Below are 49,017 nucleotides of genomic sequence, written 5' to 3' on the forward strand. Positions count from 1 at the left end.
CATGCGCGTGCTGGCGCTGCGTCTCGAACGGACCACCAAGGAAGCGGCCCGCGCCCGCCAGACGGCCTGACCCGGATCGTGAGCCGCCTCGACAGCTTCATCCGCCGGATGCAGGCGCAGCGCGCCTGCCTCGAGTGGGCCGCGCGCGCCATCGCCGGCCTGCCCGGCGACGTCATGGAACTCGGCCTCGGCAACGGCCGCACCTACGATCACCTGCGCGAGGCGCTGCCGGACCGTGCGATCTGGGTGTTTGACCGCCACATCGCCGCCCATCCCGGCTGCATCCCGCCGCGCGACCGCATGGTGCTGGGCGAGGTGCTGGAGACGATGCCGGGCTTCGTCGCGGCGCATCCGCAGGGCATGGCGCTGATCCATGCCGATCTCGGCACCGGCGACGACATCGCCAACCGGGCCCTGGCGGCGGCGCTGACTCCGCTGCTCGGCCCGGTGCTGGCGCCGGGCGGTGTGGTCGTGGCCAATATCGGCTTCGCCGGCACCGGCTGGGAGGAGCTGCCCGAGCCGGACGGCGTCTCGCCCGGGCGGTACTACCTGTATCGGCGGCCGGCGCAGTAGGCGGGCCTGCCCTCACACCTCGACGTCGATCACCACCGGCACGTGGTCGCTCGGCTTCGGCTCCCAGCCGCGGGCCTCGCGCAGGGTGCGGTGGGCCTTCAGCCCGCCGGCTAAGGGCGGGGTGACCCAGATGTGGTCTAGGCGCCGGCCGCGGTCGGACAGCTGCCAGTCGGCAGCGCGGTAGCTCCACCACGTGTACAGCTTCTGGTCCGGCGGCACGAAGGTGCGGGCGCTGTCGACCCAGCCCAGCGTCGACTGCATCGCCGCCAGCTTCTCGACCTCGATCGGGGTGTGGCTGACCACGTCCAGCAGTTGCTTGTGCGACCAGACGTCGTGCTCCAGCGGCGCGATGTTCAGGTCGCCGACCAGGATCATCTTCTGGTCCCGAGTCCGGTTCTGCGGCCACCAGGCCGTCATCTCGTCCAGGAACTGCAGCTTGTGGGCGAACTTCTCGTTCACCGCCGGGTCCGGGATGTCGCCGCCGGCCGGGATGTACAGGTTGTGCACCTCGACCCCGTCCGGCAGGCGGATGGCGATGTGGCGGCAATCCTCCTTGCCGCACCAGTGCCGGATCTCGTGGCTCTCGAAGGGCAGGCGCGAGATCACGGCGACGCCGTTGTAGCCCTTCATGCCGGCGATCGCGATGTGGCGATAGCCGAGGTCGACGAAAGGCTGGTGCGGGAAGTGGTGGTCCGGGGTCTTGGTCTCCTGCAGGCAGACGATGTCGGCCGCGGTCTCGTCGATCAGGCGCAGCACCAGCTCCTGGCGCAGGCGGACGGAGTTGATGTTCCAGGTGGCGATGCGCATAGGCCCTCTCTGCGATGCGGCCCACGACCCTAGCGAAGCCTGCCGGGGTTGCCTAGCGCGCCGGCACGTCCTCGCAATCGTCATAGCCGGGCTCGCACTCGGCCTCGTCCTCCGGGCGGATGCGGGGGTCCAGCTCGGCCGGGGCGGGGCTCGATCCGGCGGCGAGGCCGACGAACTGCTCGGCTTCCTCGGCGGCGACCCGGCCGCGCCGGGCCATGCGCCACAGCACGAAGCCGGCGAAGGCCCCGACCAGCGCGGCGACATAGACGAACAGGGCGTCCGGCCCGAACCGCTCCATCGCCACGGTCGCCGCCAGCGGCCCGGCGGAGGAGCCGATCGACCAGAGGATCAAGAGCGTCCCGGCCAGCGGCACGTAGTCCTGCGGCTTGGCGTGGTCGTTGGCATGGGCGACCGACAGTGGGTAGATCGCCTCGGCCATGCCGCCCCACAGCGCGAACAGCGCGATCAGCAGGCCGAAGCTCGCAGGCCCCGCGGCGATGCTGCCGAGCGCGGCGACGATGGTGCAGAGGGCCGCGCCCAGGATCACCCAGCGCCGGTCGATCCGGTCCGACAGCCAGCCCAGCGGCCATTGGCACAACAGGCCGCCGATCTGGGTCGCCGCCATCAGCGTCGCGATCTCGGCGGTGGAGAAGCCGCGCTGCACGCCCCAGACCGGGGCCACGCCCTGCAGCGTCGCCGCCACCAGCCCGACCACGACGCAGCCGACCGCGCCGACCGGCGAATTGCGGTAGGCCTTGCCCAGGATCGGCCGGATGCGGTGCGGCACGCCGGGGTGGCGCGACCGGGTCAGCGTCACCGGGATCAGCGCCAGGGTGAAGGCGGCCGAGGCCAGGACGAAGGGCAGCACGTCGCTTGTGTCGACCACGGTCAAGAGCGCCTGGCCGGCGCCGAGCGCCAGCATGACCACGACGACATAGCTGGTCAGGATGCGGCCGCGCAGATGCCGCGGCGTCAGCTCGTTCAGCCAGCTCTCGGTGATCATGAACAGCCCGGCGGAGCAGAAGCCCATGGCCAGGCGCAGCAGGACCCAGCCGGGCAGGCCGACGGTCCAGGGGAGTGCCAACCCGGCCAGGCAGGAGGCGGCGGCAAAGGCCGAGAAGGCGCGGATATGGCCGACCAGCCGGATCACCCGGGCGACCACCAGGCAGCCGGCCAGGAAGCCGACGGCGCTGGCGGCGACCACCAGCCCGACGCGGTCGGCGGACAGCCCGGCCTCGGTCAGCCGGATCGGCACCAGCGTGGCGAAAACGCCCTGGCCGAGCGAGACGATGGTGATGCCGGCGAGGATCGCCGCGACGGCCAGGAGCGGGCTGAGCATGCTCGACTCTAGCCTGCCGGAGCGGGCCGCTGCCAGCACCGGCGGTGCGGTTCCGAATGCCGGGCGGGACGCCGGGCGGGAATGCCGCGGAGCCGGCCGGTTTTGTCGCCTTGACGGGACCCCAGGGCGTCACTAAGGTGCGCGCCGCTTGAGGTGGGGGTGGCCGCCGCCCGAAAGGGTGTCCGACAACGTGACTCAGAACGACCAAAACCCGCCGCCGCATTCGGATTTCGATCGTCGCTTGAGAGAGGCGAAGGCGAAGCTTCCGGGGGCGGGGCGCGAGGCGAAGGGCGGAGATGATGGGCGCGATGTCGGCCGTGCTGGCATGGCCGCCGGCTTTCGCATCGCGGTCGAGCTGCTCGCCGCGATCGTGGTCGGCGCCGGAATCGGCTGGGGTCTCGACCAATGGCTCGGCACACGGCCCTGGTTGTTGATTCTGTTCTTCATCCTGGGCGCGGTGGCCGGCTTGATGAATGTCTACCGGACCGGCATGGAGCTGGACCGGGCGGCGAAGGCGAAGCGGGCTGCCGAGCAGGCGGAGCGAAACCGGGGCGGGAGATAAGGCGTGGCGTCGCCAACCGAGCAATTCCAGATCGAAAAGATCCTGCACGTCGACATCGGCGGCCTGGATCTCTCCTTCACCAACTCGTCGCTGTTCATGGTGATCGCCGCCGGCGTCGCTTCGGCGGTGCTGTTCCTCGGCGGCAGCCGCGGGGCCCTGGTGCCGGGCCGGCTGCAATCCTTCGCGGAGATGTTGTACGAGCTTGTCGCCAACATGATACGCGACAATGCCGGCAAGGAAGGGTTGAAGTACTTCCCCTTCATCTTCACGCTGTTCATCTTCATCCTGTTCGGCAACGTGATCGGGATCATTCCCGGCACCTTCACCTTCACCAGCCATATCATCGTCACCTTCGCCCTGGCCTTCGTGGTCTTCCTGGGCGTGACGGTGATCGGCTTCTCGCGGCACGGCGCCGGCTACCTGCGGATGTTCTTCCCGCATGGCGCGCCCCTGTGGACCGCGGTGATCCTGGTGCCGGTCGAGCTGATCTCCTACCTGTCGCGGCCGATCAGCCTCTCCGTCCGTCTGTTCGCCAACATGACGGTCGGCCATGTGCTGCTGAAGGTCATCGGCGGCTTCGTCATCGCGCTGGGGGTCGGCGGCATCGTGCCGTTCGCCTTCCTGATCCCGCTGACGATGCTCGAGCTCTTCATCGCCGTGCTGCAGGCCTACATCTTCGCCATTCTCAGCTGCGTCTACCTGCACGACGCGCTGCACCTCCACTGACGGATCGCTGCCCGCGAACCGTTCCGGTCCAACCATCCAGACCCTATCCACGAAGGAAGAGAAAATGGAACTCGAAGCTGCCAAGTTCATCGGCGCGGGCCTCGCCGCGATCGGCATGATCGGCGCCGGCATCGGCGTGGGCAACGTGTGGGCCAGCTACATCGGCGCGCTCGCCCGCAACCCGGCGGCCAAGGAAGAGATCGGCGCCAGCATCTGGATCGGCTTCGCCGTGACGGAAGCCATCGCGCTGTTCGCGCTGATCGTCGCGCTGATCGCGCTGTTCGCCTGACGATCTCGCTGCCTAACGTCATGGGCCGGCCGCAGCCCTAGCGGCCTGGCCCGGCAGGGGGAGTCGGATGCCACAGTTCAATCCCGAGTGGTTTGCGTCGCAGCTGTTCTGGCTCGCGATCGTCTTCATCGCTCTGTACTGGCTCTTGTCACGGCGGCTGCTGCCGCGGCTGGCGGAGACGATCGACCAGCGCGCGGCGAAGATCGCCGGCGACCTGGAGCGGGCCGAGGCTGCGCGCGGCGAGACCGAGGCGGTGGCCCAGGCCTATGAGGCCGCGTTGGCCAAGGCCCGCGGCGAGGCCCAGGCTGCCGTGGCCGCGGCGAATCAGCAGATCGCGGAGCTGACGGCGCGCCGCCAGGCCGCCTTCGCCGCCGAGCTCGCGACGCGGACCGCCGAGGCCGAGGCCCGGATCGGCAAGATCCGCGCCGACCTCAAGGCCGACGCCCGCGACATCGCTGCCGAGGTGGCCGGCGTGCTGGCCGCCAAGCTGACCGGCACGACACCAGACCAGGCCGCGGTGACCGCCGCGGTCGACGGTGCGCTGGGAGGGGCCCGATGAGCGTTCTCGACACCATCGCGAACGAGGTTTTCATCGGTACCGCCCACGCCGCCCAGGACACGGTCCAGGCCGACGCGGCGCACACTGAAGCCAACCTCGAGCATGTCGAGCATGCCGAGGCGGATACCCACGGCTCGGTCGAGCTGGTGCTGGCTGCGGCGCTGCTCGTCCTTCTGGTGCTGCTGGCGGTCAAGGCCCGCGGCGCCATCCTCGGCGTGCTGGACAAGCGCACCGACCGGATCCGCGAGGACCTGGCCGAGGCGGAGCGTCTGCGCAGCGAGGCCGAAGGCCATCTCGCCCAGGCCCAGGCGCGCGAGCGTGAGGCCGTGGCCGAGGCCGCGGCGATCATCGAACGGGCCAAGCACGATGCCCAGCGCCATCGCGAGAAGGCGGCGGTGGACATCGAGGAAGCGATGAAGCGGCGCGAGGCCATGGCGCTGGAGCGCATCGCCCAGGCCGAGGCCCAGGCGCTGGCCGAGGTGCGGTCGACCGCCGTCAACGTCGCCGTCTCGGCGGCCCGCGAGCTGGTCGGCCGGCAGATCTCCGCCGACCCGGCCAAGGGCTCGGCGCTGATCGACGAGGCGATCGCGGATCTCGGCGGCAAGCTGCACTGATCCCTGCCTTATCACCGATACGGACGGGCCCGGTTTCGACCGGGCCCTTTCGCTTTGGGCCCGCTGCCCTTATGGTCCGGGCCGATCACGTCTCCAGGCGCATCCGATGAGCTCTCCCCAGGACCATATCCGCAACTTCTCGATCATCGCCCATATCGACCACGGCAAGTCGACCCTGGCGGACCGGCTGATCGAGCGCTGCGGCGGCATCGAGCAGCGCGAGATGAAGGCGCAGCTACTGGATTCGATGGACATCGAGCGCGAGCGCGGCATCACCATCAAGGCGCAGACCGTGCGCCTGGGCTACACCGCCAAGAACGGCGAGGCCTATCAGCTGAACCTGATGGACACGCCCGGCCATGTCGACTTCGCCTATGAGGTCAGCCGGTCGCTCGCCGCCTGCGAGGGCTCGCTGCTGATCGTCGACGCCTCGCAGGGCGTCGAGGCGCAGACCCTGGCCAATGTCTACCAGGCGATCGACGCCAACCACGAGGTCGTCCCGGTCCTCAACAAGATCGACCTGCCGGCGGCGGAGCCGGAGCGCATCCGCCAGCAGATCGAGGATGTGATCGGCATCGACGCGTCCGACGCCGTGCTGATCTCGGCCAAGACCGGCCTCGGCATCGACGACGTGCTGGAGGCGATCGTCCACCGTCTGCCGCCGCCGAAGCAGGCCGATCCGGAAGCGCCGCTGAAGGCGCTGCTGATCGACAGCTGGTACGACCCCTATCTCGGCGTCGTCATCCTGGTGCGGGTGGTCGAGGGCACGCTGAAGGTCGGCCAGAAGGTCCGCTTCATGGCGACCGGCGCAGCGCGCGAGCTGGACCGCGTCGGCTACTTCACGCCGAAGGCGGTGCAGGTGCGCGAGCTAGGCCCCGGCGAGGTCGGCTTCATCACCGCCGGGATCAAGGAGATTGCCGAAACGAAGGTCGGCGACACCATCACCGAGGACCGCCGCCCCGCCGCGGCGGCGCTGCCGGGCTTCAAACCCTCCGTCCCGGTGGTCTGGTGCGGCCTGTTCCCGACCGACGCCAACGACTTCGAGCGGCTGCGCGACAGCCTGGGCAAGCTCGCCCTCAACGACGCCAGCTTCCATTTCGAGGCCGAGACCTCGGCGGCGCTGGGCTTCGGCTTCCGCTGCGGCTTCCTGGGCCTGCTGCACCTGGAGATCATCCAGGAGCGGCTGGAGCGGGAATTCGACCTCGACCTGATCACCACGGCGCCGTCGGTGGTCTACAAGCTGCACATGACCGACGGGTCGGTCATGGACCTGCACAACCCGTCCGACATGCCGGACGTGATGAAGATCGACCGGATCGAAGAGCCCTGGATCAAGGCCACGATCATGCTGCCGGACGAGTATCTCGGCGGCGTCCTGCAGCTGTGCACCGAGCGGCGCGGCGAGCAGGTCGAGCTGACCTATGTCGGCGGCCGGGCGATGCTGGTCTACCGCCTGCCGCTGAACGAGGTGGTGTTCGACTTCTACGACCGGCTGAAATCGATCAGCCGCGGCTATGCCAGCTTCGACTACCAGATCGATTCGTACCGCGAGGGCGACCTGGTGAAGCTGTCGATCCTGGTCAACCAGGAGCCGGTCGACGCCCTGGCCATGATCGTGCACCGCAGCCAGGCCGACCGCCGCGGCCGCCATCTGTGCGAGCGGCTGAAGGACCTGATCCCGAAGCAGCTGTTCAAGATCGCCATCCAGGCGGCGATCGGCGGCAAGGTGATCGCCCGCGAATCGCTGGCCGCCTTGCGCAAGGACGTGCTGGCCAAATGCTATGGCGGCGATATCAGCCGCAAGCGCAAGCTGCTGGACAAGCAGAAGGAAGGCAAGAAGCGGATGCGCCAGTTCGGCGAGGTCGAGATCCCGCAGAGCGCCTTCATCGCCGCGCTGAAGATGGGGGATCAGTAGCCGGGCCTTCCTCCTCCTGTCATCCTCGGGCTTGACCCGAGGATCCAGGGGCTTTCAAAGCCGTTCTCGGTGGCCCCTGGATTGCCGGATCAAGCCTGGCGATGACAGAGGGGTGGAGGCTTTACGCCCCCTCCACCGGCCCGCACGGAACCACTCTGCCGCCCCGCTGTTGCATTCAGGCATCCCTCGCGATGCGCACCGCAACTCCCGGGAGGGCCCCCGTCATGGCGACCGAGATCGAGCCGGTGATCGTCTATGAGGAGGACGGGCGGCAGAAGCTGTTCAGCCGTGCCGACGCGCTGGTGGACTGGCTCGGCGCCCTGTTCCAGACCGTCTCCGACGACCGCAGCCTCGAGCATGAGCGGGCGGGGATGAAGCGCGACGAGCTGCTCGGCGAGATCGACGCGCTGCTGGCCGCCCTGAAATCCGACATCGCCGCCGGCAAGCCGCGGATCAGCCCGGCGACGCGCACCGAGGCCGCCGGACTGGTCGCCGCCTTCCGCACGGTGCATCCGCCGACCGGCAAGCTCCCCTGATTCGTCCGCAATTCGTTTCCGCTGCGTTCGCGCTGCGTTTCGGTTAGCCTCTCCGGGTCCGGTCCATCGCGACTCACCCGGAGACCCCTCATGCCGCTCGACCGCCGCCGTTTCCTGGCCTCGGCCCTCGCCGCCCCGGCCGTGGTGCCGCTGCTCGGTGCCCTGCCGCGCCCCGCCTTGGCCCGGGCCGTCCCGCCTGCCGGGCCGGTCGCTGGCCTCTACCGCTTCAAGGTCGGCGCCTTCGAGGTGACCAGCATCAATGACGGGATGCTGAACATCACGCTCGACCAGTTCCCCGCCGCCGAACGCGCCGGGGCGGAGGCGTTGCTGCAGCGTGCCTTCCAGCCGCCCGCCGCGATCCCGACCGCGGTCAACGCCTATCTGGTCAATACCGGCGACCGGCTGGTGCTGATCGACACCGGCACCGCCACGGCGATGGGGCCGTCGCTCGGCAAGGTCGGCGCCAACCTCAAGGCCGCCGGAATCGATCCCACCGATGTCGACCTGGTGGTGCTGACCCATATGCATCCGGACCACGCCAACGGTCTCATCGACCCGGCCGGCGCCGCCGTCTTCGGCAAGGCCCAGCTGGCGGTGGCGGAGGCGGAATACGGCTTCTGGACCGATGACGGCATCCTGTCCCAGGCGCCGGCCGGGGTGCAGCCCTTCTTCCACATGGCCCGGGCGGCGGTGAAGCCCTATGCGGGGCCGGACCGCATCAGCCGCTTCGGCAAGGAGGCCGAGATCATCCCCGGCATCCGCGTCCTGGCCGCGCCGGGCCACACTCCCGGCCACAGCATGGTCGAGGTCACGTCCGGCACCGACCGGCTGCTGATCTGGGGCGACATCGTGCATGCCGCCTCGCTGCAATTCGCCAAGCCGGACTGGGCGATCAATTTCGACGTCGACCAGCAGGCCGCGATCGCCAGCCGCAAGCGGGTGCTGGACCAGGTCGCGTCCGACCGGGTGCTGATCGCCGGCGCGCATCTGGCCTTCCCCGGCATCGGCCATGTCGGCCGGGCCGCCGAGGGCTACGAGTTCGTGCCCGCCTTCTGGCAGCCCTGAGAGATCAGAGCATCGCCGCCGGGTCGAGCTCGCGCGGGAGGTGGCCCAGCTGCTGCAGCAGGCCGAGCTTGTCCCAGGCGTCCCAGATCCGCGTCGCCCGGCCGGCCTCGACATGGGCGATCGACAGGCCGCCGATGTCGACCGGCAGCGGCCCGGCCGGTCCGGCCGCGGAGCCCCGTGCCCGCCAGCGCAGCGCCACGCGGTCGTCGGCGGCCAGCACCTCCTCGACCGTGAAGGTGATGTCCGGGATCGCCTGCTGCAGCTTGGCGACGAGCTGCTTCATCTCCTCGCGCGACCGGCCGGCACCGCTGTGCAGGTCGGTCGCGGCGCAGCCCTCGCACAGGATCTCGTCCGCCACCTCCAGCCGGCGCTCGTTCTAGACTTGCTGGAACCAGCGGCGGACCAGCATCTCGTTCGGATGCATCGTGCCCTCCCCCGGGATCCGTCCCGCCGGCAGTGTAGCGCCGGCGCGGCCTCGCCGGCCCGGCGGTTCCGGCAGGGCCCGGCTAGCCGATGCGCGCCGGGGTCATGGCTGCGACCGATTGCGCCGTCCCGGCTGATACGCCGCCACGGCATTGGTCGCCGCCGCGGCATGCCGCGATGATGCGCCCGCCGGAGGGGACCGATCCGGAAAGGTGCCGACATGGATATGATGACGACGAAGCCTGCGCGCGCCGCGCCGGTGGTGCATCCGGACGGGTTGCCGGTGCCGCGCCGCTATGGCGCGATGCTGACCATGTCGATCGCGATCGCCGTATCGGTGCTGGACATCGCCATCGCCAACACCGCTTTGCCGACCATCGCCGCCGACCTGCAGGCCAGCCCGGCCGCCTCGGTCTGGGTGGTCAACGCCTATCAGCTGGCGCTGGTGATCTCGCTGCTGCCGCTGGCGGCGCTGGGCGAGATCATCGGCTACCGCACCATCTATATCAGCGGGCTGGTGCTGTTCACCGTCGCCTCGGTGGTCTGCGCCATGGCCTGGTCGCTGCCCAGCCTGACCGCGGCGCGGGTGCTGCAGGGCTTCGGCGCCAGCGGCATCATGAGCGTGAACGCGGCGCTGATCCGCTTCATCTACCCGACCCGGCTGCTGGGCCGCGGCATCGGCTTCAACACCCTGATCGTCGCCATTTTCTCCGCTCTCGGCCCGACGGTCGCGGCCGGCATCCTGGCCGTCGCCTCCTGGCAATGGCTGTTCGCGATCAACCTGCCGCTCGGCGTGATCGCCCTGGTGGTGGCGGTGCCGACCCTGCCGCACACCGCGCGCTCGGGCCACCGCTTCGACGCGGTCAGCGCGATGCTGAACGCCGGCGCCTTCGGCCTCGTGATCATCGCCGTGGGCGAGGCCGCGCATCAGGCCTCGGCGCTGGAGGTCGGGCTGGAGCTCGCCGCCGCCCTGGGCTTCGGCTGGCTGCTGCTGTGCCGGCAGGCCAAGCATCCGGCGCCGATGCTGCCGCTCGACCTGTTCCGGCGGCCGATCTTCGCCCTGTCGGCGCTGACCGCCGCCTGCTCCTTCGCCACCCAGGGCCTGGCCTTCGTGGCGCTGCCCTTCTACTTCCAGACCGTGCTCGGCCGCAGCGAGGTCGAGACCGGCCTCCTGATGACGCCCTGGCCGCTGGTGGTGGCCGTGATGGCGCCGATCGCCGGCCGGCTGTCGGACCGCTACTCCGCCGGCGGCCTGGGCGGCATCGGCCTGGCCATCCTGTGCGCCGGCATGGTGCTGCTGGCCCTGCTGCCGCCGGACCCCAGCGTGCCGGACATCTGCTGGCGCATGGCCCTGTGCGGCTGGGGCTTCGGCTTCTTCCAGGCGCCGAACCAGAAGGCGCTGCTGGCCTCGGCCCCGCCGCACCGCGCCGGCGGCGCCAGCGGCATCGTCGCCCAGGCCCGCCTGCTGGGCCAGACCGTCGGCGCCGCGCTGGTGGCGCTGTGCTTCAGCCTGGCCGGCGCGGGCGGGCCCGTGCTGGGCCTGGCGGTGGGCGCCGGCTTCGCCGGCCTGGCCAGCATCGCCAGCTTCCTGCGCCTGATGCATGACGACCCCAGCCGCCGGCCGCGGCGGGTGGAGCCCGGGGCAGGCGCCGAGGCCTACCGCTCCGCCGCGAAGACGAAGGGCGGCGGCAGCCGCAGCGCCACCGGGTCCCCGACCGACAGCGCCGGCAGGTCCGGGCTGTAGCGGTCGGCCTCGATCCGGATCGGGTCGGGGGACAAGGGCGTCTCCGCCTCCACCGTCACCGTGGTGGCGCTGTGCAGCACCCGCCGGGCGGTGCCGGGCACCAGCCCGTCTCCCGTCGTGCCGCCCGGCAGCAGCCGGATGGCGCGGGGCCGGATGTCGGCGACGGCCCTGCTGCCGACGGCCAGGCCGCTGGTGTCGGCCGGCAGGCGCAGGCCGGCGACCTCCACCACATTCGGCTCCGTCACCGTGCAGGGCAGGCGGTTGACGTCGCCGAGGAAGCTGGAGACGAAGGCGGTGGCCGGGGCGTCGACCAGCGTCGCCGGGTCGCCCTGCTGCTCGATCCGGCCGTCGCGCAGCACCACCACCCGGTCGGCCAGCTCCAGCGCCTCCTCCTGGTCGTGGGTGACGAACAGGCTGGTCAGGCCGGTGCGGTCGTGCAACTCGCGCAGCCACACCCGCAGCTCCTTCCGCACCTTGGCGTCGAGCGCGCCGAACGGCTCGTCCAGCAGCAGCAACTTGGGCTCGATCGCCAGCGCCCGGGCCAGGGCGACGCGCTGGCGCTGCCCGCCCGACAGCTGGCGTGGGAAGCGCCGCCCCAGCCCGGGCAGCTGGACCAGCTCCAGCAGCTCCTCGACCCTGCGCGCGATCTCGGCCTTGGCCGGGCGGGTGGCGCCGGGCCGCACCTGCAGGCCGAAGGCGATGTTGCCGAACACGGTCATGTGCCGGAACAGCGCGTAGTGCTGGAACACGAAGCCGATGCGGCGCTGGCGCGGCTTGACCGCGGCGATGTCGGCGCCGTCGACCAGGATCTGCCCGGCATCGGCGCGCTCCAGCCCGGCCACGATGCGCAAGAGCGTGGTCTTGCCCGAGCCGGAGGGGCCGAGCAGGGCGACGAAGGCGCGGTCCGGCACCTCCAGCTCGATGCCGTTGAGCGCATAGACCGGGCCGAAGCGCTTGGTCAGGCCTTGGATGGCGATCGGCATCAGCTCTCCGTGGAGTCGAAGCGGTCCGAGCGGAACCGCCATTCGAGCAGGGTCTTCAGCACCAGCGTCACCAGGGCCAGGCCGGCCAGCAGCGAGGCGACGGCGAAGGCGCCGACGAAATTGTACTCGTTGTAGAGGATCTCGACCTGCAGCGGCATGGTGTTGGTCTGGCCGCGGATATGGCCGGAGACGACCGAGACGGCGCCGAACTCGCCCATCGCCCGGGCGTTGCACAAGAGCACGCCGTACAGCAGAGCCCATTTGACGTTGGGCAGCGTCACCCGGAAGAAGGTCTGCAGGCCGCTGGCGCCCAGCAGCACCGCCGCCTCCTCCTCGTCGGTGCCCTGCTCCTGCATCAGCGGGATCAGCTCGCGCGCGACGAAGGGCAGGGTGACGAAGATGGTGGCGATCACCAGCCCGGTGACGGTGAAGATCACCCGGATGCCGTGCGCCTCGAGGAACGGCCCGAACCAGCCATTCGCCCCGAACAGCAGCACATAGATCAGGCCCGAGATCACTGGCGAGACCGAGAAGGGCAGGTCGACGAAGGTGGTCAGCAGGCTCTTGCCCGGAAACTCGAACTTGGCGATCGCCCAGGCGGTGGCCAGGCCGAACACGGTGTTCAGCGGCACGGCGATGGCCGCGACGGTCAGGGTCAGGCGGATCGCCGCCAGCGAATCGTCGCTGCCGATGCCCTCGAGATAGGCGTCGATGCCCTTGCGCATCGCCTCGGTCAGCACCACCGCCAGGGGCAGCACCAGGAACACGCCGAGGAAGATCACGGCGATCGCGATCAGGGCCAGGCGGATGCCGAGCGGCTCTTCCCAGGGGCGCTCGGCGGGCTTCAGCCGGGTGCGCGCCGCCGCCAGCGTGCGGGTCAGTCCGCCCATTTGCGGCTCCAGCGCTGCAGCAGGTTGACGACCAGGATGATGACGAAGGACGCGGCCAGCATCACCGCACCGATCGTGGCGGCGCCGGCATAGTCGTATTCCTCCAGCCGGATCACGATCAGCAGCGGCGCGATCTCGGACACGCCGGGGATGTTGCCGGCGATGAAGATGACCGAGCCGTATTCGCCGACCGCGCGGGCGAAGGCCAGGATGAAGCCGGTCAGGATCGCCGGCGACAGCAGCGGCAGCACCACCCGCCACACCACCTGCCAGCGCCGGGCGCCGAGGGTGGCGGCGGCCTCCTCGATCTCGCGGTCGAGGTCCTCCAGCACCGGCTCCACCGTCCGCACCACGAAGGGCAGGCCGATGAACACGAGCGCGATGAAGATCCCGGGCGGGCCGAAGGCGGCCTTGATCCCGACCTGCATCAAGGGTCCGCCGAGCCAGCCCTTGGGTGAGTACAGCGAGGCCAGCGCGATGCCCGCCACCGCCGTCGGCAGGGCGAAGGGCAGGTCGATCAGCGCGTTCATCAGGGGCCGGCCCCAGAAGCGGTAGCGCGTCACCACCCAGGCGACCAAGGTGCCGAAGACGACATTCACCGCCGCCGCCGCCAGCGCCAGGCCGAAGCTGACCTTGAGCGCCGCCAGGGTGCGTTCCGAGGTCACCACCCGCCAGACGCCGTCGACCCCGAGCTCCCAGGGCCGGATCACCAGCGCCGCCAGCGGCAGCAGCACCAGGAGCGCGAGATAGGTGAGCGAGAAGCCGAGGGTCAGCCCGAATCCCGGCAGCACGCCGACATGGCGCGCCGCCGGGGGCGGGGTGTCCCTAGCCCTTTCGGTAGATCTGATCGAAGGTGCCGCCATCCGAGAAATGTGCCTGTTGGGCCTTCTGCCAGCCACCGAAGAGATCATCGATGGTGAACAGGTTGACGGCCGGGAAGCTGTCCTTATAGCGCGCCGCCACCTCCTGCGACCGCGGCCGGTAGAAATTCTTGGCCGCGAGCTCCTGCCCCTCGGGCGAGTACAGGAACTCGAGATAGGCCTGGGCCACGGCACGGGTGCCGCGGGCGTCGACCACCTTGTCGACCACCGCGACGGTGGGCTCCGCCAGGATCGAGACCGACGGGACGACGATGTCGAACTCGTCGGGGCCCAGCTCCTTGACCGCCAGGAAGGCCTCGTTCTCCCAGGCGATCAGCACGTCGCCGATGCCGCGCTGGACGAAGGTGGTGGTCGAGCCGCGGGCGCCGGTGTCGAGCACCGGGACATTGGCGTAGATCTTCCGCACGAAATCCTGGGCCGTCTGGTCGTTGCCGCCGGGCTGCTTCAGCGCATAGCCCCAGGCGGCGAGGTAGTTCCAGCGCGCCCCGCCCGAGGTCTTCGGGTTCGGGGTGATCACCTGGACGCCCTCCTTGGCCAGGTCGGGCCAGTCCTTGATCCCCAGCGGGTTGCCCTTGCGCACCAGGAACACGATGGTCGAGGTGTAGGGCGCGCTGTTGTCCGGCAGGCGGGTCTGCCAGGCCTTGTCGATCAGCCCCTTGGCGGCGATGGCGTCGACGTCATAGGCCAGCGCCAGGGTGACGACGTCGGCCTGCAGCCCGTCGATCACCGAGCGTGCCTGGGCGCCCGAGCCGCCATGCGAGGCCTCGATGGTGAGGGTGTCGCCGGACTTCGTCTTCCACTGCTCGGCAAAGGCGGCATTGACCTGCTTGTAGAGCTCGCGCGTCGGGTCGTAGGAGACGTTGAGCAGCTTGATGTCGGCCGCATGCGCCGTGGCCGCAGCCAGCGCGATGGCCGCCGCGGCCAGCAGCCGAGTGGTCATGAACCGCATGACTCGACCTCCGATGTTCGGTTGGTTGGTGGTGTGGCGGCGTCGCGGACAGTAAGGCGGGGAACCGCGGCGAACGCAATCTCTATTTCACATAAAATCTCATCGACCGCCTTATATTTTACATATAACGACTAGACAATAAGATGCGCATCCGCCTTCGCTTTCGCACATGCGAGCGCCGGGCGGGGGACAAAATACTGCGCATTCGGCGCGAATTCCGATTGCGTCGCATCGATCTCCGATGCAGATTTTCGTTTGCGAATATCGAAAGCGGCGCAGCCGCAAACAAAGGCAGGAAACGTGGCTGAGGTGCTGTACGACCTCCTGGTCATCGGCGGCGGCGTCAACGGCGTCGGCATTGCCCGCGATGCGGCCGGGCGCGGCCTGTCCGTCCTGCTGTGCGAGAAGGCCGACCTGGCCGGCGCCACCTCCTCGGCCTCGACCAAGCTGATCCATGGCGGGTTGCGCTATCTCGAATATTACGAGTTCCGCCTGGTCCGCGAGGCGCTGATGGAGCGCGAGGTGCTGCTGCGCGCGGCACCGCACATCATCCGCCCGCTGCGATTCGTGCTGCCGCACGACCGGTCGATGCGGCCGGCCTGGATGGTGCGGATCGGCCTGTTCCTGTACGACCATCTTGGCGGCCGCAAGATCCTGCCGGCCAGCCACGGGCTGAAGCTGCGCGGCGGCGCTATCGGCCGGGTGCTGAAGCCGCATCTGACGCGCGGTTTCGAATATTCCGACTGCTGGGTCGACGACGCCCGCATGGTGGCGCTGGCGGCGCTGGACGCGAAGGAGCGCGGTGCCGAGATCCTGACCCGCACCGAATGCGTCGCGGCGAAGCGCGAGAACGGCCGCTGGACCGCGACGCTCCGCAGCGTCGATGGGGGCGCCGCCGATGGCAGCGAGCGGCAGGTCGCGGCCCGCGGCCTGGTCAATGCCGGCGGCCCCTGGGTCAAGCATGTGCTGAACGACACGGTCGGCCTGCCGGGCGCGTCCAGCGTGCGGCTGGTCAAGGGCAGCCACATCGTGGTGCCGCGGCTCTATGACGGGCCGGAGGCCTTCATCCTGCAGAATGCCGACCGGCGCATCGTCTTCGTCATCCCCTATGAAGGGAAATTCTCGCTGATCGGCACCACCGACCTCGACTACCAGGGCGACCCGGCCGGCGTCGGCATCACGCCGGAGGAGACGGCCTATCTGTGCGAGGCGGTCGGCCGCTGCTTCGCCGCCGGCCCCACCCCGGACGACGTGATCTGGAGCTATGCCGGCGTGCGGCCGCTCTACGATGACGGCTCGTCCAGCGCGTCCGAGGCGACGCGCGACTACGTGCTGGAGCTGGATGCGCCCGAGGGCCAGGCGCCGGCCCTGTCGGTGTTCGGCGGCAAGATCACCACCTTCCGCCGCCTGTCCGAGCATGCGCTGGAGAAGCTGGCGCCGGTGCTGGGCATCACGGGCGCGCCCTGGACCGCCGCGGCGCCGCTGCCCGGCGGCGACATCCCGGATGCCGATTTCGAGGGCTTCCTGGCCAGGCTGCGCGCCGCCCGGCCCTGGCTGCCGGAGCCGCTGGCCCGCCGCCTGGCCCGCGCCTACGGCACCCGGGTCGACCGGCTGCTGGGCTCGGCCGAGAGCCTGGAGGATCTCGGCCGCGACTTCGGCGCCGGGCTGACCGAGGCCGAGCTCGACCACCTGGTCGACCAGGAATGGGCGCGCACCGCCGACGACGTGCTGTGGCGCCGGTCCAAGCTGGGGCTGCACATCCCGGCCGCGGCGCAGGGTGCCATCGACGACTGGCTCAGGGCCCGCAATTCCCGTGCCGAGGAAAGGGCCGCATCGTGACGCTGGTGCTCGAAAGCGTGACCCGGGACGTCGGTGCGGAGGCCCACATCCATCCGCTCGACCTGACGCTGGAGCCCGGCACGCTGACCGTGCTGCTGGGCCGCACCCAGGCCGGCAAGACCACGCTGATGCGGCTGATGGCGGGGCTGGAGCGGCCGGGCCGCGGCCGTGTCCTGGTCGATGGCCGCGACGTCACCGGCACCTCGGTGCGGAACCGCGACGTCGCCATGGTCTACCAGCAGTTCATCAACTACCCGTCGAAGACGGTCTACGACAACATCGCCTCGCCGCTGCGCCTCAAGGGGCTGGGCCGGGCCGAGATCGACCGCCGGGTGCGCGAGACCGCGGCGATGCTGCGGATCGACCGGTTCCTGACCCGGCTGCCGGGCGAGCTGTCGGGCGGCCAGCAGCAGCGCACGGCGATCGCCCGCGCCTTGGTCAAGGACGCCGGCCTGCTGCTGCTGGACGAGCCCTTGGTCAATCTCGATTACAAGCTGCGCGAGGAGCTGCGGGCCGAGCTGTCGGAGATCTTCCGCCGCGGCAAGGCGATCGTGGTCTACGCCACCACCGAGCCGGCCGAGGCGCTGATCCTGGGCGGCCGCACCGCGGTGCTGGACGAGGGCCGGCTGCTGCAGATCGGGCCGACGGTCGAGGTGTTCCAGCACCCGGCCTCGACCAAGGTGGCCGAGGTGTTCAGCGATCCGCCGATGAACATCGGCCCGGCCGAGGTGGCGGGCGGCGCGCTGCGCCTGACCGAGGGCGTTTCGGTGCCGCTGGCCGGGCATCTGGCCGGGCTGGTGGCGGGGCCCTGCACCGTCGGCGTGCGTCCGGGCCATCTCCGCCTCGGCGCCGGCGGCCCGGGCGAGGCCTCGGTGACCACCCGGGTCGAGCTGGCCGAGATCAGCGGCTCCGAGACCTATGTCCATTTCCATTTCGGCGACCGGCCCTGGGTGGCGCAGCAGACCGGGGTGCACAAGCACCCGCTGGGCGAGCCGCTGACGGTCGCGATCGATCCCGCCCGGATCTACGTCTTCGACCCGGCAGGGCGGCTCGCCGCCGCCCCCGCCCGGACCAGGTGACAGCATGGCCCGCATCGACCTCAAGGCCCTGGCGCACAGCTACAAGCCGACCCCGACGGATCCGGCGGACTATGCGCTGCGGCCGATGGACATGGTCTGGCAGAGCGGCCGCGCCTACGCCCTGCTCGGCCCCTCCGGCTGCGGCAAGACCACACTGCTCAACATCATCTCCGGCCTGGTGACGCCGAGCCAGGGCCAGATCCTGTTCGACGGCCGCGACGTCACCCAGGCGTCGCCGGAGCAGCGCAACATCGCCCAGGTGTTCCAGTTCCCGGTGGTCTACGACACCATGACGGTGGCCGAGAACCTGGCCTTCCCCCTGCGCAACCGCAAGCTGCCCCGGCCCGAGATCGACGCCCGTGTCGCCGAGGTCGCGGCGATGCTGGAGCTGACGCCGGTGCTGAAGCGCCGCGCCCGAGGCCTGGACGCCGACCAGAAGCAGAAGATCTCGCTCGGCCGCGGCTTGGTGCGCAAGGACGTCGCCGCCATCCTGTTCGACGAGCCGCTGACCGTCATCGACCCGCATCTGAAATGGCAGCTCCGGCGCAAGCTGAAGGAGGTGCACGAGCAGGTGCGGACCAGCCTGATCTACGTCACCCATGACCAGCTCGAGGCGCTGACCTTCGCCGACGAGGTGATCGTCATGTATGACGGCCAGGTGGTGCAGCTCGGCACCCCGCAGGCGCTGTTCGAGCGGCCGGCCCACACCTTCGTTGGCTACTTCATCGGCAGCCCGGGCATCAACCTGTTGCCTTGCGTCGTCGACCAGGGCGACGCGGTGATCGATGGCGCCCGCATTCCGCTGTCGGAGGCGGCACGGCAGGGGGCGGAGGCGTTCCTCGCCGGCGGCGCCGGCAAGCTCGAGCTCGGCATCCGGCCGGAGTTCCTGGAGATCGCCGACAGCGGCATCCCGGCGACGGTGACCGCGGTCGAGGATCTCGGCACCCATCTGATCGTCACGCTCCGGCTCGGCGCCGCGACGGTGAAGGCCAAGCTGGCCGAGGGCCGCGGCGTCCCGGCCGACACCGCGCATCTGCGCTTCCCGCCGGAGCGCACCCTTCTCTATGCCGACGGCAGGCTGGTGGGCTGACCCATGGACAAGACCCCGAACAACGCCGCCTGGTTCCTGGTCATCCCGGTCGTGCTGCTGGTCGCGTTCAGCGCCATCATCCCGCTGATGACGGTCGTGAACTATTCGGTGCAGGACATCTTCGGCCCCGGCCAGGGCGTGTTCGTCGGCACCGAATGGTTCGAGCAGGTGCTGCAGGACGACCGGCTGCAGGCGGCGCTGGGCCGGCAGCTGATCTTCAGCTTCTGCGTGCTGGCAATCGAGATCCCGCTCGGCGTGCTGGTGGCGCTGTGCATGCCGGCGCGCGGCTGGGCCGTCTCGGTCACCCTCGTCGTGCTGGCGCTGCCGCTGCTGATTCCCTGGAACGTGGTCGGCACCATCTGGCAGATCTTCGCCCGGCCCGACATCGGCCTGGCCGGCGTGCTGATCAACCGTCTCGGCCTCGACTACAACTACACCGGCGACCCGTTCGACGCCTGGATCACGGTGCTGGTGATGGACATCTGGCACTGGACGTCTCTGGTCGCGCTGCTCGGCTATGCCGGGCTGCGCTCGATCCCGGACGCCTTCTACCAGGCGGCGCGGATCGACGGCGCCTCGCGCTGGGCGGTGTTCCGCTACATCCAGCTGCCGAAGATGATGGGCGTGCTGCTGATCGCGGTGCTGCTGCGCTTCATGGACAGCTTCATGATCTACACCGAGCCCTTCGTCCTGACCGGCGGCGGGCCCGGCAACGCCACCACCTTCCTGAGCCAGGAGCTGACCAAGATGGCCGTCGGCCAGTTCGACCTGGGCCCGGCGGCGGCGTTCTCGATCATCTACTTCCTGATCATCCTGTTGTTCTCCTGGCTGTTCTACACGGTCATCACCAATCTCGGGAAAGGCGACGCGTCATGAGCCCGCGCACCCGCGCCGTCATCCTGATCCTGTACATGCTGTTCCTGCTGCTGCCGATCTACTGGCTGGTCAGCATGTCGCTGAAGGAGAACCGCGAGATCCTGTCCGGGTTCACGCTGTTCCCGCAGACCCTGACCTTCGCCAACTACGCCACCATCTTCACCGACCGGTCCTGGTACTCGGGCTACATCCATTCGATCACCTATGTGCTGATGAACATGGTGATCTCGGTGCTGGTGGCGCTGCCGGCGGCCTATGCCTTCAGCCGGTACCGCTTCGTCGGCGACACCCACATGTTCTTCTGGCTGCTGTCGAACCGGATGTCGCCGCCGGCGGTGTTCCTGCTGCCCTTCTTCCAGCTGTATTCCGCCTTCGGGCTGATCGACACGCCCTATGCCGTGGCGCTGGCGCATTGCCTGTTCAACGTGCCGCTGGCGGTGTGGATCCTGGAAGGCTTCATGTCCGGCGTGCCGAAGGAGATCGACGAGACCGCCTATATCGACGGCTACTCCTTCCCGCGCTTCTTCCTGACCATCTTCGTGCCGCTGATCCGCGGCGGCATCGGCGTCACCGCCTTCTTCTGCTTCATGTTCTCCTGGGTCGAGCTGCTCTTGGCCCGGACCCTGACCTCGGTCGAGGCCAAGCCGATCGCCGCCACCATGACCCGCACGGTCAGCGCCGCCGGCATGGACTGGTCGCTGCTGGCCGCCGCCGGCGTGCTGACCATCGTCCCCGGCGCGATCGTGATCTGGTTCGTCCGCAACTACATCGCCAAGGGCTTCGCCCTGGGCCGGGTGTGAGGAGGCAGCGCCATGACCCTCGACTGGATGGCCTGGACGCCGCCCACCGCTTGGTTCTTCTGCGGCATAGCGGCGCTGCTCGTCGCCATGACGGCGTGGCAGCTGGCCTCGCCCTCGGTGCCCCGGCGCGGCTTCCTGCCGCTGACGACCACCCGCGGCGACCGGCTGTTCATCGGCCTGCTCGGCGCCGCCTACATTCATCTCGCCTGGGTCGGGCTGGCCTCGGGCAGCCTCTGGTACGGCTTCGCGATCGCCGTCGTTTGGATGATCGCGGTGATGCGGTTCGGATGATTTTGTCCGGGCCGGCCCCGGCCTCCGGGGCAGGAAGTGCTGGTTTCAACAGACGTAGAGACGGGGAGAGATCATGACCAAGATGCTGCACGGGCCGGGCGGGTTCCCGGTCCATCGCCGCGACCTGCTGCGCGGCGCCTCCGCGCTCGGCGCCGCCATCGCCGTGCCGGGCTTCGCCCGCCGGGCCTTCGCCCAGGGCGCCGAACAGCTGACGGCCAACGCCAAGAAGTGGATCGACACCGAGTTCCAGCCTTCGACGCTGTCCAAGGACGAGCAGCTGAAGGAGATGGAGTTCTTCATCAAGGCGGCCGAGCCGTTCCGCGGCATGGACATCAACGTGGTGTCGGAGACGATCACCACCCATGAATACGAGGCGAAGACGCTGGCCCGCGCCTTCTCCGAGATCACCGGCATCAACCTGAAGCACGACCTGATTCAGGAAGGCGACGTGATCGAGAAGCTGCAGACGCAGATGCAGTCCGGCCAGAACATCTACGACGCCTATGTCAACGACAGCGACCTGATCGGCACCCATTTCCGCTATGGCCAGGCCGTCCCGCTGTCCGACTTCATGGCCGGCGACGGCAAGAATTTCACCCTGCCGACGCTCGACGTCGACGACTTCATGGGCAAGAGCTTCACCACCGGCCCGGACGGCAAGCTGTACCAGATCCCCGACCAGCAATTCGCCAACCTGTACTGGTTCCGCTACGACTGGTTCACCGACCCGAAGCTGCAGGAGCAGTTCAAGGCCGCCTATGGCTACGACCTGGGCGTGCCGGTGAACTGGTCGGCCTATGAGGACATCGCCGACTTCTTCACCAACAAGGTGAAGGAGATCAACGGCGTCCGCGTCTGGGGCCATATGGATTACGGCAAGAAGGACCCGTCGCTGGGCTGGCGCTTCACCGACGCCTGGCTGTCGATGGCCGGCGCCGGCGACAAGGGCATCCCGAACGGCCTGCCGGTCGACGAATGGGGCCTCCGGGTCGAAGGCTGCCGCCCCGCCGGCTCCAGCGTCACCCGCGGCGGCGACACCAACGGCCCGGCGGCGGTGTACGCGCTGACCAAGTATATCGAGTGGCTGAAGAAGTACGCCCCGCCCGAGGCTGGCGGCATGACCTTCTCCGAATCCGGGCCGGTGCCGGGCCAGGGCAATATCGCCCAGCAGATCTTCTGGTACACCGCCTTCACCGCCGACCTTACCAAGCCCGGCCTGCCGGTGGTGAACGAGGACGGCACGCCGAAATGGCGCATGGCGCCGTCGCCGCACGGCCCGTATTGGGAAGAAGGCATGAAGCTGGGCTACCAGGATTGCGGCTCCTGGACCCTGCTCAAGAGCACCCCGAAGGAGCGGCAGCAGGCGGCTTGGCTGTACGCCCAGTTCTGCATCTGCAAGACCACCTCGCTGAAGAAGCTGCAGGTCGGCCTGACCCCGATCCGCGACAGCGACATCCGCTCCAAGGCGATGGACGAGATGGCGCCGAAGCTGGGCGGGCTGGTCGAGTTCTACCGCAGCCCGGCGCGCGTCGCCTGGTCCCCGACCGGCACCAACGTGCCCGACTATCCGCGGCTGGCGCAGCTGTGGTGGCAGAACGTGGCCGAGGCGGTGACCGGCGAGGTCACGCCGCAGCAGGCCATGGACAACCTGGCCAAGCAGCAGGACCAGGTGCTGGCGCGGCTGGAGCGGGCCGGCAATCTCGGCGATTGCGGGCCGAAGCTGAACGAGGAGAAGACCGCGCAGGAGTGGTTCGACGCCCCCGGCGCGCCGAAGCCGAAGCTGGAGAACGAGAAGGAGAAGGGCCAGACCGTGGCCTATGACAGCCTGCTGCAGGCCTGGAAGGAAGGGAAGGTCCGCTGAGGACGTAGGTTGGGCTCGCCGCGAGGCGAACCCAACACCCTTCCGTCGGGACAAGGTTGGGTTCGCTTCCGCGAACCCAACCTACTCTTCGTACGCTTAAATGCCCGGATCGAAGCCGCGCTTGGCAGGGGGCGGGACGGTGTCGCCCTTCAGCATCGTCGCTGCCACCTCGGCGCATTGCTTGCGGATGTCGGGCACCGCCGTGATCTCCCAGAAGGCACCGCGGGTCGGCGGCCCGAGCGCGTAGAGCCGGGGCGAGGGCTGGCCGTCATGGCCGATCAGCCGGCCCCCGGCATCGACGTCGAGGCCGAGGCGCAGCCGGTCCGGCCGCACCACGCCGCCGGCGATCAGCGACCGCAGCAGCGGGTCGTCGGTCCGCCCCGGGTCGGTCTCCGGCCCGCTGGCCAGCACCAGGCGGCAGATCGCCCGGGTCTCGTCCGCTGCGGCGCCGCGGCGGCGCAGCGTCACCGTCAGCCCGTCCTCCGTCGGCGCCACATGGCGCAGCCGGCCGGCCAGGACCTGCAGCTGGCCCGATGCGATCATCGCCCCGACCCGGTCGGCGATGGCCGGCGCCACGCGGTGCCGGTGCACGTCCCACCAGGGCCGCAGGTGGCGCAGGAACCGCCCCGCCTCCCTCTCGTCCCAGGCCTGCCACAGCCGCTGGGTGAAGGGCCGCAGCCCGTCGATCACCGCGCGCCAGTCGCCGCCCGCCGTCTCGGCCTCGCGGCACAGGGCGCGGACCCGGCGCAGCACCGCCAGCGCCGGCCGGCCGACGAACTCCGCGGCGTCCAGCGCCGCCGGCTTGCTGGCGACGTCGCGATGCGGCCGGGGCAGCAAGCCGCGCCGCGACAGCGCCAGGACGCGGCCGCGATGCTCCTGTGCCGCCAGGCCGGCGGCGATGTCGATCATGGTCAGGCCGGTGCCGAGGATCAGCACGGTTTCGTCCGGCAGGATCGACGGCAGGCAGGCATCTTCCGGCCCGACCAGAATCCGCCCGGGCGCGTCCGGCAGCGTCACCGGGGCCGAGGGCGCCGCGTTGCCGGTGCACAGCGCGGCGATGTCGGCCGGCTCGGTGCGGCCGGAGGCCAGGCGCACCGTTACCCCGTTGGCGTCGCGGTCCAGCCCCACCGCGGCGTCTGCCAGCATGGTCAGCCCGCCGGGAAAGTCGCGCCCGGCGGCGGCCAGGGTCTCGCCGAGATAGTCGCCGTAGAAGCGGCGCGGCAGATAGGGCTGGTCGCCGGCGCCATGCGCCCGGGCCCAGCTCTGGAAATCCTCCGGCTGGTTCGGGAACGCGCTCATGTTGGCGGTCCGCACGTTCAGCAGATGCGCCGGATGCGGCGTGCCATAGGCCATGCCGCGGCCGGGCGGGCCGCCCCGCTCGATCAGCACGACCTTCGCCGCCCCGGCCGAGCGGCGCAGGAGCTGGACCGCGAGCAGGCAGCCGGTGAACCCGGCCCCGATGATGGCGATGCGCATGATCCTCATTGGCGCTGCTTCGACGGCGGGCATGGTAGCCACCTCGGTCCGCTCCGGCCAACCGTCGGATCGAAGCGAGCCGAGAATGCTGCCTCGCCGCCGCCACGGCGACGCCCTATGCTGGACGTAGGACGGAGACAGGACGACGGGGACAATGCGGATCGTTGCGGTGCTGGCGTGCGTGGCTCTGACAGGCTTGGCGGGGTGCGTACCCTCGCGCAACGACCGGGTCGAGCTGCCCGAGTCGGTGCCGGTGGACCGGCCACTCTCGGCCGATATCCGCTACGTGTTCTTCCTGCCCGGCAAGACCGGAATGGCGCCGGACGGCGCCGCCGCGGTCGCCGCCGCGGTGGTCGAGGACGCCCGGCGCCGCGCCAAGGGGCCGGCGCCGCGCCTGATCGTCACCGGCCATGCCGATGCCGGCGGCGACCCGGCGGCCGCCCAGCGCCTGTCGCTGCGGCGGGCCAGGCTGGTGGCGGCGCGGCTGCGGGCGGCCGGGATCGCGCCGGGGCGAATCACGATCGCTGGCGCCGGCACGGCCGATCCGCTGCTGCCGGCCCCGCCGGGCCAGGCGGAGCCGGCCAATGACCGGGTCGAGATCGGATTCGAATCCCCGGTCGCGTCGCAATTGGACGCGACGCCGCAGCGTCCCATATAGTCTGATCGGGACCACGGCGCCAACGCGCCCGCCAGCGGATCGACGACATGTACATTGCGGAAACCCGGGCGATCGAGGTGTCGGTCGAGCCAACCTATCTCGAGGACCAATCCTCGCCCGACGAGCACCACTACGTCTGGGCCTATCATGTCCGCATCGTCAATCACGGGCCTGAGCGGGTGCAACTGCGCAGCCGCTACTGGCGGATCACCGACGAGTTCGGCCGGGTGCAGGAGGTCCGCGGCCCCGGCGTCGTCGGGGTCGAGCCGGTGATCGAGCCGGGCAAGGCGTTCCAGTACACCAGCGGCGCGCCGATCGCGACGCCATCGGGCATCATGGTCGGCACCTATCAGATGGAGACCCCGTCGGGCGAGCGTTTCGACGTGGCGATCCCCGCCTTTTCGCTGGACAGCCCGCATCGTACGATCCGATTGAACTGACGTGACGGACCAGAGTCCTGGCTGGACCGGCACTGACAACGACAACCGCCCGGAGAAGCCGGCATCATGACCCGCAACCCCTTCACCCCCGTGGCGGCCAACGTCGCAGCGCAGCCGACGCGCGCGGCCGAGCATCGCCCGAGCCGGTCAGAGGCCGAGGAAGCGGTGCGCGTGCTGCTGCGCTGGGCCGGCGAGGACATCGCGCGCGAGGGGCTGCGCGACACGCCGAAGCGGGTGGTGAAGGCGTATGAGGAGTTCTTCCGCGGCTACGCCCAGGATCCGGTCGAGCTGTTGTCCCGCACCTTCGAGGAGGTCGAGGGCTACGACGAGATGGTGCTGCTGCGCGACATCGACTTCGAGTCGCATTGCGAGCACCACATGGTGCCGATCATCGGCAAGGCGCATGTCGCCTATCTGCCGGACCGGCGGGTGGTCGGCATCTCCAAGCTGGCGCGGGTGGTCGACGCCTATGCCAAGCGGCTGCAGATCCAGGAGCGGCTGACGGCCCAGATCGCCTCGGCGATCGACCAGGTGCTGAAGCCGCGCGGCGTGGCGATCATGGTGTCGTCGCAGCACCACTGCATGACCACGCGCGGGGTGCACAAGCACGGCACCCAGATGGTGACCAGCTGCATGATCGGCGCCTTCCGCGACGAGCCGCAGCTGCGCCGCGAGTTCCAGATGATGATCGGGATGCCGGTGTAACCGGTTCCGATCCGGGCAGATTTGCCCCCCGCCGGCCGCTGGTCCGCCGAATGAAATCGGCATGACGGTGGACGCGGGGGCGCCCGACCGGCTATCTCAGCCGGCATTATGCCAGCTTCCCACAGCGAAGAGACGGACGAACCTCCGTCTAGCGGCCGCCGATGATCGTCGAACTCGTCATCGTCGTGCTTCTCATCCTGATCAACGCCTTTTTCGCGATGTCGGAACTGGCGCTGGTCTCCGCCCGCCGTGCCCGGCTGCAGGGCATGGCCGACCAGGGCCATCGCGGCGCCCGCGCCGCCCTCGCCTTGGCCGAGGACCCGAACCGCCTCCTGTCCACCGTGCAGGTCGGCATCACCCTGGTCGGCATCTTTGCCGGCGCCTTCGGCGGCGCCACCCTGTCGGTGCCGCTGCGCGACTGGCTGGCGCCCCTGCCGGTGGTCGGCCCATGGGCCGACGGGTTGTCCTTCGCCCTGGTGGTGGTCGCCATCACCTATTTCTCGCTGATCATCGGCGAGCTGGTGCCGAAGCGGATCGCGCTGAACCACGCCGAGGGCATCGCCGCCCGCGTCGCCCGGCCGATGCAGACGGTCGCGGCGGTCGGCGCCCCGGTCGTCTGGCTGCTGCAGCGCTCGACCGAGCTGGTGCTGCGCCTGCTCGGCGTCTCCGCCGTCCCCGCCCAGACGGTGACGGAGGAGGAGGTGAAGTCGATGATCGCCGAGGGCACCGAGGCCGGCGTCTTCGTCGAGGCCGAGCGCGAGATGATCGACGGCGTGCTGCGCCTGGCCGACCGGTCGGTGCGCTCCATCATGACGCCGCGGCACGAGATGGTCTGGGTCGACCTCGAGGACAGCCCGGACGAGATCCGCAGGACCATCGCCGAAAGCGGCTGCAGCCGCTTCCCGGTGGCGCGCGGCGAGCTCGACGAGCTCGAGGGCGTGATCCAGACCAAGGACCTGCTCGACCGCTTGCTCGGGGGCGGCCCGTTCGACGTGGCCGAGACCATGCGGCCGCCGCTGGTGGTGCCGGACGGCACCCCGGCGCTGAAGCTGCTGCAGACCTTCCGCAGCGCGGCCATACACCTCGCCGTGGTGGTCGATGAATACGGCAGCGTCGAGGGGCTGGTGACGCCAACCGACATCCTGTCGGCGATCGCCGGCGAGGTCGGCGACCTGACCATCGATTCCGCCGGCTACGCGATCGTGCGGCGCGACGACGGCAGCTGGCTGGTCGACGCGATGACGCCGATCGACGAGGTCGAGCGGCTGCTGCGCCTGCGCGGCCTGCGCTCGGAGGACGGCGACTACCAGACCTTGGCCGGCTTCGTGCTGTGGCATCTCGGCCATCTGCCGAAGGTGGCGGAGAGCTTCGTCGAGAACGGCGTGCGCTATGAGGTCATCGACCTCGACGGCAACCGCATCGACAAGGTGCTGATCAAGGTGGACCAGACGGAGCCGTAACGGGCTCGAAAGCCACTTTCCGTCATTGCCGGGCTTGACCCGGCAATCCAGAAGATGCCGACGCTCTCTGGATGCCCGGGTCAAGCCCGGGCATGACAAACAGGGACAAAGGTGGTCCCCTCTTCCTTGCCGCAGGTGCAGCATCAGCCGATGGAGCATGCGATGCAGGTGACTGTCTCCACCGCCAGGGCCAATCTATCCAAGCTCATCGATGCGGCATTGTCGGGCGAAGCGGTGGTCATCGCCAGGCGGGGCAGGCCGGTGGCCAGGTTGGTCCCAGTTCCGCACAGGAAGTTCCGCATCGGCCTGCTGTCCGAGCAGCTCAGCGGCCCGGTACCGGATTTCTTCGAATCCTTGGAGGAGGACGACCTCTCAGCCTGGGAAGGCGGCAGGTAACGGCGACATCGCCGTCCCTAAACCGCCAGCTCCTGCTGGTGCGGCTGGGCGTGGCGGATGGCCTGCTCCAGGTCGACCGAGACCAGCTGGCTGACTCCGCGCTCGATCATGGTGACGCCGTAGAGCCGGTTCACCCGGGCCATGGTCATGCGGTGGTGGGTGATGATCAGGAAGCGGGTGCGGCCGCCCTCCGCCAGCTCGGTCAGCAGGGTGCACAGGCGGTCGACATTGGCGTCGTCGAGCGGCGCGTCGACCTCGTCCAGCACGCAGATCGGCGCGGGGTTGGTCAGGAACACGGCGAAGATCAGCGCCGCTGCCGTGAGCGCCTGCTCGCCGCCCGACAGCAGCGACAGATGCTGCAGCTTCTTGCCCGGCGGGCTGGCGAAGATCTCCAGCCCCGCCTCCAGCGGGTCCTCGGTGTCGGTCAGGGCCAGCTGCGCCTTGCCGCCGCCGAACAGCCGGGTGAACAGCGCCCGGAAATGACCGTCGACCACGTCGAAGCTGGCCACCAGCCGCTCCCGCGCCTCGCGGTTCAGCGAAGCGATGCCCTGGCGCAGCTTGGCGATGGCGGCGGTCAGGTCCTCCTTCTCCGCCGACAGCCTTGTATGCTGGGACTCGATTTCGACGATCTCGACCTCGGCCCGCAGGTTGACCGGGCCCATGCTCTCGCGCTCGCGGTTCAGCCGGTCGAGCTTGCGGGCGATGTCCTCGGCGTCGGGCAGCGGCGCCTCCGGGGCCAGGCCGGCCAGGCCGGCCACCGCCTCGGGCGCGCAATCCAGCCGCTCGGTGATGCGCGTGCGCAGCCCCTCGACCGCGGTCTGGGCCGCGACCACCGCCGCCTCGCCGCGCACCCGGGCCTCGCGCGCTTCGGCCAGAGCCGATTCGGCGGCGCGCAAGGCGCGGTCCGCGGCCTCCTGGCGTTGCTCGCCCACCGCCAGCGCGTCGGCGGCCATGCGGCGGCGGCGCTCGGCCTCGTCGATCCGGCCGATCAGGGTCTCGCGCCGAGCGGCGATCTCGGCCGGCCGGGCGTCCAGCTCCAGCAGCGTCGCCCGGCTCTCCTCCAGCCGGGCCTCCAGCTCAGCCAGCCGGTCGGCGCTGCCTCTCGCGCGGCTGTCCCAGCCCTGGACCTCGCTCTCGATCGCGCGCAGCCGGCCGCGCCGGCCGCCGGCCTCGCGCTGCAGCCGCTCCAGCGCCGACTGCCGGGCTCCCAGCCCCGACCGCGCCTCGGCCAGGGCCGAGCGGATCTCGCTCACGGCGCGGCGCTGGGCCTCGCCGTCGGGCAGGGCCGCGATCTCGGCCGCTACCTCCTCGCGCTCGCGCATCGACTCGTCGCGGTCGGCGGCCAGGCGTTCGCCCTGGGCAGCCAGCGCCGCCAGCCGGCTGCGCCGCGCCGCCTCGGCCTGGGCCGCCTTGCTCTGCGCCTCGCGGGCGCGGCCGACGGCGGAGACGGCGTCCTGCTGGCCGCGCCGCGCCGCCCGGTCGGCATCCTGCGCCGCCTGGGCCGCCTGGCGGGCCGCATCCGCCGTCCGCCGCGCCGTCTCGGCGGCCTCGGCCGCGGTGGCCAGCTGCGCCTCCAGCTGCTCCAGCCGGTTGCGCTGCTGCAGCCGCGCCGCGGCGGGGGAAGGGGCGCCCGGCCGGGCCACCAGTCCATCCCAGCGCCAGCGCCCGCCGGCCCTGGTCACCAGCGCCTGGCCAGGCTTGAGCGCCGGCTGCAGCGCCTCGGCCGCGGCGGCGTCGGCGACCACGCCGATATGAGCCAGCCGGCGGGCCAGGGCGGCGGGGGCGGTGACATGGCCGGCCAGGGGCTCGGCGCCGGCGGGCAGCGGCGCGGCGTCGTCATAGCCGGGCAGCTCAGCCCAGTGCAGCGGCGCCGAGCGGTCGGCCGGCACCGAGGCCTCGTCGCCGAGCGCGGCGCCCAGCGCCGCCTCCCAGCCGGGCTTGACCTTGAGCTGGTCCAGGATCGGGGCGCGGGCGGCGTCGCCCTTGCCGCTGCCGAGCGCGGCGCGCAGGCCATCGGCCTCGGCCTTCAGCCGGGTGGCGGCACCCTCGGCCGCCTGGGCCGTCTCGCGGGCGCCGGAAAAGGCCGAATCGGCGGCCTGGCGGCGGCTTTCCGCCGTCTCGACCGCCTCCTGCGCCGCCTCCAGCCGGGCCTCGGCCTCGGCCAGGACCAGGGCGGCGGCCTCGGCACCGTCGGCGCCGGCCAGCTCGGCCTCAACCTGGGCGATCTGGCGCAGCGCATCCTCGTGCCGGCGGGCCAGGTCCAGCAGCTTGCCCTCCAGCTCGCGCTGGCGCTTGGCCAGGCTCTGGCGCCGCGCCTCGTCGCCGGCGGCGGCCTCGGTCAGCGCGGTCAGGCGGCCGTCCAGCTCGTCGACGATGCCGCGCTGGGTATCGATCAACTGCCGTGCCTGGTCCTCGGCATCGGCCTCGCCGGCACTCTGGCGCTCGATCCGCGCGCGCTCCTCCTGCAGCTTCGCCAGGGCCTGGGCGGCGTCGGCGCCTAGCGAGCGCTCGCGCACCAGGTCGCCCGTCACCTGCTCCAGCCGCCGGTTGGTGTCGAGGATCGACTGGCTCAGCCGGCCGGCCTCGGCCTCCAGCGTCTCGCGCTCGACCAGGAAGCGCTGCAGCACCGCGGCTGAATCGGTGTCGGCCTTGCGCAGGGCCGGCAGGGCGGCGGCGGCCTCGGCCTGCTCGGTGGTGCCGCGGGTCGCCGCGATCATGCGCTCGCGCACCACCTGCTCATTGGCGTCGTAGGCGCGCCGGGCCTCGGCCAGGGCCGTCCCCGCCGCGCTCCATTGCAGGTGCAGCAGCGTCGCCTCGACCTGGCGGATCTGCTCCGAGATGGTGCGGTAGCGCGCCGCCTGCCGCGCCTGCTTGCGCAACCCCCCGAGCTGGGCGTCGAGCTGCACCAGCACGTCGTCGAGGCGGACCAGATTCTCGTCGGCCGAGCGCAGCCGCAGCTCGGCCTCGTGCCGGCGGCTGTGCAGGCCGGTGATGCCGGCCGCCTCCTCCAGGATCTGCCGCCGCTCCGCCGGGCGGGCGGAGATCATCGCCGCGATCCGGCCCTGGCTGACCAGGGCGGGGGAGGCGGGGCCGGAGGCGTTGTCCTGGAACAGCAGCTGCACGTCGCGGGCGCGCACCGGCTTGCCGTTGACGCGATATTCGGAGCCGGTGCCGCGCTCGATCCGCCGGACGATCTCGATGATGTCGGCGTGGTCCCAGCCGGGCGCGGTGCGGTCGCTGTTGTCCAGCGTGATCGTCACCTCGGCCAGGTTTCTCGCGGCCCGGCCGGTGGTGCCGCCGAAGATGACGTCGTCCATCTCCTGGCCGCGCATGCGCCGGGCGGAGTTCTCGCCCATCGCCCAGCGCAGCGCCTCGACCAGGTTCGACTTGCCGCAGCCGTTCGGCCCGACCACGCCGGTCAGGCCGGGCTCGATGGCCACGTCGGTCGCATCGACGAAGGATTTGAAGCCCGACAGGCGGAGCCGGGCGAAATGCACGGCGGCGCGCTCCTAGGCGGTCAGTTGGTGGCGACGCCCTTCTCGGCGAGCTTCCGGTCGAAGATCGCCTTGAAGGTGTCGAAGCTGGCCTCGCCCTCGAGCTTCTCGCCCTCGACCACGAAGGTCGGGGTGGCGTTGACCTTGTAGTCGGCCTGCGCCTCCTGGCCCAGCTTGATGATGGCGTCGGCGACGGCGTTGTCGGCCAGGCAGGCGTCGAACTTGTCCTTCGGCAGCCCGGCCATGCCGCCGATCTGGGCCAGGGCGCCGATCGGGTCGCCGGCGGTGGCCCAGCTCTGCTGGGTCTGGAACAGCACCTTGGCGATGTTGAAATACTGCTCGCGCGGGGCGCAGCGCGCCATCATCCCGGCCCGCAGGTCCAGCCCGTTCAGCGGGAACTGGCGGAACACGATCTTGACCTTGCCGGTGTCGACATAGGCCTTCTCGAGCTGCGGCAGCACGTCGTTGGTGAAGGCGGCGCAATGCGGGCAGGTGAAGGAGGCGAACTCCAGCATCGTCACCGGCGCGTCGGCCTTGCCGAGCACATAGTCGGCGTCGGTGATCTTCGGATCCCAGGTCTTTCCGGCATCCTGGGCCGAGGCCGATCCGGCCATGAACGTCGCGGCGGCCAGGGCCAGGCCGGCGAGCAGGGTCTTCAGCATCCGATGGTCTCCATGGGTCCGGGCCTCGTGCCCAAGTGTCATCGCGGTGGCGTCCGGGCATAGAGCGCCCGGCCGAAGGCCGCAAGTCGGGATTTCCACTCGGGGTCCTCGACCGATTCGAGCGGCCCCTCCAGCATCGCCTCTTCGGCGGGGGTCAGGGAACGGCGGCGCGGTGTCGCGGGCCGGCGGGCCAGCGGCGCCTGCAGCAGCTTGATCCGGACGATCGCGGCATAGCCGAAATGGCCGTTGATCCGTTCGATCAGCCGGTCCTGGTCGTGCTGCAGCAGCAGGGCGTCGGCCGGGTCGACCCGCAGCGCCAGGGTGCCGCCGTCGCGCTTGCCGGCCGGGAAGCTCAGCTTCTCCGGCACCGCCTTGTCGGCCCAGTGGTCGCCAACCACCGCCGGCCAGTCGGCGAACAGGCTGCCGATGGCGCTGCGCCCGCCGCCCAGCGCCTTGCGGGCGAGGGCGGGGACCAGGGCGGCCATGGATCTCGGATAGCTCATCGGCGGGGACGCGACTGCATGATCGAATTGCGGGACTCGGGTCCCTATAGTGGCCCAACCCACCCCCGAGCGGCAACGCGAGCCATGCCCGATACAGCCACGTCCGCCGAATTCGCCCCTGCCGACTTCGCCCCGGCGCTCCTGGCCTGGTACGACCGGCACCGCCGCGTCCTGCCGTGGCGGGCGCCGCCGGGCCAGCGGGCGGACCCGTACCGGGTCTGGCTCAGCGAGATCATGCTGCAGCAGACCACCGTGGCGGCGGTGAAGGACTATTTCCTCGACTTCACCCGGCGCTGGCCGGCCGTGGCCGACCTGGCCGCGGCACCGGTGGAGGAGGTGCTGCGCGCCTGGGCGGGGCTCGGCTACTACGCCCGGGCCCGGAACATGCATCGCTGCGCCGTCCTGGTGGCGGAACGCCATGGCGGAGTGTTCCCGTCCCAGGAGGCGGAATTGCGGCAGCTGCCGGGGATCGGCGACTACACCGCGGCGGCGATCGCGGCGATCGCCTTCGACCGGCCGGCCGCGGTGATGGACGGCAATGTCGAGCGGGTGATGGCCCGGATCTTCGCGGTGGAAACGCCGCTGCCGCCGGCCAAGCCGATCCTGAAGACCCACGCCACGGCCCTGACCCCGCGCCGGCGGCCGGGCGACTACGCCCAGGCGGTGATGGATCTGGGCGCCACCATCTGCACGCCGCGTGGCCCGAAATGCATCCTGTGCCCCTGGTCCACCCCGTGCCGGGCCCGCAAGCGCGGCATCGCCGAGGACCTGCCGGCCAAGCTGGCCAAGGCGGCGAAGCCGACCCGCCGGGCCGTGGCCTTCTGGCTGACCGATGCGCGCGGCCATGTGCTGCTGCGCCGCCGGCCGCCCAAGGGCATGCTGGGCGGGATGATGGAGTTCCCGTCCTCCGCCTGGATCGAGCAGCCGATGCCGGAGCTCGCCGCGGTGCTGGCCGAGGCGCCGGGCGGCAGCGGCTGGCGCCTGCTGCCCGGCCTGGTGCGGCACGGCTTCACCCATTTCGACTTCGAGCTGACGGTGGCGGCCGGCCGCCTCAAGGCGCCGGTCGAGGGCGGAATCCTGGTATCGCCGGACCAGCTGGGCGAGGCCGGGCTGCCGACGGCGATGTGGAAGATCGCCCGCCATGCCCTGCGACATCTTGAATGACCGGGCCCGCCGCCTCAAATCAGCCCTAATCACCGCCCCCACTCCGACCTCGTCGGGACGGTGAGGTTGCGCAAGTAACCGGTCCGGGACGGTCAGCGGCGATTGGCGTGCGACTCTGTGGCGCCAGGTTTCGTCTTGATCTTCCGGGCCGTCGTCTTCACCCTGCCGGCGCCCGGCCACGCGGCCGGGCATATCGAAGGAACCGTGTCCATGTTCATCCAGACCGAGCAGACACCTAACCCGGCGAGCCTGAAGTTCCTGCCGGGCCGCGCGGTGATGGATGCGGGCACCGCCAACTTCCCGTCGCCGGACACGGCGGCGCGGTCGCCTTTGGCGCAGCGCCTGTTCGAGATCGAGGGCGTCACCGGCGTGTTTCTCGGCACCGATTTCGTGACCGTGAGCAAGGCCGACACCCTCGACTGGTACGTGCTGAAGCCTTCGATCCTCGGCGTGATCATGGAGCATTTCACCGCCGGCCGGCCGGTCATCCTGGCCGAGACGGCGGCGGAGGGCTCGCAGTCCGCCGAGGAGTCCGAGATCGAAGCCCAGATCCGGGAGCTGATCGACACCCGCGTCCGGCCTGCCGTGGCCCAGGACGGGGGCGACATCATCTTCCAGGGCTACGAGCACGGCGTGGTGTATCTGCACATGCAGGGCTCCTGCTCCGGCTGCCCCAGCTCGACCATGACGCTGAAGGCCGGCATCGAAAACATGCTGCGCCACTACATCCCCGAAGTGACGGAGGTGCGCGCCGTCGCCTGACGGCGGGCTGCGCTCCCCCCGGCGGCGCCCCTGAAGACGGGGGGCGCCTGCGGATCCGGTCGTGCCGATAGGCGGGGCGCCCGGGGTCGCTGGCCCGGGCGCAACCAAGAACGAGGTCCATGCAGTTCCGTGTGTTTCGACCGGCCGCCGCCTTGGCCGGCCTATTGCTGATCGTGCCCCTTGCCGCCCTGGCCCAGCCGGCGGCCCCCATCGATCAATCCGAGCTGCAGGTGGCAGATCTGCCGCCGCAGCAGGAACAGGTGCAGCCGATGTCGGCGGTGCCGCCGATCGACAAGACCTCGGACCTCGTCCTCAAGGTCGACAGCGCCGGCAAGCTCAGCGAGATCTTCGACAGCGCCGACTACGCCCTCGCCGATGTGCGCGACGGCGGAGCCGATGTCCCGCGACTGCTGGTCGAGGCGATGCCGGCCGATCTCCGCCGGCTCGATTCGACCGATCTGCGCAAGGACGTGTTCTTCAACGCCCTGCTGCCGCTGGTGCTGCGGGTGAACGAGGACATCGGCCATGACCGCGACCGCTTGCTGGCGCTGCAGGGGCTGCAGCATCTCGGCCTGGGGCCCTCGGCGGAGTCGCGGGCCTGGCTCTCGGAGCTGAGCGAGCGCTACGACGTCGCCGACGGCGACATCGACGCGCTGCTGCTGCGGGTCGACGTGATTCCGGTCTCCCTCGCCCTGGCCCAGGCCGCGGTCGAATCGGGCTGGGGCACCTCCTACAGCGCCCAGCGCCGCAACGCCCTGTTCGGCCAGACCACGGGGTTGGCGGTGCGCTACGCCGCCTTCGACCGGCTGATCGACGGCGTCGCCTCCTACGCCCGCAACCTCAACACCCATCCGGCCTATGCCGGCTTCCGCGCCCGCCGCGCGGAGCTCCGAGCTGCGCGGCTGGAGCTTGACGGCTATGATCTGGCGTCGACCCTCACGCGCTATTCGACGCGCGGAACGGCCTATATCCGCGATGTCCGGGCCATGATCCGCGGGAACGATCTCGTCGAGCTCGATTCCGCGCGGCTTGCCGCGGATCGCGGGTTGGGCTTACCTGCCGCGAGCTGAGACTTTCTGCGGCAGACGGCCATGGCGCTCGACAAGATCGCGCTCGACACGCTATTCCGGGAGGCGCGCAACCGATGCGCCTTCCTCGACGAGGCGATCCCGGAGGCGACGCTCCGCGCGGTCTATGATCTGATGAAGCGGGGGCCGACCAGCGCCAATTCCTGTCCGGCGCGGATCGTCTTCGTCACCTCCGAGCCCGGCAAGGCGGCGCTGCGGCCATCGGTCGACCCGGAGGTGCTGGGCGCGACGCTGCAGGCGCCGGTGACCGCGATCGTGGCCTATGATTCAGCCTTCCACGAGCATCTGCCGAAGCTGCTGCCGGACGAGCCGGAGACCGCGATCCGCTTCGCCGCCCGGCCCGAGCTGGCGCAGGAGACGGCGCATCGAGACGCGGCGATGCAGGCGGCCTATCTGATCATGGCGGCGCGCGGCCTCGGCCTCGGCTGCTGGCTGGTGGGTGAGTTCGACCGCGGCAAGGTCGACGCCGCCTTCCTGTCGGGCACCCGCTGGCGCTCCAGCCTCCTGGTCGATATCGGCTATGTCGACCGCAGCAAGGAATTCCCCCGCCGCCCGCGCCTGGCCTTCGAGGAAGCCTGCCGGATCGTGTGAGCGCGTGTACGCACCGGATGATCCCTTGAACAGCGCCCGGATGCCCGTTGGACCAGCGGGAGCCGTCGTATGATCGTGCTCGGCCTCGATGCCGCGGGCGCCGGTTGCGGCGTGGCGGTGCGGCGCGGCGGACACGTGCTGGCGGCGCGGACCGAGCCGATGGCCCAGGGCCATGCCGTGCGGCTGATGCCGCTGGTGCTGGAGGTGCTGGCCGAGGCCGGGGTCGCGTCCGGCGAGATCGACCTGTTCGGCGTCACCACCGGCCCCGGCTCCTTCACCGGGTTGCGCGTCGGGCTGGCCGCGGTCGGCGGGCTGGCGCTCGGCGCCGGCAGGAAGATCGTCGGCATCCCCAGCTTCGACGCAGTGCTGGCCGATCTCGGCCCGGTCACCGCGGGCACCGTGCTGGTGGCGCTGGACGGCCGCCGGGCGGAACCCTTCGCCCGGCTGTTCGACGCCGTCGGCCGGCCTTTGGGCGAGCCTCTGTGCCTGCCGGCCGATGAGTTGGCTGCGCTGATCCCGCCCGGCCCCCTGACCGTCGCCGGCGACGGTGTCGGTCTGGTGCTGTCGGCCCTGGCCGGACGGACGGATGTCGGCCGCGCCGGCCCCGCCGCGATCGACCCGGCCACCGTGGCCCGGCTGGCCGAGGAGCGGGCGGACCAGGCACGCGAGGGCCCGCCGCCGCCGCTCTATGTTCGCCCGCCCGATGCGGTGCCGCTGGCAGACCGGGCGCCGAAGCCGTGATGCGCATCGTCGAGGCCGGCCCGGCCGAGGACGCGGTGCTGTCGGCCCTTTACGAATCCGCCTTCGGCGAGGTCTGGGCGCCGGACCAGCTGGCGCAGCTGCTGGCCGGCCCCGGCGTGTTCGCGCTGATCGCGCTCGACGATGCCGGAGAGCCGGCCGGCTATGCCCTCGGCCGGGTGGCGGCGGATGAGGCAGAGCTGCTGTCGATCGCCCTCTTGCCGGGCCGGCGCCGCCAGGGGGGCGGACGCCTGCTGCTCGACGCTCTGATCGACCGCTGTGCCGCGGCCGGCGCCGCGGCGCTGTTCCTCGAGGTGGCGACCGACAACGCGGCGGCGCTGGCGCTCTACCGCGGCGCCGGCTTCCGCGAGGCGGGCCTCCGCAAGGGCTATTACAAGGTCGGCGCCGTCGTGGTCGACGCCATCGTCATGAAGCGGGAGCTGGGTGCGGCGTAGGCGCCGGTCATTGCCGTACCGGCCGTTCCACGGTTCCGAGTGCCTCGGCCAGGGAGCGGCTCGCGCTGCCGCGCGGTCGCGGCTTCTGCTGGCTGTCATGCGGCGCCCAGCCGGCCAGGAACAGCACCTCGAAGCTGGCCGGGATGCGCCCGTCCGGCTCGGCGAAGCGTTCGGCATAGCGGGCGGCGACGGTCGGCCAGAAGGCGCGCGGCGGCGGCGCCGGGTTGCGGTTCAGCCCGGCATTGGTCTCGCCCATGCCGCGCAGGTCGGCGAACAGGCGGAAGGCGTTGTCGTAGCTGACCACCACCGTCTCGGCATCGGCCACCGGCAGGGCGAAGCCGGCGCGCTGCAGCAGGCCGGCGGCGTCGCGCAGATCGGCGAAGGGCGACAGGCGCGGGCTGGCGCCGCCGATCAGCTCGGTCTCCGCCTCGACCAAAGCGGTGCGCAGCTCGGCCAGCGTGCCGGCGCCCAGCATCGCCGCCAGGAACAGCCCGTCCGGCCGCAGCGCCCGGCGGATCTGCAGCAGCGCGCCAGGCAGGTCGTTGACCCAGTGCAGCGACAGGTTGCTCAGCACCAGGTCCAGCGTGCCCTCGCCGAAGGGCAGCAACTCCTCGTCGCAGGTCAGCGTCGGCCGGCCGTTCGCGGCCGCCAGGCGGGCCAGCGCCGGGGACAGGTCGGCCTGGACCAGCTTGTCGATCCGGTCGCTGCCGTCCAGCGCCCGGGCCACGGCGCCGTCATGGCAGCCGAGATCGAGCGCCACCGGGAAGCGGCGGGTGACGTCGAGCAGCCGGTCGGCCAGCATCGCCGCCACATGCTCGAACAGGAAGTTGTGCCCGGCCAGGCCCGGCGCCGCGCGGTCGCGCCGCCGGCGCACCAGCGCCCGGTCGAACACCATCATGTCGTCGGACTGCGTCATGGCGCGCACTATAGGGGCAGCGTCAGTGCTCGGCGAGGACTCGACCGTCGCAGCGCCGTCCTGTAGCCCGGAGGGAAGGACGAGCGAGGAGACGGATCATGACCGCAGCGGACCGGCCGGTGGCGCTGGTGACGGGATCGACCTCGGGGATCGGCGCCGCGGTGGCCTGGCGGCTGGTCGCCGAAGGCTGGGCCGTGGCGCTGCATTCGCGCGCCTCGGTCGAGGCCGGCCAGGCGCTGGTGGCGGAGCTCGGGGGTGGCGCCAGCTACACCGCCGCGGACCTGGCGACCGATGATGGGCCGCCGGCCCTGGTGCGGGCGGTGCTGGCGCGGCACGGCCGGATCGACGCGCTGGTCAACAGCGCCGGCATCACCGCCACGGTGCCGCATGCCGACCTGAAGGCGGCGACGCCCGACCTGTGGCGCCGGCTGCACCAGGTCAACGTCATCGCGCCCTGGCTGCTGGTGGCCGAGGCCGAGGACGCGCTGCGGCAGTCGGCGGCGGTGCGCGGCCGGCCGGCGGCGGTGGTCAATATCGGCTCCCATGCCGGGGCCCGGCCGCGCGGCGCCTCGGTGCCCTATGCCGCGTCCAAGGCGGCGCTGCACCACGTCACCCGCCTGCTCGCCAAGTCGCTGGCGCCGGCGATCCGGGTCAACGCCGTCGCCCCGGGGCTGGTCGACACGCCGATGACCGCGGCCTGGGCCGAGGCGCAGCTTCTCTGGGCCACCACGGCGCCGATGCGCCGTCCGGCGCAGCCGGAGGATGTGGCGGAGATCGTCTTCGCCCTGATCCGCTCGGACTACGTGACCGGCGAGATCGTGATGCTGGACGGCGGCCTCAGCCTGACCTGACCGGCTGCCCCAGACGGGGGATTGGGAACCGGCCGCGGTCGTGGAATACTCCCTTATGCAAATTTGATGTGATTTGCGAGGGCGAGGATGCGGCGGACCGGCTGGTGGGCCTTGCTTCTATGCGGCGCGGTCGGCGCCGGCCTGCTGTTCGCGGTCTCCGACGCGATCTGGTCGGACCTGTCGCCGCCGGCGGGGGCGGCCCCCGCTGCCGGGGCGGCCCCCGCCGTCGCGAGCCAGGCTGCGGCCGGCCGCCCCGCCGAACCCGCCGCTCGATCGGACCCGTCCCCGCCCGCTGGAACGGCCCCCGTCCTCGTGAGCCAGACTGCGGCCGCCCACTCCGCCGAACCCGCCGTCCGCGCCAAGCGGTTCATGGTGGCGGCCGGCGATCCGGTGGCGGCCTGGGCCGGCTACGACGTGCTGGCGGAGAACGGCACCGCGGTCGACGCCATGATCGCGGTGCAGCTGGTGCTCAACCTGGTCGAGCCGCAGTCGGGCGGCATCGGCGGCGGAGCGCTGCTGCTGCATTTCGACGGGCGGTCGGGCCGGCTGACCTCGCTCGACGGGCTGGAGACGGCGCCGCGGGATGCCGATGGCAGCATGTTCCTCGGCCCGGACGGCCAGCCGATGTCGTTTGCCGCCGCGACCGTCGGCGGCCGCTCGGTCGGCGCCCCCGGCACGCTGCGGCTGCTGCTCGAGGCACACAAGCGCTGGGGCAGGCTGCCGCTGGCCCGGCTGTTCCGGCCGGCGATCGACATGGCCGAGAAGGGCTTTGTCGTGTCGCCGCGGCTGGCCGGCCTCTTGACCGGCGACACGGCGGAGCGGCTGAAGCAGGATCCCCGGGCGCGCGACTATTTCTTCCCCGGCGGCCAGGCGCTGCAGGCCGGCCAGACCCTGCGCAATCCGGCCTTCGCCGACACTCTGCGCTTCATCCTGAGCAACGGCGACGCGCCCTTCTATCTCGGCCCGATCGGCGCCGACATCGTCGCCGCGGCCCAGGGCGCGTCCGGCGATGCCGGCCGGCTGGCGCCGATCGACCTGGTGGTCTACCGGGTGATCGAACGCCAGCCGGTCTGCGTCCCCTACCGCGGCTGGCGGGTCTGCGGCATGGGGCCGCCGAGCGCCGGCGGCATCGGGGTCGGCCAGATCCTCGGCATGCTCGATCACGTGAAGATGTCCACGATCGACCCCGGCTCGGGCGACGCCTGGCACCTGTTCGCCGAGGCCGGCAAGCTGGCCACGGCCGATCGCGACCGCTATGTCGCCGATCCGGATTTCGTCCTGGTCCCGACAACGAGCCTGATCGACAGCAGCTACACGACCGCGCGGGCGCGGATGATCTCGGCCGACCGGGCCGCGCCCGCGCCGGTGCCGCCGGGCAATCCGCCGCGGCGCGTGGGACAGGAGCGCAGCGTCAATTCCGCGGCCGAGCCGTCCAACACCAGCCATGTCTCGATCGTCGACGCCGATGGCAGCGTCGTGTCGCTGACCAGCTCGATCGAGGGCGCCTTCGGCTCGCATCTGATGGTGCGCGGGTTCCTGCTCAACAACGGGCTGGCCGACTTCTCCTTCGTGCCCTACGCCGGCGGCCGCTCGGTGGCGAACCGGGTCGAGCCCGGCAAGCGGCCGCGCAGCTCGATGGCCCCGACCATCGTGCTGGACCGGGCCGGCCGGCCGGTTCTGGTGATCGGGTCGCCCGGCGGCGCCCGTATCATCCCCTATGTCGCCCAGGCTATCATCAGCGTGCTGGACTGGGGGCTGGACGTGCAGCAGGCGATCGATCTGGGCCATGTCGTCAACCTCAACGGCCGGACCGAGCTGGAGGCGGGAACCGCCGCCGAGGGGTTGAAGGACGCCCTGGCGGCGCGCGGCCACGACGTGGTGGTGATGGAGCAGCCCAGCGGGCTGCAGGGCATCCAGATCGGCCCGGACGGGCTGGTCGGCGGCTCCGATCAGCGGCGCGGGGGCGTCGCCATCGGCCGGTAGGCGGCTGTGATGCGCCCGGTCCTCGCACCCTGGCTCGGCCGCGCCGGCACCGCCCTGCTCGATGCCGTGCTGCCGCAGCGCTGCCTGTCCTGCGGCGCCGAGATCGTGGCGCCGGGGGCGCTGTGCGCCGCCTGCTGGGGGCAGCTGGCCTTCCTCGGTCCGCCGCAATGCCGGCGCTGCGGCCTGCCTTTCGACCATGGGGCGGCGGAAGGCGCGGGCGACGACCCGGTCTGCGCCAACTGCCTCGCCTTTCCGCCGCTGTGGGACCAGGCCCGCGCCGCCTTCCTCTACGACGATCTCAGCCGCAAGCTGGTCCTGGCCTTCAAGCATGGCGACCAGACCCATGCGGCGCCGGCCTTCGGCCGCATGCTGCAGCGGGCGGCGGCGCCGTTCCTGGCCGAGGCGGACGTGATCGCGCCGGTGCCGCTGCACCGCTGGCGCCTGCTGCGCCGGCGCTACAACCAGGCGGCGCTGCTGGCGCTGGCGCTCGGCCGCGAAGCCGGCCGCCCGGTGGCGCCGGACCTGCTGGTGCGGCGCCGGCCGACGCCCAGCCAGGGCGGCCAGGACCGCCGCGCGCGGCGCCGCAACGTCGCCGGCGCCTTCGCGGTACGGCCCGGCCGCGAGGCGCTGGTCGAGGGAAGGCGCGTTCTGCTGGTCGACGACGTGCTGACCACCGGCGCCACCATCGACGAATGCGCGCGGGCGCTGCGGCGCAAGGGGGCAGCCGGGGTCGACGTCGTCACCCTGGCCCGGGTGCCGCCGCCGTGACGCTGAGGTGCGCCCAGGTCATGGGCGCCATTCGCCGGACGCAGACCCCTGGCATCGTCCGGCGAATGACCTCATATTCGGGGAACTCTTCGGAGGATCTGCATGCCACCCGTCATCGTCTACTCCAGCCCGTTCTGCCCTTACTGCTACATGGCCAAGAAGCTGCTGACCCAGAAGGGCGTCGGCTTCGAGGAGGTCGATGTGGTGGCCGAGCCGTCGCGGCGGGAAGAGATGCGGCAGCGCGCCAATGGCCGCAACACCGTGCCGCAGATCTTCATCGGCGCCACCCATGTCGGCGGCAATGACGACCTCCAGGCGCTGGAGCGCGCCGGCAGGCTCGACCCGCTGCTGGCCGAATCCGCGCCGGCCTGATCACGCTTCGAGGCGAGGATGACCCGCTTCACCGCCGCCTGTGTCCAGCTCAATGTCGGCACCGAGATCGAGCCGAATCTGCGGGACGCGGGGGCGCTGATCCGGCGGGCCCGCGATGCCGGGGCGACGCTGATCGCGACGCCCGAGAACACCGGCTTCATCGTCCAGGGCCGCGAGGCCGTGCTCGCGCGCTCCCTGCCGGAGGACCGACACCCCGGCCTGCCCTACTTCGCCGAACTGGCGCGCGAGACCGGGGCGACGCTGCTGATAGGATCGCTCTCGATCGGGCTGGCCGACGGCAAGGCCGCCAACCGCTCCTACCTGTTCGCGCCGTCGGGCGAGATCCTGGCGCGCTACGACAAGATCCACATGTTCGACGTCGACCTGGCCGGCGGCGAGCGCTACCGCGAGAGCGCCACCTTCGGCCCGGGCGACCAGGCGGTGGTGGCGCCGCTGCCCACCGGCGGCGTGCTGGGCCTGACCGTCTGCTACGATCTGCGCTTCGCCTATCTGTACCGCGCCCTGGCGCGGGCCGGGGCCGACATCCTCAGCGTGCCGGCGGCCTTCACCCGCAAGACCGGCCAGGCCCATTGGCACGTGCTGCAGCGCGCCCGGGCGATCGAGACCGGCAGCTTCGTCATCGCCCCGGCCCAGACCGGCACCCATGACAAGGGCCGCCAGACCTATGGCCATTCGCTGATCGTCGCCCCTTGGGGCGAGATCCTGGCCGATGCCGGCGAGGAGGTCGGCATCGTCACCGCCGAGATCGACCTGGCGCGGGTGGCGGAGGCGCGCACCGCCGTGCCGGCGCTGCGCCACGACCGCCGCGTCGCCCCGCCCGGCCCGCCGCTGCGCGCGGCCGGGGAATAGCCCGCGGAGCATGGCGATCGAGCGCTACGCGGTGCTGAAGGGGCGCCCGACCGACCGCCGCCTCGCCGCCGAGGGGTCGACCCACTACCATATCCGCGTCGATGTCGGCCGCCGCGACCATCGGGTGGCGGTCAACGTCCGGGGCTCGGCCTGGCCGTCGCTGGTGGAATATGTGCTCGACGCCGATTTCGACCATCCGGTGACCGCGCGGCTGGCGGCGCTGGCGCCGGGCCTGATCGCGATCGCCCGGGGCCAGGGGCTGGATTATGTCCGCGACGGGCTCTTCGACCGCTCCCACATGCGGCCGCTGCCGGCCACCCGGCCGGGGCCGGACAACGACCTGAACGAGAAGATCGACCGCATCGTCGCCCGGGCGATCAATGAGCCGGACGCCATGCTCTACGCCTTCGGCGAGCCGTTCGGGCCGGACCCGGTGGCCGATCACGGCTTCGGTTTCGCCCCGTCGCGCGGCATGCACAACATCCACATGAACCAGGGCAGCCCGGAGGAGCGATTCCGCGGCGACAACGGCGTTGGCCAGGACGGCGCCCTGCTGATCGCCTTCCCGCAGGGGCGCTGGGTGGCGCTGTTCCTGAAGTTCCAGTCGCAGGCCTGGCACACCGACGACACCACCGGCCACCCGCGCCAGCCGATGCAGGCCCGGCGCCGCCGGATGCAGGCCTGACGCCCGGTCAATTGCTGGCGAGCTGCAGGCTGAAGGGCTGGATGCCCATCTGGAACAGCGCGTCGTTCAGCAACCTGGTGCTCTCCTGGATCGGGTGCTGGTCCCACTGCTCGTAGTGCAGCTTGATCAGCGTCGCCACCCGGTCGGCGTCCTTCGGCGACAGGAGGTTCAGCCAGGTGACCATGTCCTTCTGGGACAGGCCGAGATGCTTGAACGCCTTGGTCAGGAACGGGCCGGCCGTGGGCGGGTCGCTGTCCAGCGAGGTGGCGTGCTTGGCCAGCTGCTCGGCGACCTCGGGCTTGACGTCCATGGCCTGCAGCCAGTCCTGGTCGGCGCCGTCATTCTCGTGCGAATGCTCATAGGCGCTGACCCCGGTGTTGATGCCGGAGGCGACCAGCATCAGCACCGCGCCGATCCCGGTCCAGGCGGTGGCGCTGAGGCCGAACAGGGTGCCGGCGCCGACTCCTGTCAGCACCCCGGCCTCCAGCGCCCCCGGCCCCATCAGGAAGGCCAGGTCCCCGGCCGCGCTGAGGGTGTAGGCGACGCCGCGCACCTTGTCCGTGGTCTTGTCCGAGTTGAAGAAGTTGATGGCATTGGCCGAGTCGATGCCGAGATAGGCGAGGTCGGCGACGTCGCGCAGCGCCGGGCTGAGCACATATGTCTTGAGCCCATCCTTGATCCCCTGCTTCACGGTCAGCCCGTCGACCTGCTGCGCCAGCCGGTCGTAGCTCTGGCTGATCAGGGTGTTGCCGCTGCCGGGCGTGAACTTGCCCTTGAGCCAGCCGTCGCCCATCGCCGCGTTGCCGGCCTGGCTCAGCGACATCAGCCCGTGCACCACGGCGTACGAGCCGTCCTGCAGCAGGCTGCCGCTCTGGGCGAAGGAGGTGGCGGCGAAGGCGGCGTTCTGGCCGAACAGCACCGAGCTGACGCCGGAGGAGACCCGCGACAGCGCCCGCGCGTTGAAATGCTCGCCGTTCGGGCCGCGGTAGCTGCCGTCGGGCTGCACCGTGAACGCCTTGCCCAGCACCAGCCCCTTCAGCGCCTGCTTGGCCGGGTCGCCGGCGATCTTCGAATCGTCCAGCTTGACCGTCGCGTACAGCTTGGCCGACTGGTAGACGACATTGCGGGCGGAGCGCTGGAACCACAGCGTGTTGGTCGGCGTGGTCGCGCCGTCGCTGCCGGTCAGGTCGGCGGCCGGCGTGGCGTCGATCGCCGCCTGGACGCTCTGCTGCTTCAGCCGGCCGAAATCCGGGCCGTACTCGGTGCTGCCGCCAGGCTTGTCGAAGCCCGGCGTGCCACCGAGGACATCGTCATAGCCGGCGATCGTGGCCTTGATGCCCTCGGCCACCTCCGCCTTGTCCTGCAGCTTCTCGCCGTCCTGGTTGATCCGGGCGACGTCGTCCTTGTGCTTCGGATCGGCCAGGATCTTCTGCACGGTCTGGTCCAGTTCGGCGCCGGTGCTGTTGCCGCCCCAGTCGTGGATCGGCACCGCCAGGAACTTGGCGTGGTCCATCGCCGTGCTCTTCAGCGAATCGACCGATTCGTTGAACTTGGTGACGCCCTCGGTCGCGGTGTACAGCGCGCCGACCGACAGCTCCGGGTCGCTGGTTCTGGTCGCGGCGGCCACCGACAGCGACAGGGCGATGTCGCCGTTGCCGACTGCCCCCAGCATCGCCTGGTTGTAGCCGAAGGGAGTCTGGAACATGTTCTCCTGCAGCCCGCGCTGGACCGGCTGCTTCGCCTCCGCCGCGATGTATCCGGCGATGCGGTCAACCGCGGCGCGGCCCTCGCCCGGCTTGCCGCCATCGGCATAGGTGGCGTTCTGGCAGGCGGCGGCCAGCCCCTCCATCACCGCGGCGGCGCGCTTGGTTTCGGGATTGCCCGGATTCGCGGTCATCCCCTGCCGGTAGCCGGCCACGTCGTGCACCATCGACTTGGCGGTCGACTGCAGCCGGTCGTCGTTCATGATCGCGACCACCTGCGCCGGCGTCGCCGTCTGCCGGTCGGTGACCTCGCGCAGCTTCTTGGCCGCGGCCTCGGCGCCGCCCTTCTCGTAGGCGTCGACGACGGACTGGACCGGCCGATCGACCAGCACCTCATGCTGCGCGTCCAGCGTCCCCTGTCTGATCGCGTCGGCCAGGCGCGGATTGTCCTTGGTGTAGGTCATATAGACGCCGGCGCGACCGGAGATCGAGCCCAGCGCCGTGCTGCCGGTCTGGTCGTCGGCCGTGGCGGTCAGCTGGGCCGCCACGGCCTGGCGCAGGGCGTTGTAGGTCGGGTCCTGATCCTTCTGCTTGGCGTCGTAGGGCGCGTCGGACTTCGCCGTCTGCAGCAGCTTGCCGAGCTGGTCCTCGGTCCGGCCCTGGCCGATCAGCTGGCGCGAATACAGGTTCTCGGCCGAGGCGACGGCGGCCTGGAACACCTTGTCGTTCGGTGCGCGGGCGGCGATCGGCGCCGCCAGGGCCTTGACGTCCGGCACCGCCTGCTCGGTGCCGGCATATTGCAGCTCCTGCACGATGGTGGCGGTCAGGTCGCCCTTCAGCTCCGCCGCCTTCTCCGGCGCCAGCACCATGACCGAGGCGGCGGCCAGCTGCTGCCGCTCCTGCTCCAGGAAGCCCAGCCGGGTCGGGTCCAGCACCGTGACGGCGTCGCCGTCCTGGCCGGGCTGCAGGTGGTGCGAGGCCGAAGGCGGGTTGGCCGGGCGGTTGCCGAAGGCCTGCTGGTCCAGCGACGGGGTCGCGGCCAGGTTGCCCTTCAGCAGCGAGTCGTCGTTGTCCTTGCTCAGGTCGACCCCGGCGCGGCGGTAGATGTCGTAGGGGTTGTCGCCGAGACGCAGCGGGTAATGGTCGCTGATGCCGAGCGGCGGCTCGTCGGCGCCGAACACATCCGCGGCCTTGTCGTCCTGTGACACCGGATCGGCGGCCGGCGTCTGCTTCGCCTGCTGGACCGACAGGCCGAAGGCCTGGGGGTTGGACTGGACGCTGGCCGGAGTCAGAAGCCGTTGGGAACGTGCCCACAGGGTCTCGATCCGGACCACCATCGCCGCCATCCTCATCGTCAATCGGCCAGGGGAGCGCAGCGCCTGATCCGGCCGGAAGCCCGCAGGGCAGGACCGCCGTCACAGAACTGCAATATTGAAGCTAGGACACGTTTTCTGTCCGATATCAAGATCAGCATGAGGTGGCGAGTCAGGCCCCCGATCCGGCGGTCGGGAATATTGCATTTAGCCGAATTTTACTGATGGCTTCCCTTTGGCCCGCCGATCCCGGCGGCACGCCGGGTTGCCTGAAAGCCGCGTCTGCCGTATGGTGCGCCGCCGACCGATCCCAGGAGAGCAAAATGACGACCTTCATGTCCGAACGGAAAGGAGTTAACGCCCATCGCAAGGACATGACGCTTCATGTTGTCCCGAATTCGGAGGTCGCCGGCGCCTCGAGACGCCGCACCTAGCCGCCTCGCTCTCCGACCGCTCAGCCCGGCTGCCGCGGTCGACGCTTCCCACGTCCAGCCCGTCTCCCCGCCGACCTCACGCGATGTGCCACGGGCCGTCGCCCGGTCGCGGCTGCGCAAGTTCGTGTCCGCCTACCGGCCGCACCTTCCGTTGCTGGCGGCCGACCTGTTCTGCGCCATCGTCGTCTCGGCCACGGCGCTGATCCTGCCGCTCGGCGCCAACATCGTCACCAGGCGGCTCACCGGCCTGGGCGACGCCCCCGGGGCGCTCGAGGAGGTCTATGTCCTGGGCGCGGCCATGCTCGCCGTGGTCCTGCTGCAGGCGCTCAGCAACCTGTTCGTCGACTACCAGGGCCATGTCATGGGCGCGAAGATGGAAAGCGCCCTGCGCCGCGAGCTGTTCGAGCATCTGCAGAAGCTGTCCTTCGGCTTCTACGACCGCCAGCGCACCGGCCAGCTGATGAGCCGGATCACCAACGACCTGTTCTCGCTCGGCGAGCTCTACCATCACGGGCCCGAGGACCTGGCGATCGCGGTGCTGAAATTCGCCGGGGCGATCGCCATCCTGGCCTGGCTCGACCTGCCGCTGGCCCTGATGATCCTGGCGGTGCTGCCCTTCGCCGTCGCCTATGCGCTGCACTTCAACCGCCGCATGAACCGGGCGCTTCTGCTCAGCCGCGAGCGGATCGCCGCGGTCAATGAGCGGGTGGAGGATTCGCTCGCCGGCATCCGCGTGGTGCAGTCCTTCGCCAACGAGGCGGTGGAGGCCCGCCGCTTCGAGACGCAGAACGCCGCCTTCCTGGACAGCCGGCGCGCCGGCTATCGCAGCGAGGCCTTCTTCTCGATGGGGACGGAGACCTTTCCGCAGCTGATCACGGTGATCATCATCGTCGCCGGCGCGGTGCGGGTCGCCGAAGGGCAGCTCGCCGTCGCCGACATGCTGACCTTCCTGCTCTGCGTCGCGGCGCTGGTCGACCCGGTGAAGCGGCTGGCGAACTTCGCCCGGCTCTGGCAGGAGGGCTACACCGGCTTCACCCGGATGATGGAGATTCTGGAGGTCGAGCCGGACATCCGCGACCGGCCCGGCGCCGTCGAGCTGGCCCGGCCGCGCGGCGCGATCAGCTTCCGCGACGTCGGCTTCCGCTACGAGGACGACCGGCCGCTGGTGTTCCGCGACCTGTCGCTCGACATCCGGCCGGGCGAGTTCGTCGCCCTGGTCGGCGCCTCGGGCGGCGGCAAGAGCACGCTCTGCGCCCTGATCCCGCGCTTCTACGAGGCGACGGAGGGCCGGATCCTGATCGACGGCACCGACATCCGCGACGTCACCCTGGCGTCGCTGCGGCGGGCGGTCGGGGTGGTGCAGCAGGACGTCTACCTGTTCGCCGGGACGGTGGCGGAGAATCTGCGCTACGGCAGGCCGGACGCGACGCAGGAGGAGATCGTCGCGGCGGCCCGGGCGGCCAATGCGCATGACTTCATCATGGCGCTGCCGGAAGGCTACGACACCGATGTCGGCCAGCGCGGCGTCAAGCTGTCCGGCGGCCAGAAGCAGCGCCTGACCATCGCCCGGGCCTTCCTGAAGGACCCGGCGGTGCTGATCTTCGACGAGGCCACCAGCGCGCTCGACAACGAGAGCGAGCGGGCGGTGCAGGAGGCGCTGCTGGATCTGGCCCGGGACCGCACCACGCTGGTGATCGCCCATCGGCTGTCGACGGTGCGCCACGCCGACCGCATCCTGGTCCTGACCGACCAGGGCATCGCCGAGCAGGGCACGCATGAGCAGTTGCTGGCCGCCGGCGGCGCCTATGCCGCCCTCTATCGGGTGCAGGCCAGCTTCTG

The 49,017-nt window shown here is 70.8% G+C and carries 49 protein-coding genes (1 of these 49 only partly in view); 36 read left to right on the forward strand and 13 right to left on the reverse strand.

Annotated features, from left to right (window positions below; translation table 11 throughout):
• Together AAHM41_RS01525 and AAHM41_RS01530 are read left to right on the forward strand one after the other, a co-directional pair.
• A protein-coding gene (locus AAHM41_RS01525) for a cyclic nucleotide-binding domain-containing protein (RefSeq protein ID WP_342234731.1) crosses the window boundary here: on the forward strand, positions 1 to 70 show its end. Its footprint begins 380 nt before the window's first position; 70 of the gene's 450 nt are visible here — the last part of the coding sequence; its start codon lies beyond the left edge, outside the window; the stop codon is at positions 68 to 70.
• An 8-nt stretch (positions 71 to 78) separates the two neighbouring features.
• Positions 79 to 573 (forward strand): class I SAM-dependent methyltransferase, encoded by a 495-nt coding sequence (locus AAHM41_RS01530; RefSeq protein WP_342234732.1) that lies wholly within the window; start codon positions 79 to 81, stop codon positions 571 to 573.
• Between the two features lie 12 nt (positions 574 to 585).
• On the opposite strand, the gene AAHM41_RS01535 is transcribed toward AAHM41_RS01530, so the two are convergent.
• Both AAHM41_RS01535 and AAHM41_RS01540 read right to left on the reverse strand, forming a co-directional pair.
• Positions 586 to 1,380 carry an exodeoxyribonuclease III gene (locus AAHM41_RS01535; RefSeq protein ID WP_342234733.1) on the reverse strand — a complete coding sequence of 265 codons (795 nt, stop codon included), beginning with the start codon at positions 1,378 to 1,380 and terminating at the stop codon, positions 586 to 588.
• A gap of 52 nt (positions 1,381 to 1,432) precedes the next feature.
• The gene (locus AAHM41_RS01540) at positions 1,433 to 2,719 is read right to left on the reverse strand and encodes an MFS transporter (protein WP_342234734.1); all 1,287 of its coding nucleotides are present in this window, start codon (positions 2,717 to 2,719) and stop codon (positions 1,433 to 1,435) included.
• A 178-nt stretch (positions 2,720 to 2,897) separates the two neighbouring features.
• Between AAHM41_RS01540 and AAHM41_RS01545 the strand changes: the two genes are divergently transcribed.
• From AAHM41_RS01545 to AAHM41_RS01580, 8 genes are all read left to right on the forward strand, one after another.
• Positions 2,898 to 3,281 carry an AtpZ/AtpI family protein gene (locus tag AAHM41_RS01545; RefSeq protein WP_342234735.1) on the forward strand — a complete coding sequence of 128 codons (384 nt, stop codon included), beginning with the start codon at positions 2,898 to 2,900 and terminating at the stop codon, positions 3,279 to 3,281.
• A gap of 3 nt (positions 3,282 to 3,284) precedes the next feature.
• Positions 3,285 to 4,007 carry a F0F1 ATP synthase subunit A gene (locus AAHM41_RS01550; RefSeq protein ID WP_342234736.1) on the forward strand — a complete coding sequence of 241 codons (723 nt, stop codon included), beginning with the start codon at positions 3,285 to 3,287 and terminating at the stop codon, positions 4,005 to 4,007.
• Between the two features lie 64 nt (positions 4,008 to 4,071).
• Positions 4,072 to 4,296, forward strand: a complete 225-nt coding sequence (locus AAHM41_RS01555; RefSeq protein ID WP_026873218.1) for a F0F1 ATP synthase subunit C — start codon at positions 4,072 to 4,074, stop codon at positions 4,294 to 4,296.
• A 67-nt stretch (positions 4,297 to 4,363) separates the two neighbouring features.
• Complete coding sequence (locus AAHM41_RS01560; RefSeq protein ID WP_342234737.1) at positions 4,364 to 4,855, forward strand: F0F1 ATP synthase subunit B family protein; 492 nt, start codon at positions 4,364 to 4,366, stop codon at positions 4,853 to 4,855.
• Positions 4,852 to 5,469: a F0F1 ATP synthase subunit B family protein gene (locus AAHM41_RS01565; protein WP_342234738.1), complete on the forward strand. Its 618-nt coding sequence runs from the start codon at positions 4,852 to 4,854 to the stop codon at positions 5,467 to 5,469. Before AAHM41_RS01560 ends, AAHM41_RS01565 begins: the two co-directional genes overlap by 4 nt.
• 106 nt (positions 5,470 to 5,575) lie before the next feature.
• Positions 5,576 to 7,384: a translation elongation factor 4 gene (gene lepA, locus AAHM41_RS01570; RefSeq protein WP_342234739.1), complete on the forward strand. Its 1,809-nt coding sequence runs from the start codon at positions 5,576 to 5,578 to the stop codon at positions 7,382 to 7,384.
• 224 nt (positions 7,385 to 7,608) lie between these two features.
• Entirely contained in the window at positions 7,609 to 7,920 is a 312-nt protein-coding gene (locus AAHM41_RS01575; protein ID WP_342234740.1) for a hypothetical protein, read from the forward strand.
• A gap of 90 nt (positions 7,921 to 8,010) precedes the next feature.
• A complete protein-coding gene (locus AAHM41_RS01580; protein ID WP_342234741.1) occupies positions 8,011 to 8,985 on the forward strand; it encodes an MBL fold metallo-hydrolase in 975 nt (324 codons plus the stop codon).
• A 4-nt stretch (positions 8,986 to 8,989) separates the two neighbouring features.
• Here AAHM41_RS01580 and AAHM41_RS01585 read toward each other — a convergent pair whose 3' ends face one another.
• Positions 8,990 to 9,349, reverse strand: a complete 360-nt coding sequence (locus tag AAHM41_RS01585; protein ID WP_342234777.1) for an ester cyclase — start codon at positions 9,347 to 9,349, stop codon at positions 8,990 to 8,992.
• 288 nt (positions 9,350 to 9,637) lie between these two features.
• Between AAHM41_RS01585 and AAHM41_RS01590 the strand changes: the two genes are divergently transcribed.
• Positions 9,638 to 11,152 carry an MFS transporter gene (locus tag AAHM41_RS01590; RefSeq protein ID WP_342234742.1) on the forward strand — a complete coding sequence of 505 codons (1,515 nt, stop codon included), beginning with the start codon at positions 9,638 to 9,640 and terminating at the stop codon, positions 11,150 to 11,152.
• Here the strand turns inward: AAHM41_RS01590 and AAHM41_RS01595 are convergent.
• The 4 genes from AAHM41_RS01595 to AAHM41_RS01610 are packed head-to-tail and all read right to left on the reverse strand — an operon-like array spanning position 11,065 to position 14,855.
• The gene (locus AAHM41_RS01595) at positions 11,065 to 12,135 is read right to left on the reverse strand and encodes a sulfate/molybdate ABC transporter ATP-binding protein (RefSeq protein WP_342234743.1); all 1,071 of its coding nucleotides are present in this window, start codon (positions 12,133 to 12,135) and stop codon (positions 11,065 to 11,067) included. The genes AAHM41_RS01590 and AAHM41_RS01595 overlap by 88 nt on opposite strands.
• On the reverse strand, positions 12,135 to 13,025 hold the full coding sequence (gene cysW / locus AAHM41_RS01600; protein ID WP_342234744.1) for a sulfate ABC transporter permease subunit CysW: 891 nt from the start codon (positions 13,023 to 13,025) through the stop codon (positions 12,135 to 12,137). Before cysW ends, AAHM41_RS01595 begins: the two co-directional genes overlap by 1 nt.
• Complete coding sequence (gene cysT / locus AAHM41_RS01605) at positions 13,013 to 13,888, reverse strand: sulfate ABC transporter permease subunit CysT (RefSeq protein ID WP_446719425.1); 876 nt, start codon at positions 13,886 to 13,888, stop codon at positions 13,013 to 13,015. Before cysT ends, cysW begins: the two co-directional genes overlap by 13 nt.
• A complete protein-coding gene (locus AAHM41_RS01610) occupies positions 13,851 to 14,855 on the reverse strand; it encodes a sulfate ABC transporter substrate-binding protein (protein ID WP_446719426.1) in 1,005 nt (334 codons plus the stop codon). The genes cysT and AAHM41_RS01610 overlap by 38 nt, the downstream gene beginning before the upstream one ends.
• A gap of 300 nt (positions 14,856 to 15,155) precedes the next feature.
• On the opposite strand from AAHM41_RS01610, the gene glpD reads away from it, so the two are divergent.
• The 7 genes from glpD (at position 15,156) to AAHM41_RS01645 (ending at position 22,691) form a co-directional block, all read left to right on the forward strand.
• Positions 15,156 to 16,694, forward strand: coding sequence for a glycerol-3-phosphate dehydrogenase (gene glpD, locus AAHM41_RS01615; RefSeq protein ID WP_342234746.1), 1,539 nt, complete (start codon positions 15,156 to 15,158; stop codon positions 16,692 to 16,694).
• Positions 16,691 to 17,773 (forward strand): ABC transporter ATP-binding protein, encoded by a 1,083-nt coding sequence (locus tag AAHM41_RS01620; protein WP_342234747.1) that lies wholly within the window; start codon positions 16,691 to 16,693, stop codon positions 17,771 to 17,773. Before glpD ends, AAHM41_RS01620 begins: the two co-directional genes overlap by 4 nt.
• A gap of 4 nt (positions 17,774 to 17,777) precedes the next feature.
• A complete protein-coding gene (locus tag AAHM41_RS01625; RefSeq protein WP_342234748.1) occupies positions 17,778 to 18,863 on the forward strand; it encodes an ABC transporter ATP-binding protein in 1,086 nt (361 codons plus the stop codon).
• 3 nt (positions 18,864 to 18,866) lie between these two features.
• Entirely contained in the window at positions 18,867 to 19,739 is an 873-nt protein-coding gene (locus AAHM41_RS01630) for a carbohydrate ABC transporter permease (protein WP_342234749.1), read from the forward strand.
• Complete coding sequence (locus AAHM41_RS01635) at positions 19,736 to 20,539, forward strand: carbohydrate ABC transporter permease (RefSeq protein ID WP_342234750.1); 804 nt, start codon at positions 19,736 to 19,738, stop codon at positions 20,537 to 20,539. The genes AAHM41_RS01630 and AAHM41_RS01635 overlap by 4 nt, the downstream gene beginning before the upstream one ends.
• A 12-nt stretch (positions 20,540 to 20,551) precedes the next feature.
• On the forward strand, positions 20,552 to 20,830 hold the full coding sequence (locus AAHM41_RS01640; RefSeq protein WP_342234751.1) for a DUF2160 domain-containing protein: 279 nt from the start codon (positions 20,552 to 20,554) through the stop codon (positions 20,828 to 20,830).
• 82 nt (positions 20,831 to 20,912) lie between these two features.
• Positions 20,913 to 22,691, forward strand: coding sequence for an extracellular solute-binding protein (locus AAHM41_RS01645; RefSeq protein WP_446719428.1), 1,779 nt, complete (start codon positions 20,913 to 20,915; stop codon positions 22,689 to 22,691).
• Positions 22,692 to 22,787: 96 nt separating this feature from the next.
• Here the strand turns inward: AAHM41_RS01645 and AAHM41_RS01650 are convergent, their stop codons facing one another.
• Positions 22,788 to 24,167, reverse strand: coding sequence for an FAD/NAD(P)-binding protein (locus tag AAHM41_RS01650; protein WP_342234753.1), 1,380 nt, complete (start codon positions 24,165 to 24,167; stop codon positions 22,788 to 22,790).
• A gap of 181 nt (positions 24,168 to 24,348) precedes the next feature.
• Here AAHM41_RS01650 and AAHM41_RS01655 point away from each other — a divergent pair, with 181 nt between their 5' ends.
• The 5 genes from AAHM41_RS01655 to AAHM41_RS01675 all read left to right on the forward strand — a co-directional run bounded on the left by AAHM41_RS01655 (position 24,349) and on the right by AAHM41_RS01675 (position 27,826).
• Positions 24,349 to 24,825, forward strand: coding sequence for an OmpA family protein (locus AAHM41_RS01655; RefSeq protein ID WP_342234754.1), 477 nt, complete (start codon positions 24,349 to 24,351; stop codon positions 24,823 to 24,825).
• A gap of 47 nt (positions 24,826 to 24,872) precedes the next feature.
• Entirely contained in the window at positions 24,873 to 25,265 is a 393-nt protein-coding gene (gene apaG, locus AAHM41_RS01660) for a Co2+/Mg2+ efflux protein ApaG (protein WP_342234755.1), read from the forward strand.
• A 66-nt stretch (positions 25,266 to 25,331) separates the two neighbouring features.
• Positions 25,332 to 25,970 (forward strand): GTP cyclohydrolase I FolE, encoded by a 639-nt coding sequence (folE, locus tag AAHM41_RS01665; protein WP_342234756.1) that lies wholly within the window; start codon positions 25,332 to 25,334, stop codon positions 25,968 to 25,970.
• 161 nt (positions 25,971 to 26,131) lie between these two features.
• Entirely contained in the window at positions 26,132 to 27,430 is a 1,299-nt protein-coding gene (locus tag AAHM41_RS01670; protein WP_342234757.1) for a hemolysin family protein, read from the forward strand.
• A 162-nt stretch (positions 27,431 to 27,592) separates the two neighbouring features.
• Positions 27,593 to 27,826 (forward strand): type II toxin-antitoxin system Phd/YefM family antitoxin, encoded by a 234-nt coding sequence (locus AAHM41_RS01675; RefSeq protein WP_342234758.1) that lies wholly within the window; start codon positions 27,593 to 27,595, stop codon positions 27,824 to 27,826.
• 17 nt (positions 27,827 to 27,843) lie between these two features.
• Here the strand turns inward: AAHM41_RS01675 and AAHM41_RS01680 are convergent, their stop codons facing one another.
• From AAHM41_RS01680 to AAHM41_RS01690, 3 genes are read right to left on the reverse strand one after another with little or no spacing between them, the layout of a single operon-like run.
• On the reverse strand, positions 27,844 to 31,323 hold the full coding sequence (locus tag AAHM41_RS01680; RefSeq protein ID WP_342234759.1) for a chromosome segregation SMC family protein: 3,480 nt from the start codon (positions 31,321 to 31,323) through the stop codon (positions 27,844 to 27,846).
• A gap of 20 nt (positions 31,324 to 31,343) precedes the next feature.
• Positions 31,344 to 31,982, reverse strand: coding sequence for a DsbA family protein (locus AAHM41_RS01685; protein WP_342234760.1), 639 nt, complete (start codon positions 31,980 to 31,982; stop codon positions 31,344 to 31,346).
• A gap of 38 nt (positions 31,983 to 32,020) precedes the next feature.
• Positions 32,021 to 32,467 (reverse strand): DUF721 domain-containing protein, encoded by a 447-nt coding sequence (locus AAHM41_RS01690; RefSeq protein ID WP_342234761.1) that lies wholly within the window; start codon positions 32,465 to 32,467, stop codon positions 32,021 to 32,023.
• 102 nt (positions 32,468 to 32,569) lie between these two features.
• Between AAHM41_RS01690 and mutY the strand changes: the two genes are divergently transcribed.
• From mutY to rimI, 6 genes are all read left to right on the forward strand, one after another.
• Complete coding sequence (mutY, locus tag AAHM41_RS01695; RefSeq protein ID WP_342234762.1) at positions 32,570 to 33,649, forward strand: A/G-specific adenine glycosylase; 1,080 nt, start codon at positions 32,570 to 32,572, stop codon at positions 33,647 to 33,649.
• Positions 33,650 to 33,859: 210 nt separating this feature from the next.
• Entirely contained in the window at positions 33,860 to 34,411 is a 552-nt protein-coding gene (locus AAHM41_RS01700) for a NifU family protein (RefSeq protein ID WP_342234763.1), read from the forward strand.
• Positions 34,412 to 34,530: 119 nt separating this feature from the next.
• Positions 34,531 to 35,481, forward strand: a complete 951-nt coding sequence (locus tag AAHM41_RS01705; RefSeq protein WP_342234764.1) for a glucosaminidase domain-containing protein — start codon at positions 34,531 to 34,533, stop codon at positions 35,479 to 35,481.
• A 21-nt stretch (positions 35,482 to 35,502) separates the two neighbouring features.
• Complete coding sequence (locus AAHM41_RS01710) at positions 35,503 to 36,090, forward strand: malonic semialdehyde reductase (protein WP_342234765.1); 588 nt, start codon at positions 35,503 to 35,505, stop codon at positions 36,088 to 36,090.
• Between the two features lie 69 nt (positions 36,091 to 36,159).
• On the forward strand, positions 36,160 to 36,831 hold the full coding sequence (tsaB, locus tag AAHM41_RS01715) for a tRNA (adenosine(37)-N6)-threonylcarbamoyltransferase complex dimerization subunit type 1 TsaB (RefSeq protein WP_342234766.1): 672 nt from the start codon (positions 36,160 to 36,162) through the stop codon (positions 36,829 to 36,831).
• Positions 36,831 to 37,283 (forward strand): ribosomal protein S18-alanine N-acetyltransferase, encoded by a 453-nt coding sequence (rimI, locus tag AAHM41_RS01720; protein ID WP_342234767.1) that lies wholly within the window; start codon positions 36,831 to 36,833, stop codon positions 37,281 to 37,283. Before tsaB ends, rimI begins: the two co-directional genes overlap by 1 nt.
• A 7-nt stretch (positions 37,284 to 37,290) precedes the next feature.
• Here the strand turns inward: rimI and AAHM41_RS01725 are convergent, their stop codons facing one another.
• Positions 37,291 to 38,199, reverse strand: a complete 909-nt coding sequence (locus AAHM41_RS01725) for a methyltransferase domain-containing protein (protein WP_342234768.1) — start codon at positions 38,197 to 38,199, stop codon at positions 37,291 to 37,293.
• 98 nt (positions 38,200 to 38,297) lie between these two features.
• Here AAHM41_RS01725 and AAHM41_RS01730 point away from each other — a divergent pair, with 98 nt between their 5' ends.
• The 6 genes from AAHM41_RS01730 to AAHM41_RS01755 all read left to right on the forward strand — a co-directional run bounded on the left by AAHM41_RS01730 (position 38,298) and on the right by AAHM41_RS01755 (position 43,728).
• A complete protein-coding gene (locus AAHM41_RS01730; protein WP_342234769.1) occupies positions 38,298 to 39,050 on the forward strand; it encodes an SDR family NAD(P)-dependent oxidoreductase in 753 nt (250 codons plus the stop codon).
• Positions 39,051 to 39,137: 87 nt separating this feature from the next.
• Positions 39,138 to 41,033, forward strand: coding sequence for a gamma-glutamyltransferase (ggt, locus tag AAHM41_RS01735; RefSeq protein WP_342234770.1), 1,896 nt, complete (start codon positions 39,138 to 39,140; stop codon positions 41,031 to 41,033).
• 9 nt (positions 41,034 to 41,042) lie between these two features.
• Positions 41,043 to 41,801, forward strand: a complete 759-nt coding sequence (locus AAHM41_RS01740) for a ComF family protein (RefSeq protein WP_342234771.1) — start codon at positions 41,043 to 41,045, stop codon at positions 41,799 to 41,801.
• A 102-nt stretch (positions 41,802 to 41,903) separates the two neighbouring features.
• A complete protein-coding gene (gene grxC, locus AAHM41_RS01745) occupies positions 41,904 to 42,173 on the forward strand; it encodes a glutaredoxin 3 (protein WP_342234772.1) in 270 nt (89 codons plus the stop codon).
• An 18-nt stretch (positions 42,174 to 42,191) separates the two neighbouring features.
• A complete protein-coding gene (locus tag AAHM41_RS01750) occupies positions 42,192 to 43,043 on the forward strand; it encodes a carbon-nitrogen hydrolase family protein (RefSeq protein ID WP_342234773.1) in 852 nt (283 codons plus the stop codon).
• A 10-nt stretch (positions 43,044 to 43,053) separates the two neighbouring features.
• On the forward strand, positions 43,054 to 43,728 hold the full coding sequence (locus AAHM41_RS01755; protein WP_342234774.1) for a YukJ family protein: 675 nt from the start codon (positions 43,054 to 43,056) through the stop codon (positions 43,726 to 43,728).
• A gap of 7 nt (positions 43,729 to 43,735) precedes the next feature.
• On the opposite strand, the gene AAHM41_RS01760 is transcribed toward AAHM41_RS01755, so the two are convergent.
• The gene (locus AAHM41_RS01760; protein WP_342234775.1) at positions 43,736 to 46,768 is read right to left on the reverse strand and encodes a hypothetical protein; all 3,033 of its coding nucleotides are present in this window, start codon (positions 46,766 to 46,768) and stop codon (positions 43,736 to 43,738) included.
• Positions 46,769 to 47,263: 495 nt separating this feature from the next.
• Between AAHM41_RS01760 and AAHM41_RS01765 the strand changes: the two genes are divergently transcribed.
• On the forward strand, positions 47,264 to 49,017 hold a 1,754-nt coding region (locus AAHM41_RS01765; protein WP_342234776.1), incomplete at its 3' end, for an ABC transporter ATP-binding protein.

It is taken from the genome of Inquilinus sp. OTU3971 (assembly GCF_038440215.1).

What these genes read in the sequence shown, in the direction of transcription:
- AAHM41_RS01540 (WP_342234734.1), bottom strand. Translation starts at nt 2,719, where the DNA reads ATGCTCAGCCCGCTCCTGGCCGTCGCGGCGATCCTCGCCGGCATCACC.
- AAHM41_RS01730 (WP_342234769.1), top strand. Translation starts at nt 38,298, where the DNA reads ATGACCGCAGCGGACCGGCCGGTGGCGCTGGTGACGGGATCGACCTCG.
- AAHM41_RS01560 (WP_342234737.1), top strand. Translation starts at nt 4,364, where the DNA reads ATGCCACAGTTCAATCCCGAGTGGTTTGCGTCGCAGCTGTTCTGGCTC.
- AAHM41_RS01590 (WP_342234742.1), top strand. Translation starts at nt 9,638, where the DNA reads ATGACGACGAAGCCTGCGCGCGCCGCGCCGGTGGTGCATCCGGACGGG.
- AAHM41_RS01710 (WP_342234765.1), top strand. Translation starts at nt 35,503, where the DNA reads ATGGCGCTCGACAAGATCGCGCTCGACACGCTATTCCGGGAGGCGCGC.
- cysT (WP_446719425.1), bottom strand. Translation starts at nt 13,888, where the DNA reads ATGGCGGCACCTTCGATCAGATCTACCGAAAGGGCTAGGGACACCCCG.
- AAHM41_RS01725 (WP_342234768.1), bottom strand. Translation starts at nt 38,199, where the DNA reads ATGACGCAGTCCGACGACATGATGGTGTTCGACCGGGCGCTGGTGCGC.
- apaG (WP_342234755.1), top strand. Translation starts at nt 24,873, where the DNA reads ATGTACATTGCGGAAACCCGGGCGATCGAGGTGTCGGTCGAGCCAACC.
- AAHM41_RS01675 (WP_342234758.1), top strand. Translation starts at nt 27,593, where the DNA reads ATGCAGGTGACTGTCTCCACCGCCAGGGCCAATCTATCCAAGCTCATC.
- cysW (WP_342234744.1), bottom strand. Translation starts at nt 13,025, where the DNA reads ATGGGCGGACTGACCCGCACGCTGGCGGCGGCGCGCACCCGGCTGAAG.
- ggt (WP_342234770.1), top strand. Translation starts at nt 39,138, where the DNA reads ATGCGGCGGACCGGCTGGTGGGCCTTGCTTCTATGCGGCGCGGTCGGC.
- AAHM41_RS01595 (WP_342234743.1), bottom strand. Translation starts at nt 12,135, where the DNA reads ATGCCGATCGCCATCCAAGGCCTGACCAAGCGCTTCGGCCCGGTCTAT.
- tsaB (WP_342234766.1), top strand. Translation starts at nt 36,160, where the DNA reads ATGATCGTGCTCGGCCTCGATGCCGCGGGCGCCGGTTGCGGCGTGGCG.
- AAHM41_RS01670 (WP_342234757.1), top strand. Translation starts at nt 26,132, where the DNA reads ATGATCGTCGAACTCGTCATCGTCGTGCTTCTCATCCTGATCAACGCC.
- AAHM41_RS01555 (WP_026873218.1), top strand. Translation starts at nt 4,072, where the DNA reads ATGGAACTCGAAGCTGCCAAGTTCATCGGCGCGGGCCTCGCCGCGATC.
- AAHM41_RS01625 (WP_342234748.1), top strand. Translation starts at nt 17,778, where the DNA reads ATGGCCCGCATCGACCTCAAGGCCCTGGCGCACAGCTACAAGCCGACC.
- AAHM41_RS01575 (WP_342234740.1), top strand. Translation starts at nt 7,609, where the DNA reads ATGGCGACCGAGATCGAGCCGGTGATCGTCTATGAGGAGGACGGGCGG.
- AAHM41_RS01690 (WP_342234761.1), bottom strand. Translation starts at nt 32,467, where the DNA reads ATGGCCGCCCTGGTCCCCGCCCTCGCCCGCAAGGCGCTGGGCGGCGGG.
- AAHM41_RS01645 (WP_446719428.1), top strand. Translation starts at nt 20,913, where the DNA reads ATGCTGCACGGGCCGGGCGGGTTCCCGGTCCATCGCCGCGACCTGCTG.
- AAHM41_RS01685 (WP_342234760.1), bottom strand. Translation starts at nt 31,982, where the DNA reads ATGCTGAAGACCCTGCTCGCCGGCCTGGCCCTGGCCGCCGCGACGTTC.
- AAHM41_RS01740 (WP_342234771.1), top strand. Translation starts at nt 41,043, where the DNA reads ATGCGCCCGGTCCTCGCACCCTGGCTCGGCCGCGCCGGCACCGCCCTG.
- AAHM41_RS01700 (WP_342234763.1), top strand. Translation starts at nt 33,860, where the DNA reads ATGTTCATCCAGACCGAGCAGACACCTAACCCGGCGAGCCTGAAGTTC.
- AAHM41_RS01630 (WP_342234749.1), top strand. Translation starts at nt 18,867, where the DNA reads ATGGACAAGACCCCGAACAACGCCGCCTGGTTCCTGGTCATCCCGGTC.
- AAHM41_RS01705 (WP_342234764.1), top strand. Translation starts at nt 34,531, where the DNA reads ATGCAGTTCCGTGTGTTTCGACCGGCCGCCGCCTTGGCCGGCCTATTG.
- AAHM41_RS01755 (WP_342234774.1), top strand. Translation starts at nt 43,054, where the DNA reads ATGGCGATCGAGCGCTACGCGGTGCTGAAGGGGCGCCCGACCGACCGC.
- lepA (WP_342234739.1), top strand. Translation starts at nt 5,576, where the DNA reads ATGAGCTCTCCCCAGGACCATATCCGCAACTTCTCGATCATCGCCCAT.
- AAHM41_RS01580 (WP_342234741.1), top strand. Translation starts at nt 8,011, where the DNA reads ATGCCGCTCGACCGCCGCCGTTTCCTGGCCTCGGCCCTCGCCGCCCCG.
- grxC (WP_342234772.1), top strand. Translation starts at nt 41,904, where the DNA reads ATGCCACCCGTCATCGTCTACTCCAGCCCGTTCTGCCCTTACTGCTAC.
- AAHM41_RS01640 (WP_342234751.1), top strand. Translation starts at nt 20,552, where the DNA reads ATGACCCTCGACTGGATGGCCTGGACGCCGCCCACCGCTTGGTTCTTC.
- AAHM41_RS01565 (WP_342234738.1), top strand. Translation starts at nt 4,852, where the DNA reads ATGAGCGTTCTCGACACCATCGCGAACGAGGTTTTCATCGGTACCGCC.
- AAHM41_RS01760 (WP_342234775.1), bottom strand. Translation starts at nt 46,768, where the DNA reads ATGGTGGTCCGGATCGAGACCCTGTGGGCACGTTCCCAACGGCTTCTG.
- AAHM41_RS01635 (WP_342234750.1), top strand. Translation starts at nt 19,736, where the DNA reads ATGAGCCCGCGCACCCGCGCCGTCATCCTGATCCTGTACATGCTGTTC.
- AAHM41_RS01610 (WP_446719426.1), bottom strand. Translation starts at nt 14,855, where the DNA reads ATGCGGTTCATGACCACTCGGCTGCTGGCCGCGGCGGCCATCGCGCTG.
- folE (WP_342234756.1), top strand. Translation starts at nt 25,332, where the DNA reads ATGACCCGCAACCCCTTCACCCCCGTGGCGGCCAACGTCGCAGCGCAG.
- mutY (WP_342234762.1), top strand. Translation starts at nt 32,570, where the DNA reads ATGCCCGATACAGCCACGTCCGCCGAATTCGCCCCTGCCGACTTCGCC.
- AAHM41_RS01535 (WP_342234733.1), bottom strand. Translation starts at nt 1,380, where the DNA reads ATGCGCATCGCCACCTGGAACATCAACTCCGTCCGCCTGCGCCAGGAG.
- AAHM41_RS01650 (WP_342234753.1), bottom strand. Translation starts at nt 24,167, where the DNA reads ATGCGCATCGCCATCATCGGGGCCGGGTTCACCGGCTGCCTGCTCGCG.
- AAHM41_RS01750 (WP_342234773.1), top strand. Translation starts at nt 42,192, where the DNA reads ATGACCCGCTTCACCGCCGCCTGTGTCCAGCTCAATGTCGGCACCGAG.
- rimI (WP_342234767.1), top strand. Translation starts at nt 36,831, where the DNA reads ATGCGCATCGTCGAGGCCGGCCCGGCCGAGGACGCGGTGCTGTCGGCC.